The 57146-nt window shown below is 74.7% G+C and carries 47 protein-coding genes (1 of these 47 running past the window's edge); 23 read left to right on the top strand and 24 right to left on the bottom strand.

Going from position 1 to position 57146, the window contains the following annotated elements; genetic code table 11:
* A protein-coding gene (locus WA788_RS24630; protein WP_335980854.1) for a fumarate reductase/succinate dehydrogenase flavoprotein subunit crosses the window boundary here: on the top strand, nt 1-1373 show its 3' portion. It extends 577 nt beyond the left edge of the window; the window shows 1373 of its 1950 coding nt (coding positions 578-1950); its start codon lies beyond the left edge, outside the window; the stop codon is at nt 1371-1373.
* Nucleotides 1370-2122 (top strand): succinate dehydrogenase/fumarate reductase iron-sulfur subunit, encoded by a 753-nt coding sequence (locus WA788_RS24625; protein ID WP_335980853.1) that lies wholly within the window; start codon nt 1370-1372, stop codon nt 2120-2122. The genes WA788_RS24630 and WA788_RS24625 overlap by 4 nt, the downstream gene beginning before the upstream one ends.
* A 21-nt stretch (nt 2123-2143) precedes the next feature.
* Here WA788_RS24625 and WA788_RS24620 read toward each other — a convergent pair whose 3' ends face one another.
* From WA788_RS24620 to WA788_RS24590, 7 genes are all read right to left on the bottom strand, one after another.
* Nucleotides 2144-4210, bottom strand: coding sequence for a phosphocholine-specific phospholipase C (locus WA788_RS24620; RefSeq protein WP_335980852.1), 2067 nt, complete (start codon nt 4208-4210; stop codon nt 2144-2146).
* Between the two features lie 57 nt (nt 4211-4267).
* Complete coding sequence (locus tag WA788_RS24615) at nt 4268-5041, bottom strand: 3-oxoacyl-ACP reductase (RefSeq protein WP_335980851.1); 774 nt, start codon at nt 5039-5041, stop codon at nt 4268-4270.
* A gap of 3 nt (nt 5042-5044) precedes the next feature.
* Complete coding sequence (locus tag WA788_RS24610; RefSeq protein WP_335980850.1) at nt 5045-6445, bottom strand: aldehyde dehydrogenase family protein; 1401 nt, start codon at nt 6443-6445, stop codon at nt 5045-5047.
* Nucleotides 6446-6560: 115 nt separating this feature from the next.
* Nucleotides 6561-7280 carry a gamma-glutamyl-gamma-aminobutyrate hydrolase family protein gene (locus WA788_RS24605; protein WP_335980849.1) on the bottom strand — a complete coding sequence of 240 codons (720 nt, stop codon included), beginning with the start codon at nt 7278-7280 and terminating at the stop codon, nt 6561-6563.
* Nucleotides 7277-8620 (bottom strand): glutamine synthetase family protein, encoded by a 1344-nt coding sequence (locus WA788_RS24600; protein WP_335980932.1) that lies wholly within the window; start codon nt 8618-8620, stop codon nt 7277-7279. Before WA788_RS24600 ends, WA788_RS24605 begins: the two co-directional genes overlap by 4 nt.
* Before the next feature lie 68 nt (nt 8621-8688).
* Nucleotides 8689-10131, bottom strand: coding sequence for an amino acid permease (locus WA788_RS24595; RefSeq protein WP_335980930.1), 1443 nt, complete (start codon nt 10129-10131; stop codon nt 8689-8691).
* Between the two features lie 276 nt (nt 10132-10407).
* Nucleotides 10408-11154, bottom strand: a complete 747-nt coding sequence (locus tag WA788_RS24590) for a FadR/GntR family transcriptional regulator (protein ID WP_335980847.1) — start codon at nt 11152-11154, stop codon at nt 10408-10410.
* A 182-nt stretch (nt 11155-11336) separates the two neighbouring features.
* Between WA788_RS24590 and WA788_RS24585 the strand changes: the two genes are divergently transcribed.
* Together WA788_RS24585 and WA788_RS24580 are read left to right on the top strand one after the other, a co-directional pair.
* Nucleotides 11337-13412: a translation factor GTPase family protein gene (locus WA788_RS24585; RefSeq protein WP_335980846.1), complete on the top strand. Its 2076-nt coding sequence runs from the start codon at nt 11337-11339 to the stop codon at nt 13410-13412.
* A gap of 133 nt (nt 13413-13545) precedes the next feature.
* Nucleotides 13546-13923 carry a DUF427 domain-containing protein gene (locus tag WA788_RS24580; RefSeq protein WP_335980845.1) on the top strand — a complete coding sequence of 126 codons (378 nt, stop codon included), beginning with the start codon at nt 13546-13548 and terminating at the stop codon, nt 13921-13923.
* Nucleotides 13924-13976: 53 nt separating this feature from the next.
* Here the strand turns inward: WA788_RS24580 and WA788_RS24575 are convergent, their stop codons facing one another.
* The gene (locus WA788_RS24575; protein ID WP_335980844.1) at nt 13977-14591 is read right to left on the bottom strand and encodes a glyoxalase; all 615 of its coding nucleotides are present in this window, start codon (nt 14589-14591) and stop codon (nt 13977-13979) included.
* Nucleotides 14592-14660: 69 nt separating this feature from the next.
* Here WA788_RS24575 and WA788_RS24570 point away from each other — a divergent pair, with 69 nt between their 5' ends.
* Together WA788_RS24570 and WA788_RS24565 are read left to right on the top strand one after the other, a co-directional pair.
* Nucleotides 14661-15227 (top strand): sugar O-acetyltransferase, encoded by a 567-nt coding sequence (locus WA788_RS24570; RefSeq protein WP_335980843.1) that lies wholly within the window; start codon nt 14661-14663, stop codon nt 15225-15227.
* Nucleotides 15224-16099, top strand: a complete 876-nt coding sequence (locus WA788_RS24565) for an acyl-CoA thioester hydrolase/BAAT C-terminal domain-containing protein (protein ID WP_335980841.1) — start codon at nt 15224-15226, stop codon at nt 16097-16099. The genes WA788_RS24570 and WA788_RS24565 overlap by 4 nt, the downstream gene beginning before the upstream one ends.
* Nucleotides 16100-16106: 7 nt before the next feature.
* On the opposite strand, the gene WA788_RS24560 is transcribed toward WA788_RS24565, so the two are convergent.
* From WA788_RS24560 to WA788_RS24550, 3 genes are all read right to left on the bottom strand, one after another.
* On the bottom strand, nt 16107-16601 hold the full coding sequence (locus WA788_RS24560; protein WP_335980839.1) for a GNAT family N-acetyltransferase: 495 nt from the start codon (nt 16599-16601) through the stop codon (nt 16107-16109).
* A complete protein-coding gene (locus WA788_RS24555; protein WP_335980838.1) occupies nt 16598-17671 on the bottom strand; it encodes a LacI family DNA-binding transcriptional regulator in 1074 nt (357 codons plus the stop codon). The genes WA788_RS24560 and WA788_RS24555 overlap by 4 nt, the downstream gene beginning before the upstream one ends.
* A gap of 123 nt (nt 17672-17794) precedes the next feature.
* A complete protein-coding gene (locus WA788_RS24550; RefSeq protein ID WP_335980837.1) occupies nt 17795-18541 on the bottom strand; it encodes a FadR/GntR family transcriptional regulator in 747 nt (248 codons plus the stop codon).
* Nucleotides 18542-18656: 115 nt separating this feature from the next.
* Between WA788_RS24550 and WA788_RS24545 the strand changes: the two genes are divergently transcribed.
* From WA788_RS24545 to WA788_RS24535, 3 genes are all read left to right on the top strand, one after another.
* Entirely contained in the window at nt 18657-20225 is a 1569-nt protein-coding gene (locus WA788_RS24545; protein WP_335980836.1) for a sialate:H+ symport family MFS transporter, read from the top strand.
* Nucleotides 20225-21142, top strand: coding sequence for a dihydrodipicolinate synthase family protein (locus WA788_RS24540; protein WP_335980835.1), 918 nt, complete (start codon nt 20225-20227; stop codon nt 21140-21142). The genes WA788_RS24545 and WA788_RS24540 overlap by 1 nt, the downstream gene beginning before the upstream one ends.
* 124 nt (nt 21143-21266) lie before the next feature.
* Nucleotides 21267-22469 carry a sialidase family protein gene (locus tag WA788_RS24535; RefSeq protein ID WP_335980834.1) on the top strand — a complete coding sequence of 401 codons (1203 nt, stop codon included), beginning with the start codon at nt 21267-21269 and terminating at the stop codon, nt 22467-22469.
* A gap of 15 nt (nt 22470-22484) precedes the next feature.
* Here WA788_RS24535 and WA788_RS24530 read toward each other — a convergent pair whose 3' ends face one another.
* Nucleotides 22485-23612 carry a lipid II:glycine glycyltransferase FemX gene (locus WA788_RS24530; RefSeq protein ID WP_335980832.1) on the bottom strand — a complete coding sequence of 376 codons (1128 nt, stop codon included), beginning with the start codon at nt 23610-23612 and terminating at the stop codon, nt 22485-22487.
* 214 nt (nt 23613-23826) lie between these two features.
* Here WA788_RS24530 and WA788_RS24525 point away from each other — a divergent pair, with 214 nt between their 5' ends.
* On the top strand, nt 23827-24999 hold the full coding sequence (locus tag WA788_RS24525; protein ID WP_335980831.1) for a winged helix DNA-binding domain-containing protein: 1173 nt from the start codon (nt 23827-23829) through the stop codon (nt 24997-24999).
* Nucleotides 25000-25023: 24 nt separating this feature from the next.
* Here WA788_RS24525 and WA788_RS24520 read toward each other — a convergent pair whose 3' ends face one another.
* Nucleotides 25024-27270, bottom strand: a complete 2247-nt coding sequence (locus WA788_RS24520) for a glycoside hydrolase family 3 N-terminal domain-containing protein (RefSeq protein WP_335980830.1) — start codon at nt 27268-27270, stop codon at nt 25024-25026.
* Nucleotides 27271-27471: 201 nt separating this feature from the next.
* Here WA788_RS24520 and WA788_RS24515 point away from each other — a divergent pair, with 201 nt between their 5' ends.
* The 5 genes from WA788_RS24515 (at nt 27472) to WA788_RS24495 (ending at nt 32549) form a co-directional block, all read left to right on the top strand.
* Nucleotides 27472-28086 carry a helix-turn-helix domain-containing protein gene (locus tag WA788_RS24515; protein WP_335980829.1) on the top strand — a complete coding sequence of 205 codons (615 nt, stop codon included), beginning with the start codon at nt 27472-27474 and terminating at the stop codon, nt 28084-28086.
* A gap of 422 nt (nt 28087-28508) precedes the next feature.
* A complete protein-coding gene (locus tag WA788_RS24510) occupies nt 28509-29267 on the top strand; it encodes a GNAT family N-acetyltransferase (RefSeq protein WP_335980828.1) in 759 nt (252 codons plus the stop codon).
* Nucleotides 29268-29757: 490 nt separating this feature from the next.
* Nucleotides 29758-30744 carry a MetQ/NlpA family ABC transporter substrate-binding protein gene (locus WA788_RS24505; protein WP_335980827.1) on the top strand — a complete coding sequence of 329 codons (987 nt, stop codon included), beginning with the start codon at nt 29758-29760 and terminating at the stop codon, nt 30742-30744.
* A gap of 34 nt (nt 30745-30778) precedes the next feature.
* Nucleotides 30779-31888, top strand: coding sequence for a methionine ABC transporter ATP-binding protein (locus tag WA788_RS24500; RefSeq protein WP_335980826.1), 1110 nt, complete (start codon nt 30779-30781; stop codon nt 31886-31888).
* A 1-nt stretch (nt 31889) separates the two neighbouring features.
* The gene (locus WA788_RS24495; RefSeq protein ID WP_335980825.1) at nt 31890-32549 is read left to right on the top strand and encodes an ABC transporter permease subunit; all 660 of its coding nucleotides are present in this window, start codon (nt 31890-31892) and stop codon (nt 32547-32549) included.
* A gap of 38 nt (nt 32550-32587) precedes the next feature.
* Here the strand turns inward: WA788_RS24495 and WA788_RS24490 are convergent, their stop codons facing one another.
* The 4 genes from WA788_RS24490 to WA788_RS24475 are packed head-to-tail and all read right to left on the bottom strand — an operon-like array spanning nt 32588 to nt 38158.
* Nucleotides 32588-35077 (bottom strand): beta-glucosidase family protein, encoded by a 2490-nt coding sequence (locus tag WA788_RS24490; protein ID WP_443034093.1) that lies wholly within the window; start codon nt 35075-35077, stop codon nt 32588-32590.
* 8 nt (nt 35078-35085) lie between these two features.
* Entirely contained in the window at nt 35086-35904 is an 819-nt protein-coding gene (locus WA788_RS24485; protein ID WP_335980824.1) for a carbohydrate ABC transporter permease, read from the bottom strand.
* Complete coding sequence (locus tag WA788_RS24480; RefSeq protein WP_335980822.1) at nt 35904-36845, bottom strand: carbohydrate ABC transporter permease; 942 nt, start codon at nt 36843-36845, stop codon at nt 35904-35906. The genes WA788_RS24485 and WA788_RS24480 overlap by 1 nt, the downstream gene beginning before the upstream one ends.
* Nucleotides 36846-36859: 14 nt before the next feature.
* On the bottom strand, nt 36860-38158 hold the full coding sequence (locus WA788_RS24475; protein ID WP_335980820.1) for an ABC transporter substrate-binding protein: 1299 nt from the start codon (nt 38156-38158) through the stop codon (nt 36860-36862).
* Between the two features lie 239 nt (nt 38159-38397).
* On the opposite strand from WA788_RS24475, the gene WA788_RS24470 reads away from it, so the two are divergent.
* Nucleotides 38398-38595, top strand: coding sequence for a hypothetical protein (locus WA788_RS24470; protein ID WP_335980819.1), 198 nt, complete (start codon nt 38398-38400; stop codon nt 38593-38595).
* 28 nt (nt 38596-38623) lie between these two features.
* Here WA788_RS24470 and WA788_RS24465 read toward each other — a convergent pair whose 3' ends face one another.
* Entirely contained in the window at nt 38624-40600 is a 1977-nt protein-coding gene (locus WA788_RS24465; protein ID WP_335980818.1) for an ATP-binding SpoIIE family protein phosphatase, read from the bottom strand.
* 280 nt (nt 40601-40880) lie between these two features.
* On the opposite strand from WA788_RS24465, the gene WA788_RS24460 reads away from it, so the two are divergent.
* The 4 genes from WA788_RS24460 to WA788_RS24445 all read left to right on the top strand — a co-directional run bounded on the left by WA788_RS24460 (nt 40881) and on the right by WA788_RS24445 (nt 44147).
* Nucleotides 40881-41594 carry a beta-glucanase gene (locus WA788_RS24460; RefSeq protein ID WP_335980817.1) on the top strand — a complete coding sequence of 238 codons (714 nt, stop codon included), beginning with the start codon at nt 40881-40883 and terminating at the stop codon, nt 41592-41594.
* 90 nt (nt 41595-41684) lie between these two features.
* Nucleotides 41685-42149 (top strand): MmcQ/YjbR family DNA-binding protein, encoded by a 465-nt coding sequence (locus WA788_RS24455; RefSeq protein ID WP_443034091.1) that lies wholly within the window; start codon nt 41685-41687, stop codon nt 42147-42149.
* 262 nt (nt 42150-42411) lie between these two features.
* Nucleotides 42412-43629, top strand: a complete 1218-nt coding sequence (locus WA788_RS24450) for a type III PLP-dependent enzyme (RefSeq protein ID WP_335980927.1) — start codon at nt 42412-42414, stop codon at nt 43627-43629.
* Entirely contained in the window at nt 43626-44147 is a 522-nt protein-coding gene (locus tag WA788_RS24445; protein ID WP_335980816.1) for a GNAT family N-acetyltransferase, read from the top strand. Before WA788_RS24450 ends, WA788_RS24445 begins: the two co-directional genes overlap by 4 nt.
* Here the strand turns inward: WA788_RS24445 and WA788_RS24440 are convergent.
* The 6 genes from WA788_RS24440 to WA788_RS24415 form a co-directional block, all read right to left on the bottom strand.
* Nucleotides 44141-45481 carry a glutamine synthetase family protein gene (locus WA788_RS24440; protein ID WP_335980814.1) on the bottom strand — a complete coding sequence of 447 codons (1341 nt, stop codon included), beginning with the start codon at nt 45479-45481 and terminating at the stop codon, nt 44141-44143. The genes WA788_RS24445 and WA788_RS24440 overlap by 7 nt on opposite strands.
* A 95-nt stretch (nt 45482-45576) precedes the next feature.
* Nucleotides 45577-46611 (bottom strand): 3-oxoacyl-ACP synthase III family protein, encoded by a 1035-nt coding sequence (locus WA788_RS24435; RefSeq protein WP_335980813.1) that lies wholly within the window; start codon nt 46609-46611, stop codon nt 45577-45579.
* Between the two features lie 145 nt (nt 46612-46756).
* Nucleotides 46757-47587, bottom strand: a complete 831-nt coding sequence (locus WA788_RS24430; RefSeq protein ID WP_335980812.1) for an ABC transporter ATP-binding protein — start codon at nt 47585-47587, stop codon at nt 46757-46759.
* Nucleotides 47584-49449 (bottom strand): dipeptide/oligopeptide/nickel ABC transporter permease/ATP-binding protein, encoded by a 1866-nt coding sequence (locus WA788_RS24425; RefSeq protein WP_335980811.1) that lies wholly within the window; start codon nt 49447-49449, stop codon nt 47584-47586. Before WA788_RS24425 ends, WA788_RS24430 begins: the two co-directional genes overlap by 4 nt.
* 2 nt (nt 49450-49451) lie before the next feature.
* The gene (locus WA788_RS24420) at nt 49452-50420 is read right to left on the bottom strand and encodes an ABC transporter permease (RefSeq protein ID WP_335980810.1); all 969 of its coding nucleotides are present in this window, start codon (nt 50418-50420) and stop codon (nt 49452-49454) included.
* Between the two features lie 39 nt (nt 50421-50459).
* On the bottom strand, nt 50460-52043 hold the full coding sequence (locus tag WA788_RS24415; RefSeq protein ID WP_335980809.1) for an ABC transporter substrate-binding protein: 1584 nt from the start codon (nt 52041-52043) through the stop codon (nt 50460-50462).
* Between the two features lie 522 nt (nt 52044-52565).
* Between WA788_RS24415 and WA788_RS24410 the strand changes: the two genes are divergently transcribed.
* The 3 genes from WA788_RS24410 to WA788_RS24400 form a co-directional block, all read left to right on the top strand.
* Nucleotides 52566-52904 carry a DUF5132 domain-containing protein gene (locus tag WA788_RS24410; RefSeq protein ID WP_335980808.1) on the top strand — a complete coding sequence of 113 codons (339 nt, stop codon included), beginning with the start codon at nt 52566-52568 and terminating at the stop codon, nt 52902-52904.
* A gap of 193 nt (nt 52905-53097) precedes the next feature.
* Nucleotides 53098-55443, top strand: a complete 2346-nt coding sequence (locus WA788_RS24405; protein ID WP_335980807.1) for an ABC transporter ATP-binding protein/permease — start codon at nt 53098-53100, stop codon at nt 55441-55443.
* Between the two features lie 104 nt (nt 55444-55547).
* Nucleotides 55548-57146, top strand: a 1599-nt coding sequence (locus tag WA788_RS24400; protein WP_335980805.1) for a condensation domain-containing protein, incomplete at its 3' end; no start/stop codon positions are given.

Genomic DNA, 57146 nt, shown 5'->3' with positions numbered 1-57146 from the left:
ACGTGGAGATCCACCCGCGCACCGAGATGCTCGACCTGCTGGTGGTCGACGGGCGGGCCCGCGGCATCGTCGCCCGCGACCTGGTCACCGGCGAGGTCAGCACCCACCTCGCCGACGCGGTGGTGCTCGCCACCGGCGGCTACGGCAACGTCTTCTACCTGTCCACCAACGCGATGAACTCCAACGCCACCGCGATCTGGCGGGCGCACCGCCGCGGCGCGTACTTCGCCAACCCCTGCTTCACCCAGATCCACCCCACCTGCATCCCGCGCACCGGCGACCACCAGTCGAAGCTGACCCTGATGAGCGAGTCGCTGCGCAACGACGGCCGGATCTGGGTGCCCAAGGCCAAGGGCGACGCCCGCCCGCCGGCCGACATCCCCGAGGCCGAGCGCGACTACTACCTGGAGCGGATCTACCCCTCCTTCGGCAACCTGGTGCCGCGCGACATCGCCTCCCGCGCCGCGAAGAACGTCTGCGACGAGGGCCGCGGCGTCGGCCCCGGCGGCCAGGGCGTCTACCTCGACTTCGCCGACGCCATCGCCCGGCTGGGCCGGCGCGCGGTCGCGGAGAAGTACGGCAACCTCTTCGAGATGTACGAGCGGATCACCGCGGAGAACCCGTACGAGGTGCCGATGCGGATCTACCCGGCCGTGCACTACACCATGGGCGGGCTGTGGGTGGACTACGACCTCCAGACCACCGTGCCGGGGCTGTTCGCGATCGGCGAGGCCAACTTCTCCGACCACGGCGCGAACCGGCTCGGCGCGTCCGCGCTCATGCAGGGCCTGGCCGACGGCTACTTCGTGCTGCCCGCCACCCTCAACGACTACCTCGCCCGGCACCCGGCCGCCGCCCCCGTCGACCCGGAGCACCCCGCCGTCACCGAGGCGCTGGCCGCCACCAAGGAGCGGCTGCACCGGCTGGTGAGCGTCGACGGCGACCGTACCGCCGACTCCTTCCACCGCGAACTGGGCGAGCTGATGTGGGAGTTCTGCGGCATGGCGCGCAACGAGCAGGGCCTGCGCAAGGCGCTGGACCGCATCCCGCAGATCCGCGCGGAGTTCTGGCAGCGGATCAAGGTCCCCGGCACCGAGGCCGAGTTCAACCAGTCCCTGGAGCGCGCCAACCGCGTCGTGGACTACCTCGAACTCGCCGAGCTGATGTGCCTGGACGCCCTGCACCGCGCCGAGTCCTGCGGCGGCCACTTCCGCGAGGAGTCCCAGACCCCCGACGGCGAGGCCGCCCGCCGCGACGAGGAGTTCGGGTACGCCGCCGGCTGGGAGTTCACCGGCAACGGCGAGCCGCCCGTGCTGCACCGCGAAGAACTCGTCTTCACCGAAGTCCACCCCACCCAGCGGAGCTACGCATGAGGCTCACCCTGCGCATCTGGCGGCAGAAGAACGCCGACGCCCCCGGTGCCATGACCGCCTACGACGTCGACGGCATCTCGCCGGACATGTCGTTCCTGGAGGTCCTCGACACCCTCAACGAACGCCTCACCCTCGAAGGCGCCGACCCGGTCGCCTTCGACCACGACTGCCGCGAGGGCATCTGCGGCGCCTGCGGCGTGGTCATCAACGGCGACGCGCACGGCCCGGAGCGCACCACCAGCTGCCAGCTGCACATGCGCTCCTTCCGCGACGGCGACACCATCGACGTCGAACCCTGGCGCGCGGCCGCCTTCCCGGTCGTCCGCGACCTGGTGGTGGACCGCTCCGCCTTCGACCGGATCATCGGCGCCGGCGGCTACGTCTCGGTGCCCACCGGCGCCGCGCCCGAGGCACACGCCACGCCCGTGCCCAAGCCCGACGCCGACCGCGCCTTCGAGCACGCCGAGTGCATCGGCTGCGGCGCCTGCGTCGCCGCCTGCCCCAACGGCTCCGCGATGCTCTTCACCTCCGCGAAGATCAACCACCTCGCCGCGCTCCCGCAGGGCGGCCCGGAGCGCGAGAGCCGGGTGCTGGACATGGTCGGGCAGATGGACGCCGAGGGCTTCGGCGGCTGCACCTTGACCGGCGAGTGCGCGACCGCTTGCCCCAAGGGCATCCCGCTGATGTCGATCACCTCGATGAACAAGGAGTGGCTGCGCGCCAACCGCAAGGCCGCGCGCAGCCGTTGAGGCCGCCGGGGCGCTGACCGGTCAGCCGCTGACGCTCGGCGCGCCGGTCTCCAGGTGCCCGGTGAAGCGCTGCGACCAGCTCGCGTCACCGCTGACCGTCACCGTGAAGTCGTACCAGCCGCCGTTGTACGCCACCGCGTTGAAGTAGTCGGCGACCTGCCCGCCGGCCGGCACCTGGTACGTCCACGGGCCGTCGGTGCGGTAGGCGTTCGCGGTGATGGTGAACGTGACCGCCGCGGCGCCGTGGTTGGCCATCGTGAACCACAGCGCGAGCTTGCCGGTGCTGTTGGTCACGGCGTACGAGGGGGTGACGGCGACGTCCTTGCCGGGTGCGGTGGTGTCGCCCTGGAAGCGGCGCAGGAAGCGGTTGGGGCCCACCACGCTCAGGTCGTACTTGCCGTCGCCGTAGCCGCTGCCGCAGTTGAAGAAGTCGCTGGTGGTGCCGCCCGCGGCCACCGTGTACTGCCAGGGCCCGCCGCCGCGGTGGGCGTTGGCGTAGGCGGCGAAGTGCACCGCGCGGGTCGAGCGGGCGTCGGTGTTGTCCATCGCCAGCCACACCTTGGTCACCCCGCCGGTGCCGAACTCGATGTGGTCGAGGAAGGCGTCCGGCTGGTACGGCAGGGCGCGCGCCGGGCGGGTGCCGGACTCCTGCGCGGGCAGCGCGTTGGTCACCGGCGCCGGGTTGGGCAGCGGCGCGCAGGTCGACTCGCCGATCACCGCCGAGGTGTCGGGCAGCGACGGCAGCCCGGCCACCGGGTTGGCGAAGTCGAACGCGGACGTCAGGTCGCCGCAGACGGCGCGGCGCCAGGCGCTGATGTTCGGGCACGTCGCGGGGGTGCCCAGCGCCGCGGTCCAGGTCTCCAGGAAGCGCAGCACCGACGTGTGGTCGAAGACCTCGGAGTCGACCCAACCGCCGCGGCTCCAGGGGGATATGGCGATCATCGGCACCCGCACGCCCAGCCCGATCGGGGTGCCGGTGTAGAACTCGCCCGCGGTGCCGGACACCGGGACCGGCGGCGGCACGTGGTCGAAGAAGCCGTCGTTCTCGTCGTAGTTGAGGAACAGGATCGTGGAGTTGTAGACCGCCGGATCGGCGTTGAGGGCGTCGATCACCATGTGCACGAAGTGCGCCCCGTCGGCGGGCGTGGCGTACGGGTGCTCCGAGGAGCCCTCGTCGGCGACCACCCAGGACACCTGGGGGAGCGTGCCGGCGAGCACGTCGGCCCTGATGGCGGCCGCGATGTCGTCCGGGGTCCGCCCGGTGGCCTTCGGCACCGAGCCCATGCCGCGGTCGTGCAGCGGGGTGCCGGCGGCCGCGGAGGTGAACTGGGTGAAGTACGCCAGCGCGTTGTCGGTGAAGTTGTCCGCCGCGTTCTGGTACACCTTCCAGCTCACGCCCGCGTTCTGGAGCGCCTCGGCGTAGGTCTGCCACCGCAGCCCGGACTCCGAGCCGCCGTCGTAGGCCGGACCGCCGCTGCGGCCGTCCGGGTCGATCTGGCCGCTCCAGTGGAAGGTGCGGTTGGGGCCGGTGGCGCTGAGCGTGGAGCTGAAGTAGGCGTCGCACACGGTGTAGTAGTCGGCGAGCGCGTAGTGGAAGGGGATGTCGGCGCGGGTGAGGTGGCCGAGGGTGCGGACGTTGCCCTTGGCGGCGACCCAGCCGTCCATCTTGCCGCCGTTCCACGCCGCGTGCTGGTCGGCCCAGCCGTGCGCGAGGTCGCCGTTGCACTGCGCGAGCCGCTCGGGGTCGGCGCCGCCGGCCGGCGCGGTGGCGCTGAACTGCCACGGGTACTGCCGGCCGCTGCCGTTCGGCTGGTTGAAGACGCTGTAGCCGCCCGCGACCTGGATCGCGCTGCGGTCGGCGAAGCCGCGGACGCCCTTCAGCGTGCCGAAGTAGTGGTCGAAGGAGCGGTTCTCCTGCATGAGGACGACGACGTGCTTGGCGTCGGTGAGCGTCCCGGTGGCCTTCGGCGCGGCGGCCGGCGCCTGGCCCGGCGCGGCGGCGGTCGCCTCCGCCGCACCGCCGACGGTCGCCGCGGCGGCCGCCCCGGCCGAGATCGCCATGAACGTCCTGCGGCTGACGTCGCTCATGTGGTGGACCTTTCCGTGGGGGTTGGGGAGGGGCAGGACCGGCCGGGGCCGGGCCCGCTACAGCGGGGTCACGTAGGCGCCCGAGATCCCGCCGTCGACGAGGAAGGTGGACGCCGTGATGAACGACGAGTCGTCGCTCGCCAGGAACGCGACCGAGGCGGCCAGTTCCTCCGGTTCGGCGAACCGGCCGAGAGGAATGTGCACCAGACGGCGGGCGGCGCGCTCGGGGTCCTTGGCGAACAGTTCCTGAAGAAGCGGGGTGTTGACCGGCCCCGGGCACAGCGCGTTGACCCGGATGCCCTCGCGCGCGAACTGCACGCCCAGCTCCCGGCTCATCGACAGCACCGCGCCCTTGGACGCCGAGTAGGAGATCTGCGAGGTCGCCGCGCCCATCACCGCCACGAACGACGCCGTGTTGATGATCGAGCCCTTGCCCTGCCGCTGCATGTGCGGGATGGCGTACTTGCAGCACAGGTAGACGCTGGTCAGGTTGACCTCCTGCACCCGGCGCCAGGCGTCCGGGCCGGTGGTGAGGATCGAGTCGTCCTCCGGCGGGGAGATGCCCGCGTTGTTGAAGGCGACGTCCAGCCGCCCGTACGTGGCGACGGCCGTCTCGTACATGCCGCGCACCGCGTCCTCGTCGGTGACGTCGGCCCGCACGAACAGGCCGCCGACCTCCGCCGCGGCCGCGGCGCCGCTGTCCTCGTCGATGTCCACACAGACCACCGACGCCCCCTCGGCGGCCAGCCGGCGGGCACTGGCCAGCCCGATGCCGCTGCCGGCACCGGTGATCACCGCGACGCGGCCCTCCAGGCGTGCTGCGAGCGTCATTGCTCAATCCTCCGTGGCGATGAAGACGTTCTTGGTCTCGGTGAAGGCGTGCAGCGCGTCCGGGCCCAGCTCGCGGCCCAGCCCGGACTGCTTGAACCCGCCGAACGGCGTCGCGTACCGCACCGACGCGTGCGAGTTGACCGACAGGTTGCCCGCCTCCACCGCCCGCGCCACCCGGATCGCCCGGCCCACGTCCCGGGTCCAGATCGAGCCGGACAGGCCGTAGGCGGTGTCGTTGGCGATCCGTACGGCGTCCTCCTCGTCGGTGAACGGCACCACGGCCACCACCGGCCCGAAGATCTCCTCGGTGAACGCCGGGTCGTCCGGCCGCACCGGCGACAGCACGGTCGGCGGGAACCAGAAGCCCGGCCCGTCCGGGGCGCTGCCGCGGAAGGCGACCGGCGCGCCCTCGGGCACGTAGGCGGCCACCGCGGCCCGCCGCCGCGCGGAGATCAGCGGGCCCATCTCGGTGGCCGGGTCGGCCGGGTCGCCGACGCGCACCGCCTTGACCGCCGGCTCCAGCAGCGCCATGAAGTCGTCGAACACCTCGCGCTGCACCAGGATGCGGGAGCGCGCGCAGCAGTCCTGCCCGGCGTTGTCGAAGACCGCCGACGGCGCGGTGGCGGCGGCCTTCGCCAGGTCGGCGTCGGCGAACACCACGTTGGCGCTCTTGCCGCCCAACTCCAGTGTCACCGGCTTCACCTGGGCCGCGCACCCGGCCATGATCTCCTTGCCGACCCGGGTGGAGCCGGTGAAGACGACCTTCGCGACGTCCGGGTGCGTCACGAAGCGCCGCCCGACCACGTCGCCGCGGCCGGGCACCACTTCCAGCACGCCCGCGGGCAGGCCCGCCGCCAAGGCGAGTTCGCCCAGCCGCAGCGCGGTCAGCGGGGTCAGCTCCGCGGGTTTGAGCACCACCGTGTTGCCCGCCGCCAGCGCCGGGGCCAGCGCCCACCCGGCGATCGGCAGCGGGAAGTTCCACGGCACGATCACCCCCACCACGCCGAGCGGTTCGTGGAAGGTGACGTCCAGGCCGCCGGCCACCGGGATCTGCCGGCCGGACTGCCGCTCCGGCGCGGCGGCGTAGTACTCCAGCACGTCGCGGACGTTGGCCGCCTCCCACCGGGCGTTGCCCAGCGTGTGGCCGGAGTTGGCGACCTCCAGCCGCGCCAGGTGCTCGCGGTCGGCGTCCACCGCGGCGGCGAACGCCCGCAGCAGCCGGGCCCGGTCGGCCGGGGCGACCCGCCGCCACGGCCCGAACGCCGCCCGGCTGCGCGCGATCGCCGCGTCCGCCGCGGCCAGGTCCGCCATCGGCACCCGGTCGATGATCTCCTCCGTGGCCGGGTTCACCACCGGCCACACCCCGCCCCCGACGTCCGTCGCGGAGCCCTGTCCTGGGGCCATCAGCTGTCCACCCTGTTCTCGAAGCGGTCGGTCGATCGGTCGGTGCAGGGGCCGGTCGCGCGATGGGGCGAGCGGCCGGAGCAGGGGCCGGTGCGGCACGGCCCGCGCGCCGGCGTCATCGTGCACCGGGCCGGGACGCGGCCGCCGCGGCGAACGCGGCGAACAGCCGGGGATCGGACGGGTCGGTCTCCGGGTGCCACTGCACACCGACGGTGAACACGCCCTCGTGTGAGGCGAGTTCGAGCGCCTCCACGGTGTCGTCGCCGCTCCAGGCGGTGGGGGTCAGCCCCCGGCCCAGGGTGTCCACGGCCTGGTGGTGGTAGCAGGACACCTCGGCGCTCGCGCCCAGGATGCCGTGCAGGACGCTGCCCGGCCGGGTGCGTACGCTGCGGCGCCCGAAGACCGCCGGGGCCGGCTGGTGGGCGCTGCCGCCGACCCGCTCCGGCAGGTGCTGGACCAGGGTGCCGCCCAGCGCCACGTTCAGCAGCTGCATGCCGCGGCACACCGCGAGCACCGGCAGCTCCCGGGCCAGCGCACCGGCGAGCAGCGCGAACTCCCAGGAGTCGCGCACCGGTTGGGGCACGCCGGTGCGCGGGTGCGGCGCGGCGCCGTACCGGGCCGGGTCCACGTCGGGGCCGCCAGCGAGCACCAGGCCGTCGAGGCGGTCCAACACCTCGGCCACCCCGCCGTCCTGCGGCGGCAGCACCACCGCGGCGGCGCCGGCCCGGGCGACGGACGCGACATAGGTGTCCGGCACCAGCGCGGCGGGCTGCCGCCACACGCCCCACGCCGCCTCGTCGAGGTAGCCGGTGACGCCGACCAGCGGGCGCGTCACAGCCGCTCGAATCCGCGGCGCCGCTCCCAATCGGTCACCGCCCCCTCGAACGCGGCCAGTTCGGTACGCCCGGCGTGCGCGTAGTGCCGGACGACGTCCGCCCCGAAGGCCGCTTCGGCGACCTCGCTGCGAGCGAAGGCGTCCACCGCCGCCCCCAGCGTGGCCGGGACGCGCGGCGCGGCCGACGCGTAGGCGTTGCCGGTGAACTCCGGCTCCAGCGGCAGCCGTTGCTCCACCCCGTGCAGCCCGGCGGCGACGAGCGCGGCCACCGCCAGGTACGGGTTGACGTCGCCGCCGGGCACCCGGTTCTCGAACCGCAGCGACGGCCCGTGCCCGACCACGCGCAGCGCGCAGGTGCGGTTGTCCCGGCCCCAGGCGATCGCGGTCGGCGCGAAACTGCCGGCCACGTACCGCTTGTAGGAGTTGACGTTCGGCGCGAGCAGCAGCGCGAAGTCCGCCAGGCAGGCGAGCTGCCCGGCCAGGAAGTGCTCCATCACCGGCGAGAAGCCGTACGGGCCGTCGCCGGCGAGCACCGGGCGGCCCTCGGCGTCGCGCAGACTCAGGTGCACATGGCAGGAGTTGCCCTCCTTCTCGTCGTACTTCGCCATGAAGGTCAGGCTCACCCCGTCCTGCGCGGCGATCTCCTTCGCGCCGGTCTTGTACACCGCGTGGTCGTCGCAGGTGGCCAGCGCCGGCCCGTACTTGAAGGCGATCTCGTGCTGCCCGGGGTTGCACTCGCCCTTCGCGGACTCGACGGTCAGGCCGGCGCCGGCCATCCCGTTGCGGATACGGCGCAGCAGCGGCTCGATCCGGGAGGTGCCGAGGATGGAGTAGTCCACGTTGTACTGGTTGACCGGCGTCAGGCCGTGGTAGGCGCGGTCCCACGCCTGCTCGTAGCTGTCGCGGAACGCGATGAACTCCAGTTCGGTGCCCGCGTAGGCGTGCCAGCCGTGCCCGGCGAGCCGGTCGAGCTGGCGGCGCAGCACCTGCCGGGGCGAGACACCGACCGGGGTGCCGTCGTGGTGGGTGACGTCGCACTGCACCATGGCGGTCGCCGGGTGCCAGGGCACCATCCGCAGCGTCGCGAGGTCCGGGGCGAGCACCAGGTCGCCGTAGCCGGCGTCCCAGGAGGAGACCTCGTAGCCGTCCACGGTGTTCATGTCGACGTCGACGGCCAGCAGGTAGCCGCAGCCCTCGGCCGCGCCGGGCACCACGTCGCTCAGGAAGAAGTCGGCCGCCACCCGCTTGCCCTGGAGCCGGCCCTGCATGTCGGTCATGGCCAGCACGACGGTGTCGACCGCGCCGGCCGCGACGCGCGAGCGCAACTCCTCCAGCGTCAGCCGGGGACGGCCGCTCCCGCCGCTCCCGCCGCTCGGGCTGCCCGTGCTGTGCGTACTGGTCCCGCTGCTCAACTCGCCTCCAGGTCACTGGGTTCGGTGTCGGACGGGGAACCGCCGTCCGACGCCCGGGGGCCGGTGAACCAGTGCCGGGCCGAGACCAGCCACCACACCCCGGCGAAGCCCAGCACGACGCAGACCGCGACCGGCGTGTAGTTGAAGCTCGCCGCCGTGATCGGGCTGACGGTCGGGAGCATGAACAGGATCGTGATCAGCCCGGTCCAGCCGACGGCCACGCTGCCCACCAGCCGGCTCCAGCGCCCCAGGTGCCAGGGCCCGGGCGTGAACGCGTCGCCCTGCCGGAGCCGCAGGTAGACCGGGATGACGTAGGCGATGTAGAGGCCGATCACCGACACCGACGTGACGGCCGCGTACGCGGTGGAGTTCCACAGCGCGGGCAGGCCGAGCAGGAAGGCGCCGGCCGCGGCCAGCCACACGGCGCTGGTCGGTGTCTGCGTCCGCGGGTTGATCCGGTGCCACAGGCGGGAGGCGGGCAGCGCGCCGTCCCGCGAGAAGGCATAGATCATCCGGGAGTTGGCGGTCACCGACGCCATGCCGCAGAAGAACTGGGCGCCGATCACGATCAGCAGCAGGAGCTTGGCGCCGGTGTGGCCGATCGCGTCGATGAAGATCTGCGCCGGCGGCACCCCGCTGCTGGTGGTCCGCTCGCCGTCGTAGTCCTGGATGGCGTAGGTCAGGCCGAGCAGCAGCACCCACCCGGCGACCAGCGACACCACGATGGCGTTCACGATGCCGCGCGGGCCGGAGCGGGCCGCGTCGTGGGTCTCCTCGGTCATGTGCGCGGACGCGTCGTAGCCGGTGAGGGTGTACTGCGCCAGCAGCAGGCCCAGCATCGAGACGTAGAAGGGGCTGTGGAAGCCGGTGTCGTCGACGAACCTGCTGAAGACGAACGACGTGGAGGAGTGGTGGTCGGGCACGAACACCAGCACCGCGACGATGACGAGCACGCCGACCAGGTGCCACCACACGCTGACGTCGTTGAAGAGCGCCACCAGCCGCACGCCCAGGGTGTTGAGCAGGCCGTGCGCCAGGAGGATCACCGCGAAGAGCTCCACGGTGTGGCCGGGGGTGGCCGACAGGCCGAACTGGAGGTCCAGCAGGGCGTTGAGGAAGGTGGCGGCGCCGTAGTCGATGCCCGCGGTGACCGCGACCTGGCCGAGGAAGTTGAACCAGCCGGTGAACCAGCTCCACGCCGGAGCCCGGGAGGGCGCGAGCTTCGCCGCCCAGTAGTACAGGCCGCCCGCGGTCGGGAAGCTGGAGCAGATCTCGGCCATGGCCAGGCCCACACACAGCGTCATCAGCCCGACGACCGGCCAGCCCCAGGTGATGAGCGCCGGGCCGCCGGTGTTCATGCCGAACCCGTACAGGGTCAGGCAGCCGGAGAGGATCGAGACGATGGAGAAGGAGACGGCGAAGTTGGAGAAGCCCGACATCGAGCGGGCCAGCTCCTGGACGTAGCCGAGTTCGCGCAGCCGCTGCTCGTCGGCGGAGGGGGAGGCGGGAGTGGGGGGTTTGGGGGGAGTGGGGGGACTGGCGGTCGGGTCCGGCGGGCGGGGAGCAGACATGGGCGTCTCCCGGGCTGGTTAATGGAATGAACCTGTTCCATTAGCGGGGAGACCGTCTCACTCCGCCGGACGCGCCGTCAAGAGCGCGGTGGGCAGCGTCGGTTGCTACGGTCTGCGGCCTGCCGGGTGCGGGCGGACCGGAGTTCAGCCCAGGAAGCCGCGCAGCAGCGACGCGGTCGCGGCGAGGTGCTCCTCGGCCGCCCGGCGGGCGGTGGCCGGGTCGCCGTCGAGTATCGCCGCCACGATCCGGGCGTGCTGCGCCTGCGAGTGCTCGATGTTGCGCGGCAGCAGCGGGATCGCGTTGAGCAGGTCGTTCAGCCGCATCCGGGTGTCGGCGATGCTCGCCGCCAGCGACCGGGACCCGCTCAGCTCGGCTATCGCCAGATGGAAGCGGGAGTCGGTGCGCCGGTAGTCCACCGCGTCGCACTGCTGGGTGTCCCGCAGCCGGTCGGCGAGGTGGCGGCGCTCCTGGGGGCCGAGCGCGCGGCCCGCGGCCAGTTCGGCGGCGCCGATCTCCAGCGCCCGGCGGTAGGCGAGGGTGTCCTCCAGCTCGTCCGGCGCCCGCTCGGCCGAACGCCCGGGCGGCCCGCCGTCCGCGCCCCCGGGCCGATGCGTGACGAAGGTCCCGCCGGTGCGGCCGCGCCGCGACTGCACGTACCCCGCCTGCTCCAGCGAGCCCAGCGCCTCCCGCAGCGTCACCCGGCTGACCCGGAACCGCTCCGCCAACTCCCGTTGCGGGGGCAGCCGTTCACCGTGTGCGACCACGCCGAGCTTGATCACCTGGAGCAGCCGCTCGACGGTCTCCTCGAAGGCGTTCCCGGCCCGCACCGGCCGGAAGAACGCGGCGCCGCTCAGCGTGCCGGCAGCGTCCGGCTCGGACAACTCGCTCATCCCGCCATTGTCCGCCCGCCGCCGGAAAACACGTTGCCCCCGGTATGCGGACGTGCTGTGATCGGCCGGTCACGCACGCCGGCCACCCGGGCCGGCCACCGACCGAGGAGCAGTGAAGATGCGCGGTTCCGCCATGCCCGCCCCGGAAGCCACCACCCCCGACCCCAAGGACATGACGGCCTGTGCACTCGCTCAACCTCGGCATCCTCGCGCACATCGACGCCGGTAAGACCAGCCTCACCGAGCGGCTGCTGTACGCCGCCGGTGTCATCGACGAGATCGGCAGCGTCGACCGCGGCAGCACCACCACGGACACGCTCGCGCTGGAGAAGCAGCGCGGCATCACCATCAAGTCCGCCGTGGTGGCCTTCACGCTGCCCGGGGGTGGCGCCCCCGACGGAGGTCCCGGCGGCCCGGACGTCAACCTGATCGACGCCCCCGGCCACCCCGACTTCATCGCCGAGGTCGAGCGGGTGCTCGGCGTGCTCGACGGCGCCGTCCTGGTCGTCTCCGCGGTCGAGGGCGTCCAGCCGCAGACCCGCGTCCTGATGCGCACCCTGCGCCGCCTGCGCATCCCCACGCTGATCTTCGTCAACAAGCTCGACCGGCGCGGCGCCGACCTCGACCGCACCCTTCGGGCCGTCGCCGGCCGGCTGACCCCCGACATCGTCGCGATGACCGGCGCCCGCGCCCAGGGCACCCCGCAGGCGGCCGCCCCGCCGTACACCGCGGCCGACCCCGGCTTCGACGCGCGGCTGCTGGACCTGCTGGCCCGCCGCGACGACCGGCTGCTGGCCGCGTACGTCCGCGACGAGCACGCCGTCGACCACGCCCGGCTGCGCGCGGCGCTCGCCGAGCAGACCGCGGCCGCCCTCGTCCACCCGGTCTACGCGGGCTCCGCCGTCACCGGTGCGGGAACGAGCGCCCTGATCGCGGGCATCGCCGCACTGCTGCCGGCGCGCCGCCCCGACCCGGACGCGCCCGTGCGCGGCACCATCTTCAAGATGGAGCGCGGCCCGGCAGGCGAGCGCATCGCCTACGTGCGGGTGGCCGCCGGGACCGTCCGCACCCGCGACCGGCTGCCGGTGCACCGCGGCGGCGGCCCGGTCGGGGAGGGCCGGGTCACCGCGCTCAGCGTCTTCGAGGCCGGCACCGACACCCGGCGCGACCACGCCCCGGCCGGGCGGATCGCCCGCGTCTGGGGTCTGGGCGACGTGCGGATCGGCGACACCGTCGGAGCGCCGCCGCCCGCGGCGGGGGAGGACCGGCACTTCGCGCCGCCGTCCCTGGAGACGGTCGTCACCGCCCGGCGCCCGGCCGACCGCGGCGCGCTGCACGCCGCGCTCGTCCAACTCGCCGAGCAGGACCCGCTGATCGACCTGCGCCGGGACGAACTGCGGCAGGAGATCGCCGTGTCGCTCTACGGCGAGGTGCAGAAGGAGGTCATCCAGGCGACGTTGGCCGGCGAATTCGGGCTCGACGCCGACTTCCGGCCCACCACCACCCTGCACATCGAGCGCCCGGCCGGGACCGGCGCCGCCGTCGAGTCCATCGCGAAGGACGGCAATCCGTTCCTGGCCACGGTGGGGCTGCGGGTCGCGCCGGGCCCGGCCGGCAGCGGGGTCGCCTTCGGGCTCGGCGTGGAACTGGGCGCGATGCCCTACGCGTTCTTCGCCGCGGTGGAGGAGACGGTGCGCCGCACGCTGGAGCAGGGGCTGCACGGCTGGCGGGTGACCGACTGCGCGGTCACGATGACGCACTGCGGGTACTGGCCGCGGCAGAGCCACGCGCACGGGACCTTCGACAAGAGCATGTCCAGTACGGGCGCGGACTTCCGCGGGCTCACCCCGCTGGTGCTCATGGCGGCGCTGCGGCAGGCGGGCACCACCGTGCACGAGCCGATGCACCGCTTCCGGCTCGACCTGCCCGCCGACGCGCTGGGCACGGTGCTGCCCGTGCTGGCCCGGCTCGGCGCGCTGCCCCGCACCCCGGCCGCGCACGACGGCGGGTACGAACTGGCCGGCGACATCCCCGCCGCCCGCGTCCACGACCTGGAGCGGCGACTGCCCACGCTCACCCGGGGCGAAGGGGCGCTGGAGAGCGCCTTCCACCACTACCGGCCGGTCACCGGGAAGGCGCCGGAGCGGCCGCGCACCGACCACAACCCGCTGGACCGGGAGGAGTACCTGCTGCGGGTGCTGCGGCGGGTGCCGGGAGCCGGCGGGAACGGAGGGCGGGCCGGCGGCGGCGACGGGTGAGTCGGCGGCAACGGGCGTGAGGCGGCGCAAATGGCGGATGGGTCGGCGGGAATGGCGGGTGGGCCGGCGGGGTTGACATGGGGGAGGCCCGGATGACCGTCCGGGCCGACCCGGCAGGAGTTCTGGAGTCCTCATGGCCCGCCCCGTCAAGACGCCCGGCCCCGACCACCCCATCACCGTCGAGCCGACGGCCGCCCGCGTCGTGGTGCGCGCCGGCGGCAAGGTCGTCGCCGACACCACCGCCGCGCTCACCCTCCAGGAGGCCGACTACCCGGCCGTCCAGTACATACCGCTGGCCGACGTGGCGGCGGACGCGCTTGCCCCCACCGACACCAGCACCTACTGCCCGTACAAGGGCGACGCCTCGTACTACTCGCTGGTCACCGGCGACGGCACCGTCACCGACGCCGTGTGGACCTACCGCGAGCCGTACGAGGCGGTGGGCGCGATCGCCGGGCATGTCGCGTTCTACCCGCAGCACGTGGAGGTCGAGCAGCTCCAGAGCGCCTGACCAGGGGTTCGCGTCTGACCGTGGGCGCCGGGCCGCCGCGCCCGGCGCCCGATTCAGGCGGGCTGCTCCCAGGCGAAGCCGTCCGGGTCGGTGAAGGCCCCCCGGTCGCCGCCGACCACGGCCATCCGGTGCGAGCCGCTGCCGTCGGGCGGCACCCCGGCGTCCTTGGCGAGGGCCGCCCGGCCGTACAGCGCCAGCTGCACCGGGCTGCCGGGCGCGGCGAACTCCACGTACTTGCGGCCGAAGCTCTTGCCCACGGTCAGGCCCTGCCCGACGTAGAACTCCTTGGTGGCCTTCACGTCCGCCACGCCCAGCAGCAGCACGAAGCGGTCCACCTCCCGCGTCGCCGGGCCCTTGTCCTTCTTCTCCGACGTCGCCACCTTCCACAGCGCCCCGTCCGGCGCCCGCACCACGCCCCCGTAGCCCCAGAACGACTTCGCGGCCGGCTTCACCGCGGTGGCGCCCGCGTCCAGGGCCGCCTGGAGGAAGCCGTCCACGGTGGCCGGCCGGGCCACCGTCAGCGACAGCGTGAAGCCCCGGAAGCCGCTGGTCTCCCCCTCGGCCGGCCGCACCCGCAGCCGCCCGCCCAGGCCGAAGGCGGCGGCGTAGAACTCCTCGGCGGCGGCGGGGTCCGCCGCCTCCAGGACCACGGATTCGATGGAAGTCATGTCCCGACGGTAAGCACGGCTCCCCGCCCCCGCCCGCTCCCCCTGCTCCATCCGGGCACACTGGGGGCCATGGGTGTGAACAAGGAACGCATGCTGGCCGGCGAGTGGTACATCGCGGACGACGAGGAACTGGGCGCGGACACCAGGCGGCGCGAGGAGCTGTGCCGCGCGTTCAACTCCGCGACCGGGCCCGAGCAGCGCGGGATCGTGCTGCGCGACCTGCTCGGCTCGGTCGGCGATGAGGTGCGCGTCCGCCCGCCCTTCCAGTGCGACTACGGCACCTACATCACCATCGGCCCGCGCACCTTCGTCAACTTCAACGCGGTCTTCCTCGACGCCGCCCCGATCACCATCGGCGCCGACGTCCAGATCGGCCCCAACGTCCAACTCCTCACCCCCACCCACGAACTGGACCCCGACCGCCGCCGCGCCGGCTGGGAACGCGCCCTGCCCATCACCATCGGCGACAACGTCTGGCTCGGCGGCGGCGCCATCGTCTGCCCCGGCGTCACCATCGGCGCGAACACCGTGGTCGGCGCGGGCTCCGTCGTCACCAAGGACCTCCCGCCGTCCGTCCTGGCCGTGGGCAACCCGGCCCGCATCCTCCGCCCCCTGCCCCCGCCGTCCGAAGCGTGACCTCCACCGACCCGCAGGAACGCCCCCTGCCCGCCCCGTACGACGGCGTCCTCGTGGAACCGCCCGGCGGCAGTGACGTCGGGGTCGTGGTACTGGGCGGCTCCAGCGGGCGGTTCGAGCGGGAACGCGCGCGGGTGCTCGCCCGGCAGGGCATGCGGGCCCTGGCGTTCCGCTGGTTCGGCGGGCCCGGGCAGCCGCCGGGCATCTGCGAGGTCCCGCTGGAGACGTTCACCGCGGCCGTGGATCTGCTCCGCGACGGCGGGGCGCGGCGGATCGGCGTGCTGGGGGTGTCCAAGGGCGCCGAGGCCGCGCTGCTCACCGCCGTGCACGACCCGCGGATCGACGCCGTGGTGGCGCTGTCGCCCACGGCGTGGGTCTGGTGCAACGTCGGGCCCGGGCACGACGGGCGGGACCGGCCGCAGCGCTCCTCGTGGACCTGGCGCGGGCAGCCGCTGCCGTTCGTGCCGATGGACGACAACTGGACCCGGCCCGCGGCCGGTTCGGGCCCGGTCGCGATCAGGGGCTGGTACGAGCTGAGCGAGCGGACCGACGCGCACCTGCTGCCGGCCGCCGGGATACCGGTGGAGCGGGCTCGCGCCGACCTGCTGCTCGTCGCGGGCGGCGACGACGCGATGTGGCCCTCGCACCGCTACGCGGAGATCCTGACCGTACGCCGCAGACGGGCCGGACTGCCGGTGCGGCTGGTCGCCCGGCTGGACGCGGGGCACCGGCCGGTGCTGCCCGGGGAGGCGCCGCCCGCGGCCTCCCCGCACTTCGCCTACGGCGGGAGCGCGAGCGCCGACGCGGCGCTGGGGCGGGCCGCGTGGCCGCACATCCTCGCCGCGCTCACCGGTACCGGCGCCGCGGGCTGAGGCGGTGTCAGGGGAGGGGGCGGTGGAAGGCGGTGGCGGGTTTGTGGTTGAGGGTGAGGGGGGTGGTGGGGCGGAAGGCGTTGCGTTCGAGGACGGCGCGGGAGGCGGGGTTGTCGTCGGTGACGCGTGCGGTGAGGGCGGTGAGGGCGTAGGCGGTGGCGGCGAGGTGGCAGATCTCGCGGACGGCGGCGGTGGCGAGGCCGCGGCCGGCGGCGTGCTGGGCGATGCGGTAGCCGAGCTCGGCGGAGCGCTCGGGGGTGACGCGGTAGAGGTTGACGCGGCCGGCGACGTCGCCGTGCGGGGTGAGCAGGACGTGCGGGTAATCCTCGCCGGCGGCCTGGAAGGCGAGGAGCTGGGCGAAGTGGGCGTCGAAGTCGGCGAAGAACGCGTCGCCGCGGTCGGGTACCCAGGCGGCGAAGTACGCCCGGTTCTCGCGCTCGAAGGCGAGCACGGCGGTGGCGTGTTCGGGCCGCAGCGGCTGGAGGCTGAACGGTTCGCTCACCCGGCGCCCCCCGGCGCCGGACCGGTGGAGCCGCGCAGCACCAGCTCGGTGGCCAGCTCCACATGCAGGGTCTCCACGGTGTGCTGCTCCAGCAGCCGCATCAGCAGCGAGACCGCCATCCGCCCCATCTCCTCCAGGGGTTGGCGCACCGTCGTCAGCCGCGGCACCGTACTGCGGCTCAGGTCGATGTCGTCGAAGCCGGTGATCGACAGGTCCGCCGGCACCGCCAACTCCCGTTCGTACGCCGCCCGCAGCGCGCCGACCGCGGCCTTGTCGTTGAACGCGACCAGCGCGGTGGGGCGTTCGGGCAGGTCGAGGAGTTCGCAGGCCGCGGCGTAACCCCATCCGGCGGTGGGCTCGATCGAGCGGACCAGCTCGGGGGAGGGCAGCACGCCCGCGTCCGCGAGCGCCGACGTGTGGCCCGCCAGGCGGGACTTGGAGACCAGCCAGTCGCTCGGCCCGCCGATCACCCCGATCCTGCGGTGCCCCAGCTCCACCAGGTGCGCGGTGACGCTGCGGGCCGCGGTGAGGTTGGCCGCCGACACCGACGCGATGTCCCGCGGCAGCGGCGTGCGCGGATCGATCACCACGAACGGGAAGTCCTTCGCCCGCAGCGCCTCCAACTCCCGCTCCGGCTCCGGCGGGACGATCAGCAGCGCCCCCGCGATGCCCGGGTCGTCCGGCAGCGAGGGCAGCACCTGGGTGGCCCGCGCCGCGTCGCCCGCGCTGAGCACCAGCCGCCGCCCGTGCAGGTCCACCGCCTCGGCGACCGACGAGACGATCACCCCGAAGTAGTCGGTGAGCACGTACGGGCAGCGGACGTAGATCGCCCCGGTCGCACTGCCGCGCCGGGCCGGCGCCTGCGCGCCCAGCCGGGCCACCGCCCGCCGCACCCGGCTCTCGGTGTCGGGCGCGACCCGCACCTGCCCGTTCATCACCCGCGAGACCGTCGCGATCGACACCCCCGCCTCGGCCGCGATCGCCCGGACCGTCGCCCGGCCGGTGCCGGTGCCGGTGCCCGTGCCCCCGCCTCCGGCCCCGCCGCCTGCGTTACCGCTCCCGCTCGCCACGCGTTACACCCTCCCGTTTCGCCCGGGCAGCGTAACCCCCTTGTCCGCGAGCCCACCAGGGTGCGCCGGCCGTTTCACCGCGTTACACGCGTCGGCGCGCACCCGGCCGCACCGCGCCGGGCCTCACGCCGGGCGGGCCCGGTCCACCGCCCACTGCTCGGTGCGGGCGATGACGTCCGCGAAGTGCTCGGCGATGGCGGCCGCCGCCGCGTCCGCGTCGCGCGAGCGCAGCGCGGCCAGCACCGTGCGGTGCTGGCGCACCACCTGCTCGTGGTCGGTGCGCGCCTTGCCCACCTCGCCTTCGAGCTGCCGGTACACCCCCCAGAACAGCGCGATGAGCTGGAGCGCCAGCGCGTTGCCGAGCGGCTCGTAGAGCAGTTCGTGGAAGCGCCGGTCGTGGTCGGCGCGGGCCGCGGCGCCGTCGGCGGCCAGCGCGTCCAACTCCGCCTGGAGCCGGTCGAGATCGGCGCCGGACAGCTCGACGGCCGAACGCCGGATCAGCCCGCTCTCCAGCAGCGCCCGCACCTCCACGATGTCGCGCAGCGCGCCGGGGTGCTCGCGCCGCACCGCCAGCCGCGCGTGGAAGAGCAGCCCGGGCGCCATGGACAGCAGCTGCGCGGTGCCGACGTAGGTGCCGTAGCCGTGCCGGACGTCCACGATGCCCAGCGCCTGAAGGCCCTTGAGCGCCTCGCGCACCGAGTTCCGGCTGACCCCCAGGGCCCGCATCAGCTCCGGCTCGGGCGGCAGCGCGTCCCCCGGGTCGAGGTCCAGCTCGACGATCAGGTCGGTGATCCGGTCCTGGACCGAGGGCTGCCGGCCGCGGGCGCGCGGTGCGTCCTTCGGTGCGAGGGGCTTGCGCTCAGCGGGCATGGCGCCTACGTTACCGGGACCGTAGGACGTCGGACGTCCTACGTCCAACCTCATCGGAGGACCCGGCCCCGCTCCGAGTCCGCCGTCCCAGCCCGCTCCCGAGGAGGAGAGCCGCATGAGCCGCTCGACGGCCCCACCCCTGCGCTGGCGCGCGGAGCTGTCCGGCCAGGACTGGAAGGCGTTCACCGCGGCCTGGCTGGGCTACGCGATGGACGGCTTCGACTTCGTCCTGATCACGCTGGTCCTCACCGAGATCGCCCACGACTTCCACCTCTCCACGGTCACCGCCGCGACCCTGGTCTCCGCGGCCTTCGTCTCCCGCTGGTTCGGCGGCCTGGCCATCGGCGCGCTCGGCGACCGCTTCGGCCGCCGCCCCGCGATGGTGCTGAGCATCGCGCTGTACGCGACCGGCTCGGTGCTGTGCGGCTTCTCCTGGGGCTACTGGTCGCTCTTCGCCTTCCGCATGGTCGTCGGCCTCGGCATGGCCGGCGAGTACGGCACCAGCGTCACCTACCTCATCGAGAGCTGGCCGCGGAAACTCCGCAACACCGCCAGCGGCATGATCCTTTCGGGCTACCCGCTCGGCGGGGTGCTCGCCGCGAAGACCTACGCGTGGGTGGTGCCGCACAGCAGCTGGCGGGTGCTGTTCTGGATCGGGGTGCTGCCGGTGGTCCTGGCGATCTACCTGCGGCGCAAGCTCCCGGAGGCCGCCGAGTGGCAGCAGGCCGCCGACGCCGGGCGCCGCCCGGTCAGCGCCACCGCGATCCTCTTCGCCGCCGGCCGGCGCCGGGCGGCCAACATCGTGCTCTGCCTGGTGGCCGCGGTCGCGCTCGTCGCGGTGCTGCGCGGGCAGGACACGGCCGTCACGCTCGCGCTCGTCGCGGTGGTCACCGCCTGCTTCGTCACGCTGACCGTCCAGTTCGCCGGGCGGCTGTGGCCGGTGGTGGTCGCGCTGATGGTCACCGTGTTCTGCGCGTTCCTGTACTCCTGGCCGCTCCAGGCGCTGCTGCCGACCTACCTGAAGACCTCGCTGCACTACAGCCCGGACCAGGTCTCCGACGCGCTGCTGTACGCGGGCTGCGGCTACGCGGTCGGCTCCGTGCTCAGCGGCTACCTCGGGGACCGGTTCGGCACGCGGATCGCGTACACCGGGATGCTGACGGCCTCGCTCGCCTTCGTGGTGCCGGTCTTCGCCCTCGGTTCGGGCCACACCGTGTGGATGTGGGTGCTGCTGTTCCTGCTGGTCGGCACCGGCTCGGGCGGCTCCGGGGTGCTGCCGAAGTACGTCAGCGACCACTACCCGCTTCAGATGCGGGCGGCGGCGCTCGGCTTCAGCTACAACGTCGGCGCGCTCGGCGGCGCCGCGGCCCCGATCCTCGGTGCGAAGCTCGCCAAGCCCCTCAGTCTGGGTACCTCGATCGCCGTGCTCGGCGTGGCGCTCACCGCGCTCGTCGTCCTGCTGGTCGGATGCGACGTACCGGCCCGGGTGCAGGCGGCCGCGGACCGGCGGGCGGAACGCGCCGGGCTGCCCCCGCGCGAGGGCCCGGCCCCGCGCCACGGCCCGGCCGCGGACACCGGCCCGGCGGCCGTCGCCGCACCGCCAGGACCTCCCGCACCGCCCGCACCACCACCCGCCGCCGGCAACGGCGCCGGCCCCGACCCCGACACCTCGAAGAGGACCTGATGTTCCACGGAGTCGTCCCTCCCCTGTGCACCCCGCTGACCGACGACGGGGACGTGGACACCGCGTCGCTGGAGCGGCTCGCCGCCTTCCAGCTCGACGCGGGCGTGCACGGCCTGTTCGTCGGCGGCTCCACCGGGGAGATCGCCCAACTGACCGACACCGCACGGGACACCGCGCTGCGCACGGTCGTCGGCACCGCCGCCGGGCAGGTCCCGGTGCTCGCCGGGGTGATCGACACCGGGACGCTGCGCGTGCTGGACCACGCCCGGCGCGCGGCGGCGATCGGCGCCGACGCGGTCGTGGCCACCGCGCCCTTCTACGTCGGCGTCACCGAGCCGGAGGTGCGCGCCCACTTCGCACTCCTGCACGCCGCGCTCGACGTGCCGCTGGTCGCCTACGACATCCCGGCCAACACCCACGTCAAGCTGTCGCCCGCCCTGCTGGTGGGCCTCGCCCAGGACAAGGTGATCGCCGCGGTCAAGGACTCCTCCGGCGACCTGGAAGGCTTCCAACGGGTGCTCGACGGCACCGCGGGCAGCGGCGCCGGGTGCCTGACCGGCTCCGAGACGCTCGCCGACCTCGCGATGGAGCGCGGCGCGGACGGGATCGTGCCCGGCCTCGGCAACGTCGACCCGCACGGCTACGTACGGCTCTACGAGGCGGCGCGGCGCGGGGACCTGGCCGCCGCGCGGGCCGAACAGCGGCGGCTCACCGAGCTGTTCGGGATCATCGAGGTGCCCGACCGGGGGCGGATCGGGCGGATGTCCGCCGCCCTGGGCGCGTTCAAGGCGGCGCTCGTGGCCCGCCGCGTCATCCGCTCCGGCCGCACCCTGCCCCCGCTGCTGCCCCTCACCCCGGAGGAGGCGGCCGCCGTCGCCGCCCGGGTCGGCGCCGCGGAACTGGGCCCGGTCGGATAGCCGGGCGGCGGCCGGAGCACCCCACGAAACAGCGGCACGGAAAGCAGCACCGGCGGACCGTTCGGAGCAGCCGTTCACACAGGTTGTTCGGAGAACACGTTGTTCGGAGAAGAGGAGACCGCGCATGTCGTTCAGCCGCCGCAGGCTCGTCGTACTGCCGCTCGCCGCCGGAGCACTCGGCTTCGCCGGGCTGTCGACGCGGGCCGCCGCCGCGGAGGGCGGCCCGACCGCTCCGGCGCCCGGGACCACCGTGTTCACCTCCGGCGCGGACGGCTACGCCGTCTACCGCATCCCCGCCGTGGTCCGCACGGTGCGCGGCACCCTCGTGGCGTTCGCCGAGGCGCGCAGCGGAAGCGCGGACAGCGCGCGGACCGTGGTCGTCGCCAAGCGGTCGGCCGACGGCGGCCGCACCTGGGCCGCGCAGGCGGTGGTCGCGGGCGACGGCAGCGACACCCACGGCAACCCGGCCCCCGTGGTGGACCCGCGCACCGGCCGTATCACTCTGCTGACCTGCACCAACGGCGCCGGGGTGACCGAGGCGCAGATCATGTCCGGCCAGGCGTCCGCGGCGGACGGCCGCAGGGTGTGGGTGCAGCACAGCACGGACGACGGGCGGACGTTCACCGCGCCGCGCGAGATCACCGCCACCGCCAAGCACCCGGACTGGCGCTGGTACGCCACCGGCCCCGGCCACGCGATCGCGCTGACGGCCGGCCGCCACCGCGGCCGCCTCGTGGCACCCGCGAACCACTCGGTGCCGCCGCCCGCCGGCTCCGCGGACACCGGCACCGAGGCGAAGTACTACGGCGGGCACTGCCTGCTCAGCGACGACGGCGGCACCACCTGGCGGATCGGGTTCCTCGACGACACCCCCGACGGCGTGGTCAACGCCAACGAGACCGCCGCCGCCCAACTGCCCGACGGCACCGTCTACTTCAACGCACGCAACCAGAACGGCAGCGCGCCCGGTGTCCGGGTCGACGCCCGCAGCGCGGACGGCGGCGCACACCTGGAGCAGCCGTACGCGCCCCAACCGGGCCTGGCCGGACCGGTGGTGCAGGGCAGCCTGCTGCAACCCGCCGCCGGGCCACTGCTGTTCGCCGGGCCGGCCGACCCCGACGCCCGCGCCGCCATGGCGGTCCGCGCGAGCACCGACGGCGGCCGGACCTGGACGGAGGTGTTGACCCTGTCCCCGCTCCCCGCCGCCTACAGCGACCTGGTGCAGACCGGCCCCGGCGAGGTCGGCCTGCTCTACGAGACCGGTGCGGCAAGCGCGTACGAGCGGATCGCCTTCGCCCGGCTGCGCCTGGCCGAACTGCGGCCGTAGCGCGGGGACTTGCCGTCAGCGGCGGGAGAGGTACGCGTCCAGGGCGCGGTGCAGCACCCGGTTGACCGGGAAGTCCCACTCGCCGAGGTTCTCGCACGCCTCGCCGCCCGCACCCGACTTGAAGCGCAGCAGCCCCACGTGCGGGTCGTCCGGGTCGACGGTGTCCGTGATGCCGCGGAAGTCGTAGACGGACGCGCCCAGTTCGCAGGCGTCCCGGATCATCTGCCACTGGATCGCGTTGTTCGGCTGCACCTCGCGCCGCAGCACCGCGGAGGCGCCGTAGGAGTACCAGACGTGCCCGCCGACCGTCAGCATGGTCGCCGCCGCCAGCACGTCGCCGTCGTGCGCGGCGAGGTAGAGCCGCATCCGGTCCGGGTGCTCGGCGGTCAGGGCGTCCCACATCCGCCGGAAGTACGGCAGCGGGCGCGGCAGGAAGCCGTCGCGCGCCGCGGTCCCGACGTACAGCCGGTGGAACTCCGGGAGGTCCCCGGCGTCGCCGCGGACCACTTTCACTCCGGCGTTCTCCGCCTTCCTCACGTTGCGCCGCCACTGCTGGCTGAAGCCGCGCAGCAGGTCCTGTGGGGCCCGGTCCGCGACCGGCAGCCGCCACACGAACCGCGGCTGGCCCGCGCCGAAGCCGTCCGCGCCGGTCCTGGCCGGCCGCCAGCGCGCCGCCCGCAGCCGCGCCGCCACCTCGCCGGCCCGCGGGTCCTGCCACGTCGGCGCCGCCTGGCCCAACCGGGTGATGCCCGGGTCGGCGATCGCGGCCTTGACCGCCGCCGCGTCCCAGGTGCGCGCCTCCACCCGCGGCCCGACGCGCACCGCGAAGGCGCCCTGCGCCCGGCAGTGCGCCACCAGCGGCGCCAGCCACCGGTCCAGGTCGGCTGCGTGCCAGTCGATCACCGGGCCCTCGGGCAGGTACGCCAGCGACCGCCGCACCCCCGGCAGCGGCCGGTACAGCACCAGACCCACCCCGACCAGCTGCCCCGCGGCGTCCGACCATCCCAGGCTCTCCGCCCGCCAGTCCGGTTTCACCCCGCCCCACGCCGGCATCTGCGTATGGCTGGCGCCGCCCCGCGCCGCCACGAACTCCAGATGCCGCCGGGTGCTGATCGGTGCCACGGTGTACGTCGTCGATGCCATCAGGGAACTCAGCCGCCCTTCGTCTGCGCGGGCGGCCTCGCGGGAGGCGCCGCGCGTCAACGTGTCGCGCCGGTCCCCGCAGCGTACGACGGCCCCGGCGGCCCGGCTCGGCGGCGCGGACCGGCGATAGGTCGCGGCGGCCGGGTGCCGCGGCCGGCCGCACCGGCCCGGTGCGGGCCGTACCGCCCTCGCGCCGGCGCGGCATAATCCCTGGATGGGCATCACCGCGCGGCAGCTCACCCTGGCCACCCTGGACCGCCAACTCCTGCTCCGGCGCGAGCCGTTGGACGTGGCCGAGGCGGTGCGCCGGATATGCGCCGCGCAGGCGCAGGCTGCCGCGTCGCCGTATCTCGCGCTGTGGAACCGGGTGAGCGGCTTCGCGCCGGACGACCTCGATGCGGCGTTCGCGCAGGGCCGGGTCGTCAAGGCGAGCTTGATGCGGATCACGCTGCACGCCGTGCACGGCGCGGACTACGCGGACTGCCATGCCGCGATGCGCGCCAGTCTGCGGGGGGCGCGGGTGTACGACCGCCGCTTCACCTCGGCCGGGCTGACCGCGGCCGACGCCGACGGGCTGCTCGTGGAGCTGCCCGGGCTGCTGGCGGGACCGCGGACCGGCGCGCAGATGGAGGAGGAGCTCGGGCGGCGGTTCGGGGCGGGCGCGCAGCGCCTGTGGTGGGCGCTGCGCACGTACGCGCCGCTGCACCATGTGCCGACCGGCGGCCCGTGGGCGTTCCGGCTGCCGAACACCTACCGCGCGGCCCCGGCGGCCCCTTCGACGGACCCCGGCCCTGACCTCGGCCCGGAGGCCGGCGCGGACACCGCCGAGGACGCGGCGGTGCAGCGGCTGCTGCTGGCCTACCTGCGGGCCTTCGGCCCGGCGACGGCGCGCGACTTCGCCCGGTTCACGCTGCTGACCAGCCCCGTGGTGCGCCGGGCGCTGGACCGGCTCGGGGAGCGGGTGGTGCCCGTGGCGGGCCCGGACTCCGGCGCCCTGCTGGACCTGGCGGACGCCACCGTGCCCGAGCCGGACACGCCCGCCCCGCCGCGGCTGCTGCCGATGTGGGACAGCGTGCTGATGGCCTACGCCGGACACGGCCGGATCGTCCCCGAGGAGTACCGCCCGCTGATCGTCCGCCGCAACGGCGACACCCTGCCGACCCTGCTGGTGGACGGGCAGGTCGCCGGGGTCTGGCGGGCCGTGGACGGCGGGGTGGAGCTGACCGCCTTCCGCCCCCTCCGCGCAGCCCGGTGGCGCGCGCTGACCGAGGAGGCCGAGCGGCTGTCGGCGCTGCTCGCCGACCGCGAACCGGCCGTCTACAGCCGCTACCGGCACTGGTGGGACAAGGGCTTCCCCGCCGACCGCACCACCGTCGTCACGCCCTGACCCCACTGCCCGCCCGGCGAGCGGTCACACGAGGGTCAGGGCGAGGCGCCGGGTGCGCTGCGAGTCGCCGCCCACGTGGACATCGATCCGGCCGGGCTCCAGGACCAGCGCGCCGGTGTCGTCGGCGAGGAAGCCGAACTCGGCCGCGCCCAGCGAGAAGACCACCTCGGTGCGCTCGCCCGCGCCGAGCGCGACCCGCCGGAAGCCGCGCAGCTCGCGCACCGGCCGCACCACGGAGGCGACCGGGTCGTGCAGATAGAGCTGCACCACCTCGTCACCGTCGCGCGCACCGGTGTTGGCGACCGGCACGGCGACCTCGACCCGCGCCCCGGCCAGCAGGTCGGCCACCGCGACGCTGCCGGCCGCGGTGGTCGGCGCGCCGACCTCGAAGGAGGTGTAGGACAGGCCGTGCCCGAAGGGGAAGCGCGGCCCGTACGGCTGGTCGAGGTAGCCGGTGACGTAGGGCTTCGCCGGGTCGGCGGGGTCCGCCGGGCGGCCGGTGTTCTCGTGGTTGTAGTACAGCGGGAGCTGCCCGACCGAGCGGGGCAGCGTCACCGGTAGCTTGCCGCCGGGGTTGACGTCGCCGAACAGGACGTCGGCCAGCGCCGGCCCGGCCTCGAGGCCGCCGTGCCAGGCGAGCAGCACCGCGGGGGCCCGCTCGATCCAGCGCTCGGTGACCAGCGGGCGCCCGGCGACCACGACCACCGCGAACGGCCGCCCGGTGGCCGCGACCTGCGCGATCAGCTCCTCCTGCCCGCCCGGCAGCGTGATGTCGGCGCGCGAGGACGCCTCCCCGCTGAGCGCGGCCTGTTCGCCGACGACCACCAGCGCCATGTCCGCCGCGCGCACCGCCTCGACGGCCGCCGCGCCGCCGGCGGCGTGCTCGATCCGCAGCTCCGGCGCCGCCGCCCGCAGCGCCGCGAGCACGCTCACCGCGGGGAAGCGCCGCTCGCCGGGACCGGACCAGGTGCCGTGCAGGTCGGCGGAGTCCGCGTACGGGCCGACCACCGCGAGCGAGCCGCCGCCGCTGCGGTCCAGCGGCAGCACCCCGCCGTCGTTCTTCAGCAGCACCGCGCAGCGCGCCGCGGCCCGCCGCGCCGCCGCCCGGCTCTCCGCGGTCGGCCCGGCGATCTCCGCCGCCTCGTCGGTGTACGGGTCGTCGAAGAGGCCGAGCCGGGCCTTCAGGCGCAGCACCCGGCGGACCGCGTCGTCCAGCCGGCCCTGGCCGACCAGCCCCGCGGCCAGCAGCGCGGGGCCGTGGTCGCCCACGTGGGTGCCGGCCATCTCCATGTCCAGGCCCGCGCCCAGCGCCAGGCGGGCCGCGTCGGCGCCGTCGGCCGCGAAGCCGTGCACGATCAGCTCGTCCACGCCGCCCCAGTCGCTCACCACGACCCCGTCGAAGCCCCACTCGTCCTTCAACACGCCCTGGAGCAGCGGGCGGTTGGCGTGCGAGGGCACCCCGTTGACGGTGTTGAACGCCGCCATCGCCGTGGCCGCCCCGGCCCGTACCGCCGCCGCGAACGGCGGCAGGTAGACGTTGCGCAGCCGGCGCGCGGACAGGTCCACGGTGTTGTAGTCGCGGCCGCCCTCCACCGCGCCGTACCCGGCGAAGTGCTTCGCGCAGGCCGCGAGCCGGTCGCCCCCGTACAGGTCCGCGCCCAAAGCGGCGTCCGGGGCGCCGCCCGCGTCGGCGCGCAGGAGGTCGCCGAGGTCGCCGCTCGCGCCGTCGTACCCCTGCTCGGCGGCGGTGCCCTGGTAGCCGTGCGTCTTCGCCGCCGCGAACCGCGCGGTCAGGTAGGTGTCCTCGCCGCAGCTCTCCGCGATCCGGCCCCAGCGCGGCTCGCGCGTCACATCCATCATCGGCGCGAACGTCCAGTGCAGGCCGTTGCTCCGGGCCTCCCGCGCCGAGGTCCGCGCGTCCGCGACCGCCACCTGCGGGTCGAAGCTCGCGGCCTGCGCCAGCGGCACGGGGAACGTCGTCCAGTAGCCGTGGATCACGTCGAACCCGAAGAGCAGCGGGATACCGAGCCGGGACTCCTCCACGGCCAGCTTCTGGAGCGCGTTGGTGTGCGCGGCGCCCACCAGGTTGAGCACCGAGCCGAGCCGACCCTCGCGCGCGGCGGCCTCCGCCAGGTGGTTCTGGCCGCCGCCCGGACCGGTGTCGCCGTTCCACGCGAGCTGCTGGAGCTGGCCGAACTTCTCCGCCGGGGTCATCTGCGCCAGCAGGTCCTCGATGAGGGCGGTGTGCCGGTCGGTCGGATGCTGTGCCATGGGTGTGCGGGCTCCCCGGGTCGATGGTGCGGCGGTGCGGTCGTGCGGTCGTGCGGGCGTGCGCTCGTGCGGTGGTGCGGTGCCGCCGCGTACCAGGTCAGGGACGAGGACGCCGCCGGTCCGACGATAGTGCGCGGGACTGTCCGCCGTACGGCAGGGCACCGCGCCGCGCGGCGGAACTTGACAAACGGCGTTGCCGGGATGGCACATACGGATATGGCCGAACTGCACGAAGTCCTCGCCGAAGTGGGCCCCCGGCTGCGCAGCCTGCGCCACGCCCGCACCTTCACCCTCGCCCGGGTCGCCGAGGAGACCGGCATCTCGCTGAGCACCCTGTCCCGGCTGGAGTCCGGCCGCCGCAAACCCACCCTCGAACTGCTGCTGCCGCTGGCCAAGGCGTACGGCGTGCCCCTCGACGAACTGGTCGGCGCGCCCGCGACCGGCGACCCGCGCATCCACCCGCGGCCCTTCACCCGCCACGGCCAGACCTACGTGCCGCTGACCCACTACCTCGGCGGGCTGCACGCCTACAAGCAGATCATGCCGGTCCGGCCGGGCGGCCCCGACCCGGACAGCCCGCTGGAGCAGCGCACCCACGAGGGCTACGAGTGGCTCTACGTGCTCTCCGGCCGGCTCCGGCTCGCCCTCGGCGACCGCGACGTGATCCTCACCGCGGGCGAGGCGGCCGAGTTCGACACCCGCACCCCGCACGGCTTCGCCAACGCCGGTGACCGGCCGGTGGAGTTCCTCGCCCTCTTCGGGCCGCAGGGCGAGCGCGTCCACCTGCGCGCCCGCTCCGTGCCGGGCTCCTCCTGACACCGGGGGCGCCGGAGGGTCCCGTGGGGTCCGACGCGCCCTCAAGGTTCCCGCCCCCGCCCCGCACCACCGCACCACGGCCCGGCGGAAAACCTGTTGCGCCCGGCGGGGGCGCCCTGGCAGAGTCGGCCCCGCCCGCGGCCGTGACGGCCCGGGTGCTCGCACGCAACGCTCTCACGGTGGGGAACGAAGTCCATGGTTCCGGCGTCCCGCAGCGGCCGCCGTACGCACGCAACGGTCCGCGGCGCCGCCGCCCGTTCGTGCCGCGCGCTCTGACGTACGCGGCCTGCCACCGCGGTGCCCCGGGCACCGCCGGTCGCCCTCGCGCGGGGGCGGCCCGCCCCGCGCCCCCCGCCGGCGCCGTACCCGCGGCAGCCCGGGACCGGCGCACCACCCACGTTCCGTGAGGCCACACCACCACCATGCGCACCCCTGTGCAGAGCTTCGCCGTCGCCAACCTCCGCCGCCGCCCCGAGGCCGTGGCGACCGGCGGGTTCGTCGCGGGCTTCGACCCCGCCACCACCAGCCCCTTCGTCAACTACGCCACCCCGCTGCCCGGCGCCGAGCCGACCGCTGCGGACGTCGCGGCGCTGGTCGCCGCCTTCCGCGGCCGCGGGCTCACCCCGCGGCTGGAGTTCGCGCCCGACAGCGCGCCCGCGGTCGAACCCGCGCTGCGCGCCGCCGGGTTCGGCACCGAGGCGGTGCACACGTACCTGGTCTGCGAGCCGGGCACGCTGACCGTGCCGCCGCCGTCCGACGCCGGGTTCGCCGTCGCGGTGCCCACCGCCGAGCCGGAGTACACGGCGATCGACGCGGCACTGGCCGAGGCGTTCACCGGGGAGTCCACCGCCTCGCCGGAGGGCGCCGCGCGGCTGCGGCGCCTCCAGGACGGCGGGGGAGCGGTGCGGTACGCGCGCACCGCCGACGGCGGCTGCGCCGGCGCCGCGTCCTGCTCCCCGCCCGCGGTCGGCACCGCGGAGGTGGCGGGCATCGGCACCCGCCCCGCCTTCCGCTGCCGCGGTGTCGGCGCGGCCGTCACCGCCGCCGTCGCCGCGGCGATGTTCGAACAGGGCGCCGCCTCGGTGTGGTTGGAGTACTCCGGCGACGACTCCCGCCGCGTCTACGAACGCCTCGGCTTCACCCCGCAGGGCACCCGCCTCTACCTGACCCTGGAGGAGTAGCCGCACCGGTAGGGGGCGGGGCCGCCCGCGGGCGGCCCCGCCCGTTTCCCGTGACCGCACCGTGTTGCTGGACATGTCCATTGCCACCCCGCGGTGCTGTTAGGGTGATCGGCATGGACACCGCACTGCTGACGACTCGACGCGTCATCGACTATGCGCGTGTCGCCAGCTGCCTGTGTCCCTGACCGGCAGCCGAAGCGGACCGCGCGGGCAGGCATCAGCCTCCTGATCCGGGTCCGCCCGTGCCCTGTGCACCACGCCCCGCCGAAGGACCCGTACGGTCCGCGGCCCGCGCGGGTGCGCCCGGCGCCGTAGTCCGGTCTGCCGAACCCCCGTTCCGCGCGTTCCGCGCCGGCGGCCATCTGCCGCCACTGGCCACCCGCCGCATGCCGCCTGCCGCCGCCGCGCGGCCGTGCCGTGCTGCCCGCGTGCCCTGAAACCGTTCCCGCCCCCGTCCGTCCGTCTCCACCGTCCCCTGGAGGGCCCCGCCATGTCCGAAACGCCTGGAACGCCGATATCCGGCGAGCCGTCGCAGCCGTCGCCGAACGAGCCGTCGAACGCCCCGCAACTGCCGCCCGCCCGCTGGAACCGGCGGCGGATCACCTGGGTGGCGTCGGCCGCCGTGGTCGTGGTCGCCGGGCTGATCGTCGGACTGGTGCTGTCCTCCGGCGGCGGCTCGGACAAGAAGACGGTGAGCATCGGCGTCACCGACGCGTCCGAGCCGTACTGGAAGACCTTCTCCGCGCTGGCGGAGAAGAAGCTCGACGTGAAGGTGAAACTGGTCAACTTCAACGACTACAGCCAGCCCAACCCGGCGCTGAAGGAGAAGCAGCTCGACCTCAACGAGTTCCAGCACATCCAGTACCTGGCGAACTACAACGTCACCGCGCACGACGACCTCCAGCCGATCGGCGCCACCGCCGTCTACCCGCTGCCGCTGTACGCGCTGAAGTACTCCTCCCCGGCGCAGCTGCCGGCCGGCGCCAAGGTCGCCATCCCCAACGACGCCATCAACGAAGCGCGCGGCCTGCTGGTGCTCCAGGCGGCCAAGCTGCTCACCCTCAAGGACGGCGGATCGGCCTTCTCCAGCACCGCCGACATCCTCACCCACAAGGTCGACGTCACCGCGCTCGACGCCTCGCAGACCGCCGGCGCGTTGCAGAGCGGCTCGGTCGCGGCCGCGATCGTCAACAACAACTACGCGACCAGCGCGAAGCTCACCCAGTCCCACGTGGTCTTCCAGGACGACCCGGCCAGCGCCAGCGCCGCGCCCTACGTGAACATCTTCACCGCCCGCGCCGCCGACCAGGACAACCCCACCTACCTCAAGCTCGCCGCGCTCTACCACGACCCGTCGGTCGAGAAGGGCGTGCAGGAGGCGAACGGCGGCACCGCGGTCTTCCGCACCGTGCCCGCCGCGCAGCTGCGCACCGAGCTGGCCACGGTCCAGAAGCAGGCCGAAGCGGCGAAGAAGTAGCCGTGCGGACACGGGAGTCGGGGAGGGCGGCGGCATGACCGGCAGCGAGCCGGCCGGACGGCCGGAGCAGGCGCGGGAACGGCCGGAGCAGAGGCGGGAACGGCCGGAGGAGGTGCATGTGCGGCTGGAGCACGTACACCGGACCTTCGCGGGCAAGGGGCGGCGCGGCACCCCGTTCACCGCGCTGGACGACGTCAGCCTGGAGATCCGCCGCGGCGAGGTGTTCGGCATCATCGGCCACTCCGGTGCCGGCAAGAGCACCCTGGTGCGGCTGATCAACGGCCTGGAGGCGCCGACCTCGGGCAGCGTGCACGTCGGCGGGCACGACCTCACCGGGCTCGCCGAGCGCGAACTGCGCGGGGTGCGGCGCGACATCGGCATGGTCTTCCAGCAGTTCAACCTCTTCCGCTCCCGCACGGTGGTCGGCAACGTGGCCTACCCGCTGAAGGTCGCCGGGGTCGGGCAGCCGGACCGGGACCGCCGGGTCGCCGCCCTGCTGGACTTCGTCGGACTGCTCGACCGGGCCCGCGACCACCCCGAGCAGCTGTCCGGCGGCCAGAAGCAGCGGGTGGGCATCGCCCGCGCGCTGGCCACCGAGCCCTCGCTGCTGCTGGTGGACGAGGCGACCAGCGCGCTCGACCCCGGCACCACCGCCGAGGTGCTGGACCTGCTGCGCCGGGCCAACCGCACCCTGGGCGTCACCGTGGTGATCATCACCCACGAGCTGGACGTGATCCGCGCGGTCGCCGACCGGGTCGCGGTGCTGGACGCCGGGCGGGTGGTGGAGGAGGGCAGCGTCTACGACGTCTTCGCCCACCCGCGCAGCGACGCGGCCGTGCGGCTGCTGGGCACCGCGCTGCGCGAGCGGCCCTCGAAGGAGACCCTCGCGCGGCTGCGGCAGCGGCACCCCGGCCGGATCGTCTCGGTCCGGGTGCAGGACCGCACCGGGTTCCAGACCCGGGTGGCCCGGGCGTTCCTGGACCACGAGGTGGCCGCCGGGATCGTCTTCGGCGGCGTCGGGGAACTCCAGGAGCGGCCGGTCGGCAGCCTCACCTTCGAGCTGGTCGGCGCGCCCGCCGCGATCGACGCGGCCCTGGGCGAACTGCGGGCCGACGGCGTCGAGTTGACCGAGGAGGACGACTGAGATGCACGAGTTCGTGACCAACCTGCCGGTCTACCGCGAGGCGATCCGGCAGACCTTCTTCATCGTGCTGATCTCCACCGCGGTCGGCGGGCTGCTCGGCCTGGCGCTCGGGCTGCTGCTCTACGCGACCAGGCCCGGCAGCCTGCTGGGTAACCGCGCGGTGTTCCTCGCGGTGAACATCCTGGTCAACGTGGTGCGCCCGGTGCCGTTCGTGATCTTCCTGACGGCCATCCAGCCGCTGATGCTGCACACCATCGGCACCACGATCGGCACGAACGCGGTGACGTTCGCGCTGTCGCTGGCGGCGGCGTTCGCGGTCAGCCGGATCGTCGAGCAGAGCCTGCTGACCGTCGACCCCGGCGTCATCGAGGCCGCCCGGGCCGCCGGCGCCCGCCGGATCGGCATCCTGGTCACGGTGCTGATCCCGGAGGCGCTCGGCCCGATCGTCCTGGGCTACACGTTCATCTTCGTCGCCGTGGTGGACATGTCCGCGCAGGCGGGCCTGTTCGGCGGCGGCGGGCTGGGCGACTTCGCGATCACCTACGGCTCCCAGCGGTACAACTGGCCGATCGTGTACATCACGGTGGCGACCATCGTGGTGATCGTGCAGGCCGGGCAGTTCCTCGGCAACTGGCTGGCCCGGCGGGCGCTGCGCCGCTGACCTGAGCGCCCTGCGGCAGCGGCGCGGCGCCCGCGGGATCACACCTGCGCCACCGTGAAATGCGGGTGCAGGGCGCGGGTGTGGTCCACCGTGCGGGGCGGGCCGGTCAGCTCGCACGCGGCGGTCAGCCGGATGTCCGCGCTGGACGCGCCCAACCGCAGTTCGAGCGCGCCCGGTTCGACCACGCGGCGCCCGTCGCGCCCGGTGAACGCGGCGAGGTCGGCGGGCACGGTCAGCTCCACCCGGGCCGCCGCGCCGGGCGCGAGGTGCACCCGCCGGTAGCCGACGAGCCGCTGCTCGGGCCGGACCACGGACGCGACCGGGTCGTGCAGGTAGACCTGCACCACCTCGGTGCCCTCGCGCCGCCCGGTGTTGCGGACGGTGAAGGCGCAGCGCAGCGCGCCGTCGGTGCCCGCCCGCGGGGCGGCAGTGTCCAACTCCGTCCAGGCGAAGGAGGTGTACGCCAGCCCGTGCCCGAAGGGGTAGGCCGGGGTCGGGTCGACGTTGGACACGTCGCTGGCCTGCCCCAGCCGCGCGGTCAGATAGGTGGACGGCTGGCTGCCGGGGTGGGCCGGCACGCTCACCGGCAGCCGCCCGGACGGCTCGACCTGCCCGGCGAGCACCGCCGCGAGCGCCGCGGTGCCCATCTGCCCGGGGAAGAACGTCTGGACGACGGCGGCGGCCTCCCGCGCGGCGCGGCCGAGCGCGTACGGGCGCCCGGCGAGCAGCGTGACGACGACCGGCCGGCCGGTGTCCAGGACCGCGTCGAGCAGTTGCCGCTGCACCCCCGGCAGCGCCAGCGACTGCGCGTCGCAGCCCTCGCCGCTGGTGCCGCGGCCGAAGAGCCCGGCCCGGTCGCCGAGCGCGAGCACCACCACGTCGGCCTCGGCCGCGGCACGCACCGCGGCGGCGATGCCGCCGGTGTCGGGGGTGTCCACCGCGCAGCCGGGCGCCGAGACGATCCGGCTGCCGGCGAACTGCTCGGCCAGCGCCTCCCGCAGCGTGGGCAGTTCGATCCCCGCGGGCACCTGCGGGTGCTGCGACCCGACGTGCACCGGGAAGGAGTAGCAGCCCAGGACCGCGGTGGGCGTGTCGGCGTTGGGGCCGAGCACCGCGATGGTGCCCGGCTGCGCCAGCGGCAGGGTGCCGTCGTTGCGCAGCAGCACCACGCTGCGCTCGGCGAGCCGGCGGGCGAGGTCCTGGTTGGCGGGGGAGTCCAGGTCCACGCTGCCGCGCAGCGCCTCGACCGAGGACGCGTCCGCGTCCGTGTCCGAGCTGATGTCCGGACCGGCGTCCGGGCCGGTGTCCGGACCGGCGTCCGGGGCGCGGCCGGCCAGTACCGGCGGCACCGGGTCCCAGTCGGCGTCCAGCATGCCGAGTTGGGCCTTCTGCACCAGCACCCGGCGCACCGCGCGGTCCAGCAGCGCTTCGGGCACCCGCCCCTCGGCGACGGCCGCGAGCAGCGGCTCGCCGTACGCCTTGACGGTGGGCAGCTCGATGTCGACGCCCGCGCCGAGCGCGGCACCGGCCGCCTCCGCGAGGGTGCCGGCCACGCCGTGCAGGGTGTGGAGGAAGGCGACGCCGAAGTAGTCGGCGACGACGGTGCCGGTGAAGCCCCAGGTGTCGCGTAGAAGCCCGGTCAGCAACTGCTCGTCGGCCGCGGACGGGATGCCGTCGGTGTCGGTGTAGGCGTGCATCACCGACCGGGCGCCGCCCTCGCGCACCGCCATCTCGAACGGCGGCAGGATCACGTCGGCGCGCTCCCGGCCGCCCATGCCCACCGGCGCGAGGTTGCGGCCGGCGCGGGAGGCGGAGTAGCCCGCGAAGTGCTTGAGGGTGGCGACGACCCCGGCCGACTCCAGCCCGCGCACGTAGGCGGTGCCGATCGTGCCGACCAGGTACGGGTCCTCGCCGATGGTCTCCTCGACGCGGCCCCAGCGCGGGTCGCGCACCACGTCCAGCACCGGCGCGAGCCCCTGGTGGACGCCGACCGCCCGCATGTCGCGGCCGATCCGCCCGGCCATGGCGCCCACGAGCTCCGGGTCGAAGGTCGCCCCCCACGCCAGCGGCACCGGGTAGGCGGTGGCGCCCCAGGCGGCGAACCCGGCGAGGCACTCCTCGTGGGCGAGCGCGGGGATGCCGAAGCGGCCGGCGGCCATGATGCGGCGCTGGGTGCGCAGCAGCGACAGTGCGCCGAGCGCCGGGTCGACCGGGGCGGTGCCGAACGGCCGGGTGAGCTGGCCCAGTCCGTGCGGCAGCAGGGCGTCGAGGTCGGCGGGCGCCTCCATCTCGTGCTGGTGCGGGGCGACTTCGCCGCCTTCGGCGGAGGCGCCCACCCAGACGCCGTACAGCTGCGCGGCCTTCTCCGGCAGGGTCAGCTCGGCGAGCAGGGCGTCGGCCCTGGCCTCGGGCGGCAGCGCGGTGTCCTGCCAGCGGGGGGTGGCCCCCTGGGTGTCGGGGCGGGGCGTGTCGGTGCCGGTCGGATCGGGTCCGGGCCGGTCGGGGCGGGGCGTGGTCTGTTCGGGCACGGTGTCGGTCACTTTCCTCCGACGCCCATGAGCCCCTGTACCAGGGCACGGCGGGCGAACAGGTAGACGATGAGGATCGGCAGCATCGACAGCACCACCGCGGCCAGCAGGCCGGGGATGTCCACGCCGTGCTCGGTCTGGAAGTCGTACAGGCCCAGCGTGACCACCTTGGAGGAGTCGGACTGGGTCAGCACCAGCGGGAAGAGGAAGCCGTTCCACGCCTGGAGCGCGGAGAAGACCACGATCGTGGACAGCCCGCCCTTGGACAGCGGCAGCACCAGTTGGAGGAAGACCCGCCACTGCGGAGCCCCGTCCATGGCCATCGCCTCGTACAGGTCAGGGGTGATGTCCCGCATCGCCCCGGTCAGCACCAGCGCGCACACCGGCAGGCAGAACGCGGCGGTCGGCAGGATCACCCCGGCGAGGTTGTCGTAGAGCCCGGCGCGGTTGATCACGTAGAACATCGGCACGATCACCGCCTGCGCGGGGACCGCCAGGCCCAGCAGGAACAGCCGGAAGACGCCGGTGGTGACCCGGCCGCGGCCGCGCACGATCGCGTACGACAGCGGCGGCACCAGCAGCAGCACGATCGCCACCACCGCGGCCGTCACCAGCAGGGTGTTGAGGAAGTAGCGGCCGAAGCCGTTCGAGAAGTCCTGCGTGTAGTTGTGCAGCGTGAAGTGCGCGGGGAAGGCCAGCGGGCCGTGCGCCGCGTAGTCGCTGCGGCTGCGCAGCGTGGCCAGCAGCATGACGTACAGCGGCAGGCCGACCAGGAACAGCCAGACCAGCGAGCCGAGTCCGGCCAGGACGTTGGGGCGTCGCCTCATCACAGGCCCTCCGAACTGCTGCGCATCCGGTCGTAGCCGGAGACCCGGACCACCACCAGCGAGATGACCGTGGCGACCAGCACCAGGACCAGCGCGATCGCCGCGCCGCCGCCGAAGTCGAAGCTCTTGAACGCCTGCTGGTACATGTAGTAGGCGCTGATCGTGGTGTCGGTGCCGGGGCCGCCCTGGGTGAGGATCAGCACCGTGTCGAAGGTGGTCAGGCCGCCGACGACCATCAGGATCATCGAGGTGATCATGGTGGTGCGCAGCTGCGGCAGCGTGATGTGGAAGAACTGCCGTACGGTGCCCGCCCCGTCGACCTCCGCGGCCTGGTAGAGGACCTGCGGGATCGCGCGGGCCGCGCCCTGGTAGATCAGCGTGTGGAAGGGCGTGTACTGCCAGGCGCCGACGAAGACGAGGACGCCGATCGCGCCGGACTGCATGCCCAGCAGGTTGCCGTTGCCGAACAGCCAGCGGGCCTGCGCCGGCACCCCGAAGTTCGGGTCGAGCATCGCCCGCCACAGCACGGACACCGCGGTCGCCGACAGCAGCAGCGGCACGAAGAACACCGCCGACAGCACCGCCCGGTTGCGCTGCCGCCCGGCGGCCCACACGCCGAGCAGGATGCTCAGCGGGGTCTGCACGGCGACCCCGAGCACGGTGATCAGCACGCTCAGCCACAGGCTCTTGAGCATGGTGTGGTCGTGCAGCAGCGCCCGCCAGTTGTCCAGGCCGGCGAACTGCGGCGCGCCCAGGCCGTCCCAGTCGGTGAAGGAGAGCACCGCCACCAGCACCAGGGGCAGTACCGCGAACAGCGCGAAGAACAAGGTGGCGGGGGCCGCCCAGGCCAGGCCCGGGCGGGGCACCGCCGTGCCGGCGCGGCGGGCGCCGCGCGCGGCCTTCGGCGGCGCCACCGCGGTGGAGGTCGTGGTCGTGGTCATCTCGCGTATCCCGGTCAGGACTTCGGCAGGGACTGCATGGCCTTGATGAAGCCGTCCGTGTCGGTCTTGCCGTCGAAGAACTCCTGGACGGCGGTGTGGATGGCCGTGGTCGCCGAGGGCGGGTACGCCTGGTCCCAGGACAGTTGGAACGACGGCGCCTGCTGGACCAGCTTGAACTGGTACTTCAGATAGGCCGGGTTGGCCGCGGTGTCCAGGAACTTCGGGGTGTTGGTGGTGGTCGGCAGGTTGCCGATCGCCAGGTGCGCCTTGACGAACTCGTCGGAGTACTGGAGCTTGAGGAACTGCGCGACCGCGTCGGGGTACTTGGTCTTCTTCAGCACCGAGTAGAAGTTGTTGGTGTTGCCGACCACGTCGGCCGGGTCGCCCTTGCCGCCCTGCACGGTCGGGAAGGGGCCGTAGCCCAGGTCGCTCTTGGTGAAGTCGGGGTTGGCGTCCTGCTCGGTGGAGTACTCCCACGAGCCCATCAGCTCGAACGCGGCCTTCCCGGTGGCCAGCAGCGCCGGCGAGCCGCCGTCGGTGAACTTCACCGAGTCGTACGAACTGCCGAACGCCCCCGCGTCCACGAGCTGCTTGAGCATGCCCAGCGCCTTGCGGCTGTCCGGGCTCGCCCACACGCTCGTGTCGCCGCCGAGCGCCTTCTCGAACAGGCCCGGGCCGGCGATGCGGTCGTAGACGTACTCGAACCACATCTGGGTCGGCCACTGGTCGCCGCCGCCGAGCGCGATGGGCGTCTTGCCCTTGGCCTTGAGCGCCTTGACGTCGGCCAGCAGGTCGTCCCAGGTCTTCGGCTCGCTCAGCCCCGCGTCGGCCAGCACCTTCTTGTTGTTGAAGAGCAGCACCGGCTGGGTGCCGCGCATCGGTATCCCGTACGCCTTGCCGTCGACGACGGCGGTGTTGAACACCGACGGCAGGAAGTTGGACTTCAGCCCCGGGTCCTTGGCGATGAAGCTGTCCAGCGGCATCAGCAGCCCGGCCTTGACGAACGGCTCGATGCTGCCGGCGCCCCAGTTGTAGAAGATGTCCGGCGCCTGCTTGGTGGTGATGATCGTCTGGAGCTTCTGCTGGTAGTCCGCGCCGGGGATGGTGTCCAGCACCGCCTTGACCTTCGAGGTCTTGTTGAAGGTGGCGACGATCTGCTTCTCCACCTTGTTCGTGGCGTCGCCGTAGACCAGGACGTGGATGCGGCCCGCGCCGCCCGCCGAACTGCTGCCGCCGCAGGCCGCCAGGGACAGCCCGAGTGCGAGCACCACGCCACCGGCGGCGGCGCGAGAGAACCGAGCGCGCTTCATCATGGAGTGCCTTTCGAATGTTTCGACGGCGATGTCGAAAGTTATGCGCCGCCCAGAACGTATTGACCGCCGGGAAAGCTGGTCAACCCTCCGGTCTGCGGTTATCAAAGCGTTACGTAGCAGGGATCGGGCGTGGCGAAAGGTGCAGAGTGAGGTTTCGATCGTTTCGGAGCTGGGGGTCGATCGGGGCCCGAAAGTACGCGTCGGCTGATTACGGACATACCGCTGGGTACCCGAAGGACATGAGTGAAGGAAGCGAAGGAGACGACCGCAACGGACCCCACCGGGGGCGGCGAGGCGTGCACCTCACGCCCGACCTTCCCCCCGTCATCGAGGCACCGGAGCTGCGCGGCGCGGCGCACACCCGCCCGGAGGACAGCCCGGCAGGCCGCAAGGCCCCTCTCCCACCGCCCTACGGCGAACGCCGCCGCAGCGCGTAGACCGCCCCGCCGCCGGCGGCGGCAGCGCTCAACCGCCGTCCGCGGCGGTGTCCTCCCGCAGCGAGAACCACACCGTCTTCCCCTCGGCCTCCGGCCGTACGCCCCACGCGTCGGCCAGCAGGTCCAGCAGCACCAACCCGCGCCCTGAGGAGGCGAGTTCGCCCGGGGCGCGCTGGTGCGGCAGCTCGTCGCCGCGGTCGGTCACCTCGACGGTCAGGACGCGCCGGCCGTAGTCCCCGGCGACCACCGCGACGAGCGCGGCGGACTGGTCGGTGTGCATCAGCACATTGCCCGCCAGCTCCGAGGCGAGCAGCACCGCGGTGTCCACCTGGTCCGAGCGCGCCCAGTCGTGCAGCAGCGACTCCAGCTCCGCCCGCGCCTCGGACAGGTCCTCGCCGCGGCCCTGCTCGATGGCCAGCACCAGCCGCCGCTCGCTCAGGTCCGGCAGCCGCTCGCCGGCGTCCCGGCGCACCAGCAGCAGCGCGATGTCGTCCTCGTTGCGCGCGCGCACGTCCGCCCGGCGCAGGTCAGGCTCCGGGCGCGCGCGGTCGGCGGACTGCGCAGGGCCGTTCACCGCCTCCACCAGCCGGTCGGCCATACGCTCCAGGTCGTCGCCGGGGCCCGGCGCCATCGCGTCGCGCACCCGCACCCACCCGCTGTACATGTCGTACCCGCCGGTCTCGATCAGGCCGTCGGTGCACAGCATCAGCACTTCCTGCTCGTGCAGCTGCATCAGCGTCACCGGGTAGTCCTCGCCGCCCGGCATCAGCCCCAGCGGCAGCCCGCCGGGGACGTGCTTGATCATGCAGGTGCCGTCCGGCAGCCGCATCACCGGGTGCGGGTGCCCGGCGCGGGCGAGCTGGAGCAGTCCGGTCTCCGGGTCGGCCTCGATGTAGACGCAGGTCGCGAAGCGGTCCTCGTCCAGCTCGGTGAGGAAGCGCGAGGCCCGCGCGAGCACCGCGTCCGGGCCGTGCCCCTCGGAGGCGTAGGCGTGCACGGCGGTGCGCAGCTGCGTCATCAGGCTCGCCGCGTGCACGTCGTGGCCCTGTACGTCGCCGATGACCAGGGCGAGCCGGCCGCTGGGCAGGTCGATGCTGTCGAACCAGTCGCCGCCCACCATCAGGCCGCCGCCGGTCGGCACATAGCGCGTCGCCACGCTCAGCCCCTTGATCGCCGCCCCGGCCCGGCCCATGCTGCTGCGCAGCCCGCGGGACAGCGCGATCTCCGCCTCCCCGACCCGGGTGCGCTCCAGCGCCTGCGCCACCAGCCGGGCGGTCACCGTCAGCAGGGTCCGCTCGTCCTCGGTGAAGGCCACCGGCGTGCGGAACGCCGCCAGCCACACCCCGTTCAGCCGCCCGCCGGCCGTCAGCGGCAGGAACGCCCACGACCGGCGCCCCTTGTGCGCGGTGAGCGGATAGGTCACCGGGAAGCGGCTGCGGTACTCCTCGGCGGTGGCCAGGAAGACCGGGCGGCCGGTGCGGACCACCTCGGTGGCCGGGTAGCCGGTCGACAGCGGCATCCGGAAGATCCGCTCGGGGCCGGCGGCGCGGAAGCCGTTCGTGGCGAGCTTGCTGAGGAAGCCGCCGTTGATGCCGAAGACGGCCTGGCCGTCGAGCGGGAAGTCCGGGGTGCGCAGCGCGTTGAGGGCCCTGAGCGCCTCGTCCAGGGACTGCGCGTCGGCGACGGTGTGGCCGGTGTCCACCAGGAGGGCGTCGCGGTGCCGGGGGCTGGCGGCGGCGCCGTCCGCGGGGGCGGCGGGGGCCTCGTCCGCTGCGTCCGCTGCCTCCGGCGGCTCCGCGGTCTCCTCCGGGTCGGCGCCGGACGGGTCCGGCGCCTCCCCGGGGTCCGCCGCGGGCCTGCCGTCCTCCGCCGCGTCCGGCGGATCGGGCGCCAGTTCCTCGCGGGCCGAGGGGTCGGTGTGCAGCCGGTTGAGCGCGTCGATCTGCCGCAGCTCGGCGTCGTCCTCCCCGCGCCGAGCCGGATTGCCGCGTGCGCCGCCGCCCATCCGCGCCCTTTCCGTCGTCCCTGCCTGCTCGTGCCGGGCGCGCGCCGCCCGCCGACCGTGATCATACGGTTAGTGAACTTTTGTCACGATCGTACGCTCACCCCGGCGGCTTCGGCCGGACCGCGCGGGGCGCGCTGCCCGACAGGCGCGCTCCCGAGGCGCTTCAGCGCGCCGCTTTCCGGACCGGACGTGACCGGCGTTGACTGGGAGTAGTTGACCGGGAGTAGTTGTTCGGGAGTAGCCGGCCGGGAGCACCGGCCGCCGTCCGGGGAGAGCACCCATGACCGTCCCGCCGTCCGCGGCGCGCCCCGCGCCCGTCGTCTTCGCCGCCCCCTTCACCGACCGCACGGCCTGGGCCGTGGGCCGCTCCTCCGCCTATCCGCCCGACGGCCGCAACCCCGGCGACAACAAACTCGACCAGATCGGCCCCTCCTACGGCCCCACCGCCGCGGGCGTCTTCACCGCCCGCGCGGCCGGCGGCGGACGGTGGCACACCGACCTGGTCTCCACCGAGTACGCGCCCGGCGGCTTCGAACTGCGGCCCGGCGACGAAGTGTCGGCGACCTGCGTGGTCGACGACACCCAGGGCGCCTGGCCCGCGCTGTGGACCTGGGGCCGCGACACCCCCGGCGGCCACCCGCAGCCCGGCCACGGCGAGGTCGACCTCTTCGAGTACCACGCCACCCACCCGCACCTGCTCGAACTGAGCAACCACGTCGGCGGCGCGGGCGACACCGTCGACGGCCTCGTCACCCCCGGCCGCCCCTTCCGGCTGGACGTCCTGCTCGGCGCCGACAGCGTCCGCTGGCAGGTCGACGGCCGGACCGTCTACGACGACGGGCGCGGCGTCGGCACCGGCTGGCGCGCCTGGCTGGTGGTGTGCATCAGCGTCTCCGCCGGGGCTTACGGCCACCCGGCCCCCGGACCGCACGTCCGCGAGATGAGCTGGCAGTGCACCGACCTGGAGGTCCGGCGCGCCACCGCCCAGGCGTGACCCGGGTGGGTGTCGGTGCCCGGCGGTAGCGTGGGCACGCCCGCGGACCGGCGGGATTCGTGAGTGCGGCACCTCCGGGAGGACGGACCGATGGCGAGCAGGGCACGCGGTGGCGGCGACGGCGGCGCCGACGAGGGCGAGCGGTCGGCGGACTCCGCGCCGTATCCGAAGGTGACACCGGAACAGGTGGCCGAACTCGCCCTCGACCTGCCGGAGACCGCCGAGGAGAACCCGTTCGGCCCGGGCGTCGACGTCTACAAGGTCGCCGGGCGGATCTTCGCCATCCTCAGCCCCGACACCGACCCGCCCTCGGTCTCCCTCAAGTGCGACCCCGCCCTCTCCCTGCACCTGCGGGACCGCTACCCGGCCGTCACCCCCGGCTACCACCTCAACAAGAAGCACTGGAACACCGTCGCGCTCGACGGCACCATCCCCCCGGACGAACTCGACGACCTCGTCGCGCACTCCTACTCCTGCGTCGTGGCCGGACTCCCCAAGGCCACCCGCGACCGCCTGCTCCTGCTGACCCCGCCCGTCGCCCCGCCCGCGCCCTGACGCGCCGCCGGCCGGTGGCGGACGCGGTGCGGCGGGGGTGCATCCGGGGGTGAACACGGGGGTGAATCAGGGGCATATGTCATAACCGGCGGCCGGGTTGTTCGTTCTGCGGGTGGATGCCGGTGAGGTCCGGCATCGACCGTCCAGCCGCGTTGGGAGCACACCCGTGACACCTCAGGCCGCCGACACGCGTCGGATCGACGAACCGCGGCGGACGGCCGGCCGCGGCAGCAGCGGCCACCGCGCCGCGGGCGGGGTGGTGCTGCCGCGGCCGTACGATCCCCGCGGCCGCCCGGGCCGCCCCGCACTGCGCGCCGCGCTCGCCGCGGCCACGGAGGACGCCCTTATCTACGACCTGGACGGCATCGGCCGCCAGTACGCGTCCTTACGGGCCGAACTGCCCGGCGCCGCCGTCCGGTTCGCGATGAAGGCGTGCCCGGTGGACGAGGTGCTCGGCCACCTCGCCCGGCTCGGCTGCGGCTTCGACGCGGCCGGCCCGCGGGAGATCGCGCAGGCCCTGCGCACCGGGGTGGCGCCCGGGCTGGTCCACTACGGCAATACGATCAAGTCGGACCGCGACATCGCCGAGGCCCACCGGCTCGGCGTGCGCGACTTCGCCACCGACAGCCTGGAGGACGTCGCCGCGATCGCCGCACACGCCCCGGGTGCCCGGGTGTTCTGCCGGATCGCGACCACCGGCGCGGGCGCGCTGTGGGGCCTGAGCCACAAGTTCGGCTGCTCGCCCGAGGACGCCGTGCGGGTGCTCGGCGCCGCCCGGGCCGCCGGGCTGGTGCCCTCGGGCCTGTCGGTGCACGTCGGCTCGCAGCAGATGACGGCCGAGGCGTGGGCCGGGGCGTTCGAGACGCTGGCCGCCGTGCTGGCGGCGCTCACCCGGCGCGGCATCGTCCCGGACCGGATCAACCTCGGCGGCGGGCTGCCCGCGCTCGGTGTCCTCGACCGGCGCGGCCGGCCGCTGGAACCGCCGCTGGACGCGATGTTCACGGTGATCCGCGAGGGCATGGAGCACTTGCGCACCCTGAGCCCGGCACCGCTGGACTTCCTGCTGGAGCCCGGCCGCCACCTGGTCGCCGACCACGGGGCGATCCGCGCCCACGTCGCCCGGCTCACCTCCCGCCACCGGCTCGACGGCACCCGTCAGGACTGGCTCTACCTCAGCTGCGGGAAGTTCAACGGCCTGTACGAGATGGACCAGTTGCGGTACCGGCTGGAGTTCCCGACCCACCCCGGCGGGCCGTTCGCCGACGCCGTGGTGGCCGGGCCGACCTGCGACAGCGACGACGCGTACGCCCAGGACGGCGGCCTGGTGCGGGTCCCGCGCGCGGTCGCCTCCGGCGAGCCGGTGTGGGTCCACTCCTGCGGCGCGTACGCCGCGGCGTACACCACGCGGGGGTTCAACGGTTTCGCGCCGCTGCCCTACACCTGCGTCGGCGGTCCGGGCCCAGGCGGTGGGCGAGGGTGACCGGCACCCGGGTCCGGCTGCTCCGGGAGGCGGACTGGGCCGAGGTGGTCGCGCTGGAGGAGCGCGCCTACGCGGCGAGCGGGATGTCCGAGGGCGAGGAGATCCTGCGCTCCCGGCAGCGCGCCTCGCCGGCGACCTGCTTCGTACTGGAGCACGCGGGCGGCTTCGGCGGCTACCTGCTGGCTCTGCCCTACCCGCTCCTGCGCTGCCCGGACCTGAGCCGCGCCGAGGAGGGCCGGGCCGCACCCGGCAACCTGCACCTGCACGACCTGGTGATCGCCGAGCGGTCACGCGGCCGGGGCCTGGCCCGCCGGATGCAGCGGCAGCTGGCGCGGGCCGGGCGGGTCGGCGGCCACCGCACCCTCTCCCTGGTCGCCGTGCACGGCTCGCAGGGCATGTGGCGGCGGCTGGGCTACCGCGCCCGCCCCGAGGCCGAACTGCCCGCGGGCTACGGCGCCGACGCGGTCTACATGGCGCAGCCGCTGGACGCGGCCGGGGGACCGGCCGCCGGTCAGTAGCGCCAGCGGGTGGCCTCGATGACGTCCTCGTCCGTGCGGGTGGCGAACAGCTCCGCCTCCGCCCGGCGTACGGCGAGCACCGCCTCGTACAGGTCGCCGCCGAGGGCGGTGCGCAGCAGCGCGGACTTCTCGTAGGCGTCGGCCGCCTCGGACAGGGACGTCGGGAGGCGGTCGGCGGTGCCGAGGGCGGCCGGGTCGCCGCGGACCTCGGGCGGCAGCGGCAGCCCGGCGTCGAGCCCGGCCAGGCCCGCGGACAGCACACCGCCGAGCACCAGGTAGGGGTTGGCGGCGGCGTCGAAGCACTTGAACTCGGCGTTGGCCTGCCCGGCGGTGGAGCCGGTGATCAGGCGCAGCGCCGCCTCGCGGTTCTCCAGGCCCCAGCAGCGGTAGGCCCCGGCGAAGCGGGAGGGCACCAGGCGCAGGTAGGACGCGGCGCTGGGCGCGCCGAGGGCGAGCAGGGCCGGCAGTTCGGCCAGCACGCCGGCGAGGAAGTGCTCGCCCTCCGGGTGCAGCCCGTGGCGGCCGGGCCCGCCGTGTGCGAGGTTGCGGTCCCGCCGCCAGAGGCTGAGGTGCACATGCCCGCCGTTGCCGAGCACGCCGTCGGAGAAGACCGGCGCGTAGGACACCCGCAGGCCGTGCCGGGCGGAGACGGCCCGGATGGTGTGGCGCACCAGCATCGCGGTGTCGGCCGCCTCGACCGGCCCCTCGGCGGCCAGCGAGACCTCGAACTGCCCGGCGGCGTACTCCGGGTGGAGCTGGAGCACGTCCAGGCCCTGGCGGGTGAGGGCGGTCAGCACCTCCCGCAGGTAGTCGGAGTGCTCGACGAAGCGGGTCATGCCGTATCCGGGCCCGGGCGCCGCGGGGGTCCCGGCGGCGTCGGCCACCACCCACTCGACCTCGATCCCGGCCTTGACCGACATCCTGCGCCCCTCGACGGCCTCGGCGGCCCGGCGGGCGAAGCCGCGCTGGCAGCCGGGGTGCGGGGCGCCGGCCTGGGTGTAGCGGTCGGCCGGGGCCCACGCCCAGCCGGGCTGGGCGGCGAGCGGGGTGAGCCGGTCGAGGTCGGGGACGAGCCGCAGGTCGCCGGTCGCGCCGCTGCTCGACGGCGTGGTGGTGAAGGAGTCGTCGACCAGACAGTAGTCGAAGCAGGGCGCGGCGCCGACACCGTACTCGGCGGCGTGTTCGAGCTGGGCGAGCGGGACGGACTTGACCCGGGTGAGCCCGGCGTTGTCGACCCAGCCGAACACCACCCCGTCGATTCCCTCGGCGGCGAGTCGTGGTGCGGCGGTCCGGGCCTGGGCGGCCCGTTCGGCCCGGGAGCGCGTGGTCGTCATGCCGCCCATGCTGCTGCGGGCGGCGGCCGGCCCGCCCGGGTTCGGAGGGGAGTTCACCCGTCCGGGCAGGAACGCGGCGGCGGGCTGACGCGATGTCATGCGTGCCGCATGCAGAGGCTTCCCCACTGGAAGCCCGCGCCGATCCCGGCCAGCACATAGGTGTCGCCCGGGCGCAGCGCGCCGGCGGCGGCGGTGGTGTGCAGCGCGGTGAACAGCCCGGCCGATCCGGTGTTGCCCAGCCGGTCCACGGTGACGGGGGCGCGCTCCGGGGGAACCTCCAGCGCCGCCATGGTCTCGGTGATGATGTTCAGATTGGCTTGGTGCAGGAAGAAGTGGCGGACGGCGCCGAGCGGCAGGCCGGCGCGCTCGACGGCCCGGGTGATGCTCTCGGGCAGGCGGGTGGTCGCGGTGTTCCAGACGGCGCGGCCGTCCATGGACAGGTGGTGGCCTCCCGCGGCGACGGTGGCGCTCCCGGCGGGCCGGCGGGAGCCGCCCGCGGGGATCTCGACGGCGTAGGACAGCTGCGAGCCGAGGCTGTAGGAGAGCAGGCCCGCGCCGGGGGTGCCGGCGCGGGTGAGGACGACGGCCGCGGCGGCGTCGCCGAAGAAGACGCCGGTGGTGCGGTCGGCGGGGTCGGTGATCCGGGAGGCGCAGTCGGCCGCGATCAGGAGCACCGTGGTGATGGACGGGTTCTGGAGCAGGTGGGCGGCGATCAGCATGGCCTGGATGCCGGAGGCGCAGGCGGCGTGGGTGACGTCCAGGGCCAGGGCGCGCTCCGCGCCGAGGGCGTCCTTGACGATCAGCGCGGTGGACACCAGCGGCTGGTCCCAGGTGTAGGTGGCGACGACGACCGCGTCCAGCCGGGCGGGCGAGGTGCCGGCGGCCTCCAGGGCCGGGCGGGCGGCGGCGACACACATGTCGGAGGTCGCCAGCCGCGGGTCCAGGCGGCGGCGTTCGCGGATGCCGGTGCGGCTGGTGATCCACGCGTCGCTGGTGTCCAGGGTGCGGGCGAGGTCGTGGTTGGTGACGACCGCCGGCGGCAGGTGCATCCCGGTCCCCGCGACGGCGAAGGGCACGGACAGGCCGGCGCCGGTCTGGTGGCAGGGGGTCAGGTCCGGGGCGACGGTCATACCGGCCTCCGTCCGGGTGCGGGCGGCACCTCTCGAAGGGCTCCCATGGTCCGTTCCTTTCGACAGCGGTTCGTGGCGGGTGCGGGCGGGCGGGGCGCGGCTGCGGCCCGGGGGTGGGGCGCGTCCGCGGGCAGGGGACGGCGGATCAGCCGCTCCCGGTCCCGGAGCGGGGGACGGCCCCCGGCGCCGGCGACGGCTGCCCGGGCGGGGGCGTCCGCAGGGACGGCACGGCGGCGAGCAGCTCCCGGGTGTAGGGGTGCCGCGGTGCGCGCAGGATCGTTCCGGTGGGGGCGGTCTCCACGATCCGGCCGTCGCGCATCACCGCCACGGCGTCGCAGACATGGCAGACCGCCGGCAGGTTGTGGCCGATGAACAGCACCGACAGGCCGAGCCGCCGCTGGAGTTCGCGGACGGTGTTCAGGACGGCCGCCTGCACCGACACGTCGAGCGCCGAGGTGATCTCGTCGGCGATCAGCAGCCCGGGCCCGGCGGCCAGCGCCCGGGCGAGGGCGACGCGCTGGCGCTGCCCGCCCGACAGCTGCCGCGGCAGGCGGTCGGCGAGGTGGTGGTCCAGGCCGACCAGGCCCAGCAGTCCGGCGACGCGCTCGGCGCGGGCGTCCCGGTCGAGCCGGCCGTGGACGGTGGCGGCCTCGGCCAGTGTGTGACGCACCGTCATCCGCGGGTCGAGCGCGGTGTCCGGGTCCTGGAGGACGATCTGGACCAGCCGGCCGAGCCGGCGCCGGTCGCGCACGGTACGGGTGCGTACCTCCCGGCCGTCGACCAGCACCCGGCCGCCGTGCACGGGCAGCAGGCCGACGATCGCGCGGGCCAGGCTGGACTTGCCGCAGCCGGACTCGCCCACCAGGCCGAGGGTGGTGCCGGACGGGATCTCCAGCGAGACACCGTCGACGGCGGCGGGGCGCACGCCCGGGCCGGGGTGGCGCACGGTGAGGCCGATCACCTGAAGGGCCGTCATGAGGCATCCACCTGGCCGGGGATCGCCGCCACCGGCACCGGATGCCAGCAGGCCACCCGGTGGCCGGCATCGACGTCCGCCAGCGGGGGCTCCTGCTCGGCGCAGCGGGCCCGGCGGCGCGGGCAGCGCGGCTCGAACGGGCAGCCGGGCGCCGGCGCCAGCGGGTCGGGTGGCGCGCCCTCGATCACCGGCAGCGGCCGGCCGCGGTCGGCGGCGAGGTCCGGCACCGAGCCGACCAGGGCCCGGGTGTACGGGTGGCGGGTGCCGTCGGCGAGGCGGCCGGCCGGCAACTCCTCGACGACGGCGCCCGCGTACATCACCAGCACCCGGTCGCAAGCCCCGCCCACCAGCGCGATGTCGTGGCTGACGAACAGCACCGCGGTGGACGTCTCCCGCCGGATGCCGGTGAGCAGCCCGATGATCTGCCGCTGCACGGTGACGTCCAGCGCGGTGGTCGGCTCGTCGGCGATGATCAGCCCCGGCCGCGTCATCAGTGCGGCGGCGATCATCACCCGCTGCCGCTGGCCGCCGGAGAGCTGGTGCGGGCGGGAACGCATGAGCGCCGGGGGCAGCGCGACCCGGCGCAGCGCCTCCGCGGCCTGCGCGGCGGCCTGCGCCCGGCTCGCGCCGCGGTGCGCCCGGACGGCCTCGGTGAGCTGGGTGCCGATCCGCAGGGCCGGGTTGAGCGCCGAGGCCGGGTTCTGGAAGACCATCGCCAGGCCCGTCGCGAGGTGCCGGTCCCGCTCCTTGGGGGCCATGGCGGCCAGGTCCGCGCCGCGCAGGCGCAGGGTGCGCCGCGACACCCGGGCGCCGTACGGGAGCAGGTCGGCGACGGCGAGGGCGGTGAGCGACTTGCCCGCGCCCGACTCGCCGACGAGCCCGACGGCCTCGCCCGGCCGCACCGTGAGGCTCACCCCGCGCACCGGCCGGATCGGGCCGTGCGGGGTGGGCAGTTCGACGCTGAGGTCCTCGACCTGGAGGACCAGCCCGTCCTGCGCGGGGCCGCTCGGGGCGGGCGGCGGCGCGGGGACGCGCGGGGCCGGGCCGCGCCGGGCGGCGCTGCCGGCCAGGACCTCGCCGAGCAGTTGGAAGGCCAGGGCCGCGTAGAGCACGGCCAGGCCCGGGGCCAGCGCGGGCAGCGGGTCGGCGTAGATCCGGTCGAGGCCCTGGCTGAGCAGGAGTCCCCAGTCGTAGCCGGGCGGTTGGACGCCCAGGCCCAGGAAGCTCAGCCCGGACAGCGCCACCAGGCTGGTGCCCGCGGCCGTGGTGGCGCTCAGCAGCAGCGGCTCGGCGATGTGCGGCAGGACGTGCCGGCACAGCAGCCGCCCGCGGCGCAGCCCGAGCACCCGGGCCGCGGCCAGGTGGTCGGTGCCCGCGACGGCGGCGGCGAGGGTCTGGGCGAGCCGGGCGAACCCGGGGGCGCCCGCGGCCGCGAGGGCCAGCACCGCCCCGGTGCTGCCCGCGCCGAGGACCACCGCGAGGAACATCGCGACGAGCAGCGCCGGGAAGGCGAGCAGCAGGGTGACCAGCCCGGCGGTCAGCCGGCGGCCGCGCCGCCCGAGCACGGCGCTGCCCGCCCCGAGGAGGACCCCCGCGCCCGCGCCGAGCAGGACCGCCGCCAGCGCGAGCAGCAGGGAGGGCCGGGCGGCGGTCAGGACGCGGGCGAGCAGGTCCCGGCCGAGGCCGTCGGTGCCGAACGGGTGGTGCGCGGACGGCCCTTGGAGTACGGCCGAGGGGTCCACCCGGTCCGCTGCCGCGCCCCACACCGGCGGGCCGATCAGGGCGAGCACCGCGAGCGAGGCGGTCATGGCCGCGGCGGTCCAGGCCAGGGGCGAGCGCCGCAGGACGGCGGGAGGGCGCATGGTCACATCTCCCGGATCGCCGAGCGGGGGTCGACGGCGGCGAGCAGCACATCGACCAGCAGGCCGGTGAGCAGCAGGGTGGAGCCGAGCACCAGCACCATCGCCTGGATCACCGGGTAGTCCTGCGCCAGCACCGACTGGGCCAGTGCGGAGCCGATGCCGGGCCAGTCGAAGACCTTCTCGACCAGCACGGTGCCCGCGATCAGCGCGGGCAGCAGGCTCCCGGCGACGGTGAGGGCGGCGGTGGCCGTGTTCGGCGCCGCGTGCCGCAGGTAGCAGCGGGCGGGGGAGAGGCGTTTGCTGCGGGCGGTGCGCAGGTAGTCCTCGTCGAGGACCTTCAGTGCCTCCACCCGGACGATGCGCAGCAGCACGGCGGTGGGGGCGAGCGAGAGCGCGAGGACGGGCAGCACGAAGGACTCCGCGCCCGCCGCCCCGGCCACGGGCAGCAGCCGCAGCCCGACGGCCAGCAGCGCGGTCAGCCCGGCGGCCAGGACGAAGTCCGGCACGCCGGCCAGGGCGGCGGTGACCGCGGTGAACGCCAGCTCGGTCCGCGGCCGACGCCCGTCGCGGGTGCGGACGGCGGCCAGCAGCCCGCCGGGCAGCGCGACGGCGAGGGTGGCCGCGAAGGCGAGGCCGGCGATCTCCAGGGTGGCCGGCAGCCGGGTCTCCACCAGTTCCGCGACCGGGGTGCCGGTGACCAGCGAGGTGCCGAGGTCGCCGTGCAGCAGGCCCCGGACGTAAGTCCCGTACTGGGACCAGAAAGGCGCGTCGAGCCCGAGGGCGTGCCGGCGGGCGGCCACCAGGTCCGGGGCGGCGTCGACGCCGAGCGAGGCGCGGACCGGATCGCCGGGGACGAGGCGGACCATCGCGAACGACGCGGTGAGCACGACCCCCAGGGACAGCAGCAGCCGCAGCGTGCGGCGGCCGAGGAACACCGCCCACGGGTGCCGCGTCAGCTGGGGTACGGACATGGCGGGTCCCCGGTCATGGGTGGCGGTCACGGGCGGCGGTCACCGGTGGAGGCGGATGCTGGTGGGGACGAGCTGGCCGCCGAACGAGGTGGCGAAGGTGGTGCGGTAGCCGTACACGCCGCTGCGGCCGTCGGCGATCGGCAGCGCGTCGGCGGCGCGGAAGAGCGCCGCCGCGGCCCGGTGCCAGGTCGCGCAGCCGCTCGTGTCGGCCTCCTTCAGGGCCTGCGCGACCAGGGCGTCGTACGCCGGATCGGCCACCCCCGCGAAGTCGAGGCCCCGCGCGGGGGCGGGGCCGGAGAAGAAGGGGACGTAGCCGACCGGCAGGGCGAGGCCCGGGGTGCTGCCGACGACCACGTCGAAGTCGGCGGTGCCGTACATCGCGTTGACCAGCGCGGGCAGGCTCTCGGTGACCTGCTCGACCCGCGCGCCCAGGGCCGTCCACTCCCGCGCCATCAGCTCGGCGACCGACGGCAGGGTGGGGCCGAGGTCGGGGCTGGTGATCAGGCGCAGCCGCAGCGGGCGGCCGTCCTTGGCCAGCGGGCCGCCGCCGGTGCGGGTCCAGCCGGCTGCCCGCAGCGCCGCGGCGGCGTTCCCCGAGGGGAGGTTGGCGTCGGCGAGGTCGGCGTGGCAGACGGCGCCCTCGGCACCGAAGTCGGTCGCGGGCCGGCCGGTGCCGCCGACGGCCACGTTGGCGAGCCCCTGGCGGTCGAGGGCGGCGACCAGGGCGCGGCGCACGGCGGGGTCGGCGAGGGCCCGGCCGGGCCGCTGGTTGAAGAAGGTCAGCCCGACCACGGTCGCCACGTCGGTGGTCGCCAGGCCGCGGCCGGTGAGCCGGGCGCGGTCCGGCCCGCTCACGGCCGCGATCTCGATGCCGCCGGTCAGCAGCAGGTTCGCCGCGGTGGACGCCTGGGGCACCACCGACAGGACGAGGTGCGCGGGCAGGCCGGGGGCGTCGGTGCGCGCCCCGGCCGGCCCCCAGGTGTAGCCGTCGCGGACGGTGAACTCGTAGGGCCCGCCGGGGGTGTAGCGGGTCAGTACGTAGGGGCCGGTGCCCTCGGTGGTGCGGGCGAGCGCCCCGGGCCGGTCGAGTCCGGCGGGGCAGACGATCGGCAGCAGGCCGATGGTCCGGACGAGGAACGGGTAGGGGGCCGCGCTGGTGGCCGACACGGTGCCGGTGCGGTCGTCGGCGCGCGCGGTGAACGGCACGTTCGGCAGTACGGTCCGGGCGCCGGCGAGTTGGTGCGCCGGGTCGTCGGCGTAGGTCAGCGCCCGGGCCACCGCGGAGGCGGTCAGCGCGGTGCCGTCGGAGCAGGTGATGCCCGGGCGCAGGGTGAAGGCGGCCGTCGTGGACGTGGCGTGCCAGGAGGCGGCCAGCCCGGTCACCAGGCTGCCGTCGGGGGCGGTGTCGACGAGCGAGTCGTAGGCGTAGCGGGCCTGGGAGGCGCCGAAGGCGGAGTACGGGTCGAAGCTCGGTGTCTCGCTGGACTCCGCGATCCGGACGGTGCCGTGCTCCACCAGGGGGGTGGTCGTCGAGGAGGCGGGGCCGCGGCCGCAGCCGCCCAGCGATATGGACGCGGCGGTGAGGGCGGCCGCCAGGACGACCGCGGGGGTGCGTCGGGGCATGGCGTCATCGTGCCATCGGGGCTCGGTTGCGGCGGGGCAACCGGCGGGCGCGGCAACGGCGTTCGAATGTCCGGCAGGCCATGTGGCAGCAGGCCGGGGGGCGTTCAGGGCGGCCCGGGCGGGTGGCGGCGATTCACCTTTACGAGGGGCGGCGGGCGGTACTGTGCCATTCCTGAGCGGGGCGCGATCGATTTCACCCTCGCCAACAGTTCATATGGAGATCATATGAACCGTTCATCGCTTTCTTTGGCGTTTCGGTGCGCCGAGGTTCAGGTCACGCGGGAAGGGAATGAACACTCGCATGAGTGAACTCGGAGGTAGCCGTTTGGCCCAAGCGCGCACAGCTCCACTACGGTGATCACGGAATCGGACAGCGCGTTCCGGTGCCCGGGAGTCCGACGTTTTCGGTGAATCCCGGATACCGAGCTGGAATGCTTCCTTCCGCCCGGCCGTGCGCCGCTTATCGGTGTTCGCCGTGCCCGGGTTCCCTGTCATACGTATACGTGGAGAGGATGGAGCATCATGCCGCCCGTCGTACCGCCCTTCCTGGTAGGTCTCATCGTCGCACCGCTCGCCAAGCGCCTGCTCAGGCCCGTGGTCAGCGGAGTCGTCCGGACGTCCGTCGGCATCGCGATGGAGGTGAAGAAGGCGGCCTACGAGGTCGGGGAGAACCTCAACGACCTCGCGGCCGAGGTGACCGCCGACGTGGTGGCCGCCCAGATCACCGGCGCCGACGCCGGAGCGCGCTCCGGCGACGCCCGGACCGTCGCCGCGCGCGCCCCCATGGACGAGGCCGTCGGCCACGCCGAAAGCGCCGCGAAGACCCCGAAGCCCCGCGCCACCGCCGGAAAGGCGCACTGACGAACCGTCAGGGCCCGCGGCCGCCGCCGGGCGCGCACCTGCCGATCGCATTCGGCGGAACGCCCCCGGGCGGCGGCCGTTCGCAAGGCCCTCGGCTGCTGAGACCCGCCGTCCAGCACTTTCCACTTCGTCGCCGTATTCCGTCGCGTGCGCGACGGTCCGCCGCGACCCCCGCAAACAGGTGATCGTAGAAATGCCATCGTTACTGGGCGCCGCAGCCGGAACCCGATCCGCGGACCGGGCCGCGCGCCCGCGCTCGGTCACCCCGGGCCGCCAGCGCTGGGACGTCGGGCCGGTGCTCGGCCGGCCCCGCACGGCCCGGATTCTCGCCGCCGCGCTGCGCCGCGTGCCCGGGATCACCGAGGCGCAGGCCAACCCGGTCACCGGCGGGGTGCTCATCCGGCACGACCCGCGGATGCGCGCCGCGGACATCGGGCGGACCGTGCGCGAAGCCGTCGCCCTGATCGCGGAGCAGCCGATCGACGCCGGCGGACCGGCCGGCGGACCGGCTGGAACACCGGCCGGCGACCCGGCGGGCGGCCCGGCACCGGCCGGCCCCGCCGCCGACGCGGCCCCGCCCGCGCACCGCGGCCCGGCCGCGGGCCCCGCGCTCGCCGTCGGCGCCACCGTCGCCGCCGGGATCGCGCTGGTCAGGGGATCGGCCCTGAGCCGGCACCTGGTCGCGGCGGGCGGCGTGGTCGCCGCGACCGCCGTGGTGCTGCGCAACGACTGGCGCCGGACGCTCGACGCCGCCCGGCAGGCGGCCGGGCCGGACGGCGAGCGCCACCCGCTGCTGGAGATCGTCGGACCGCACCGGCGCCGCCTCTACCGCGCCGCCGCCCTGTCGGTCGCCTGCCAGGCCGCCGAGACCGCGCTCGGCACCTTCCTCGGCTGGACCGGCCTGGTCCTCATCAAGGGCGAGGCGGCCCCGCTGGCCCGCCTCGGCCTGACCACGGCCTCCGCCCAACTCTGGGGCCTGGCCGGGCTGGTGGCAGCCGCCTGCGCCGCGGTCGCGACCCTCTCCTACGCCTCGAACCTCCAGTGGCGCCGGCTCGGCCAGGACATCGAGCACGACTGGCGCAGCCGCACCTACCGGCACGTCCAGCACCTCGAACTCAGCCACCTGGAGGGCGAGCGGACCAGCCGGGTCGCCGGCACCCTCACCAATGACGTCGGCCAGCTCGGGGCGTTCTTCGCCGGCCCCGCGAACGACGTCCTGCAACTCGGCACCAGCCTCGCCCTTTTGGTGCCCGCGTTCCTCCTGCTGGCCCCGCAGATCGCCTGGATCGCCTTCCTGCCGATCCCGGTCGTCGCCTGGCTGTCGCTGCGCCACCAGGAGAAGGCCGCCGCCGGATACGCCGTCACCGGCGAGCGCCGGGCCCGGCTCGGCAGCCAGGTGATCAACTCGCTGGAGGCCGGCGCGACCGTCAAGAGCTTCTGCACCGAGGACCACGAGGCCGCACACGTCGACGAGTTGAGCGAGGCGGCCCTGGACAGCAGCCGGCTCAGCGACCGCGGCACGATCCGCCACGCCGAGACCGTCCGCGCCTGCACCACCGCGTCGATGGCCGGCACCCTGCTGGTCGGTGGCCGCTCGGTGCTCAACGGCACGCTGCGCTTCGAGGTGTTCAGCCCGCTCATCGGACTGCCCCAGATGCTGCTGATGCGGATGAGCCGGCTCGGCGGCATCGCCGACCAGTACCAGCGCACCCTCGCCTCCTACGACCGGGTCCAGCGGCTGCGCGCCCTGCCCGTCGAGACCGACAGCGGCGAGGCGGCGGCCGGCCCCGCCGAGGTGCGCGGCGAGATCGCCCTCGAGGCGGTCACCTTCGCCTACCCCGGCCGGCCGGCGGCCCTGGACCAGCTCTCGCTGACCGTCCCGGCCGGCCGGGTGACCGCCCTGGTCGGCGCCACCGGCTCCGGCAAGACCACGATCGCCAAACTGCTGATGCGCTTCCAGGACGCGCACTCCGGCCGGGTCCTGCTGGACGGCCAGGACATCCGCGACCTCGGACGCCACAGCCTGCGCCACGCCATCGGCTTCGTCTCCCAGGACCCCTTCCTCTTCGACGGCACCATCGCCGACAACATCCGCTACGGCAGCTTCGACGCCCCCGACGAGGCCGTGCGCAAGGCCGCCGCCATGGCCGAGGCAGACCCCTTCATCGCGGCCCTGCCGGACGGATACGACACGCTGATCGGCGAACGCGGCGCCGCGCTCTCCGGCGGCCAGCGGCAGCGCATCGCGCTGGCCCGCACCATCCTGAAGGACTCCCCGGTCGTCATCCTCGACGAGGCCACCTCCGCCGTCGACAACGAGACCGAGGCCGCCATCCAGCGCGCGCTGCGCAGCTTCGCGGCCGGCCGCACGATGATCGTCATCGCCCACCGCCTGTCCACGGTCCGGCACGCCGACCGGATCTACGTCATGGACAAGGGCGGCGTCGTCGCCGAACAGGGCACCCACGACGAACTCCTCGCCCGGCACGGGCACTACGCATCCCTCTGGCAGATCCAGGCCGGCGAACTCGCCGCCTGACCGCGGACGCCCCGCCCCGCCGCCCGTCGCGTGACGCCACCGCGACCGGCGCGGCCCGGCACGTCCCGCGCGCCCGCCCCGCCCACTTTTTCGGAGGTACCCCCATGTCCCGTCGCGAACGAGAAACCCTTCCCCTGACCGCGGCGCAGCGGGAGATCTGGCTCGCCGAGCAGAGCTCCCGCACCCCGATCCCGGGCTACCGCGTCGGGGAGTGCCTGGAGATCCACGGTCCGGTCGACCCGGAGCTGTTCGACACCGCGCTGCGCCGGGTGGTCGACGAGGTCGACGCCCTGCACGTGACCTTCACCGACGACGGCGACGGCCCGCGCCAGGTCCTCCGCGACAGCTGGGACTGGGCACCGGTGCACCTCGACCTCGCCGCTGAACCGGTTCCCCGGGCCGCGGCCACGGCGTGGATGGAACAGGACCTGGCCCGCCCGCTGGACCCCGCCCGCGACCCGCTCTTCGGCCACGCGCTGATCCGGCTGTCGCCCACGGAGTTCCTCTGGTACCTCAACTACCACCACCTGGTGCTGGACGCGATCAGCAGCTCCATGGTCCGGGCGCGGGTCGGCGAGGTGTACTCGGCGCTCGCCGAGGGCGGCGCCGTGCCGCCCTGCCCGTTCGGCCCGCTGCGGGACCTCGTCGACAGCGACACCGCCTACCGCTCGTCCGCGGACTTCACCGCCGACCGCGCCTACTGGACCGGCCGCTTCGCCGACCTGCCCGCCCCCACCCGCCTCACCGACCGCCGCGCCACCGACCCGCACCTGGCCCTGCGGGTGGCCGGCGAGCGGGAACTGCGCCGCCCCGAGGCGCTGCGGGCGGCCGCGGAACGGGCCGGCGTCCGCTGGTCCCGGCTGGTGGTCGCCGCGACCGCGCTCTACGCCCACCGGCTCAGCGGCGCCCAGGACGTGGTGCTCGCCCTGCCCGTCACCGCCCGCCGGGGCACCGGCCGCGACCTGATGTCCGTACCCGGCACGATGTCCAACGTGGTGCCCCTGCGGCTGACGGTCCGCCCGGACATGCCCTGGGGCGAACTCGTCGCCCAGGCGGCACGCGAGGTCGAGTCGGCCGTCGCGCACGAGCGCTACCGCAGCGAGGACCTGCTGCGCGACCTCGGCGCGCCCGGCGGCATCGGCACGGCGTTCCCGCTGATCGTCAACATCATGGCGTTCAACGCCCGGCCGAGCTTCGCCGGGCACCCCGCCTCCGTGCACCACTTCGTGTCGGGCTCGACCACCGACCTGGCCGTGTGGCTCTTCGACTACCGCGACGGCAACCCCCCGCTGCTCCGGCTGCACGGCGCGCCGCAGGCGTACGGGGACGACGACCTCGCCGCCCATCAGCAGCGGCTGCTCGCCCTGCTGGAGGCCGTCGCGGACTGCGCCCCGGACGAGCCGGTCGGCCGGGTGGAGCTGCTGTCGGCGGGGGAGCGCGGGGTGGTGGCGGGTTGGGGTGCGGGGCCTGTGGTGGAGGCTCCGGTGGGGGGTCTGGCGGGTCTGTTCGCCGAGCGGGTGCGGGTGGCTCCGGGTGCGGTGGCGGTGGTGTGTGGTGGTGTGGCGCTGACGTATGCGGAGTTGGATGCGCGGGTGGGCCGGTTGGCCGGGGTGTTGGCGGGGCGGGGTGTGGGGCCGGAGCGGTTGGTGGTGGTGGTGTTGCCGCGGTCGGTGGAGTTGGTGGTGGCGTTGCTTGCGGTGGTT

The organism is Streptomyces sp. CA2R106 (assembly GCF_037034245.1).
GTDB lineage: Bacteria > Actinomycetota > Actinomycetes > Streptomycetales > Streptomycetaceae > Actinacidiphila.
This window is presented reverse-complemented; position numbering and strand designations above follow the sequence as displayed.

What these genes read in the sequence shown, in the direction of transcription:
- WA788_RS24625 (WP_335980853.1), top strand. Translation starts at nt 1,370, where the DNA reads ATGAGGCTCACCCTGCGCATCTGGCGGCAGAAGAACGCCGACGCCCCC.
- WA788_RS24620 (WP_335980852.1), bottom strand. Translation starts at nt 4,210, where the DNA reads ATGAGCGACGTCAGCCGCAGGACGTTCATGGCGATCTCGGCCGGGGCG.
- WA788_RS24615 (WP_335980851.1), bottom strand. Translation starts at nt 5,041, where the DNA reads ATGACGCTCGCAGCACGCCTGGAGGGCCGCGTCGCGGTGATCACCGGT.
- WA788_RS24610 (WP_335980850.1), bottom strand. Translation starts at nt 6,445, where the DNA reads ATGGCCCCAGGACAGGGCTCCGCGACGGACGTCGGGGGCGGGGTGTGG.
- WA788_RS24595 (WP_335980930.1), bottom strand. Translation starts at nt 10,131, where the DNA reads ATGTCGGGCTTCTCCAACTTCGCCGTCTCCTTCTCCATCGTCTCGATC.
- WA788_RS24590 (WP_335980847.1), bottom strand. Translation starts at nt 11,154, where the DNA reads ATGAGCGAGTTGTCCGAGCCGGACGCTGCCGGCACGCTGAGCGGCGCC.
- WA788_RS24580 (WP_335980845.1), top strand. Translation starts at nt 13,546, where the DNA reads ATGGCCCGCCCCGTCAAGACGCCCGGCCCCGACCACCCCATCACCGTC.
- WA788_RS24575 (WP_335980844.1), bottom strand. Translation starts at nt 14,591, where the DNA reads ATGACTTCCATCGAATCCGTGGTCCTGGAGGCGGCGGACCCCGCCGCC.
- WA788_RS24570 (WP_335980843.1), top strand. Translation starts at nt 14,661, where the DNA reads ATGGGTGTGAACAAGGAACGCATGCTGGCCGGCGAGTGGTACATCGCG.
- WA788_RS24550 (WP_335980837.1), bottom strand. Translation starts at nt 18,541, where the DNA reads ATGCCCGCTGAGCGCAAGCCCCTCGCACCGAAGGACGCACCGCGCGCC.
- WA788_RS24545 (WP_335980836.1), top strand. Translation starts at nt 18,657, where the DNA reads ATGAGCCGCTCGACGGCCCCACCCCTGCGCTGGCGCGCGGAGCTGTCC.
- WA788_RS24540 (WP_335980835.1), top strand. Translation starts at nt 20,225, where the DNA reads ATGTTCCACGGAGTCGTCCCTCCCCTGTGCACCCCGCTGACCGACGAC.
- WA788_RS24535 (WP_335980834.1), top strand. Translation starts at nt 21,267, where the DNA reads ATGTCGTTCAGCCGCCGCAGGCTCGTCGTACTGCCGCTCGCCGCCGGA.
- WA788_RS24530 (WP_335980832.1), bottom strand. Translation starts at nt 23,612, where the DNA reads ATGGCATCGACGACGTACACCGTGGCACCGATCAGCACCCGGCGGCAT.
- WA788_RS24525 (WP_335980831.1), top strand. Translation starts at nt 23,827, where the DNA reads ATGGGCATCACCGCGCGGCAGCTCACCCTGGCCACCCTGGACCGCCAA.
- WA788_RS24520 (WP_335980830.1), bottom strand. Translation starts at nt 27,270, where the DNA reads ATGGCACAGCATCCGACCGACCGGCACACCGCCCTCATCGAGGACCTG.
- WA788_RS24515 (WP_335980829.1), top strand. Translation starts at nt 27,472, where the DNA reads ATGGCACATACGGATATGGCCGAACTGCACGAAGTCCTCGCCGAAGTG.
- WA788_RS24510 (WP_335980828.1), top strand. Translation starts at nt 28,509, where the DNA reads ATGCGCACCCCTGTGCAGAGCTTCGCCGTCGCCAACCTCCGCCGCCGC.
- WA788_RS24505 (WP_335980827.1), top strand. Translation starts at nt 29,758, where the DNA reads ATGTCCGAAACGCCTGGAACGCCGATATCCGGCGAGCCGTCGCAGCCG.
- WA788_RS24500 (WP_335980826.1), top strand. Translation starts at nt 30,779, where the DNA reads ATGACCGGCAGCGAGCCGGCCGGACGGCCGGAGCAGGCGCGGGAACGG.
- WA788_RS24495 (WP_335980825.1), top strand. Translation starts at nt 31,890, where the DNA reads ATGCACGAGTTCGTGACCAACCTGCCGGTCTACCGCGAGGCGATCCGG.
- WA788_RS24485 (WP_335980824.1), bottom strand. Translation starts at nt 35,904, where the DNA reads ATGAGGCGACGCCCCAACGTCCTGGCCGGACTCGGCTCGCTGGTCTGG.
- WA788_RS24480 (WP_335980822.1), bottom strand. Translation starts at nt 36,845, where the DNA reads ATGACCACGACCACGACCTCCACCGCGGTGGCGCCGCCGAAGGCCGCG.
- WA788_RS24475 (WP_335980820.1), bottom strand. Translation starts at nt 38,158, where the DNA reads ATGATGAAGCGCGCTCGGTTCTCTCGCGCCGCCGCCGGTGGCGTGGTG.
- WA788_RS24470 (WP_335980819.1), top strand. Translation starts at nt 38,398, where the DNA reads ATGAGTGAAGGAAGCGAAGGAGACGACCGCAACGGACCCCACCGGGGG.
- WA788_RS24465 (WP_335980818.1), bottom strand. Translation starts at nt 40,600, where the DNA reads ATGGGCGGCGGCGCACGCGGCAATCCGGCTCGGCGCGGGGAGGACGAC.
- WA788_RS24460 (WP_335980817.1), top strand. Translation starts at nt 40,881, where the DNA reads ATGACCGTCCCGCCGTCCGCGGCGCGCCCCGCGCCCGTCGTCTTCGCC.
- WA788_RS24455 (WP_443034091.1), top strand. Translation starts at nt 41,685, where the DNA reads ATGGCGAGCAGGGCACGCGGTGGCGGCGACGGCGGCGCCGACGAGGGC.
- WA788_RS24440 (WP_335980814.1), bottom strand. Translation starts at nt 45,481, where the DNA reads ATGACGACCACGCGCTCCCGGGCCGAACGGGCCGCCCAGGCCCGGACC.
- WA788_RS24435 (WP_335980813.1), bottom strand. Translation starts at nt 46,611, where the DNA reads ATGACCGTCGCCCCGGACCTGACCCCCTGCCACCAGACCGGCGCCGGC.
- WA788_RS24430 (WP_335980812.1), bottom strand. Translation starts at nt 47,587, where the DNA reads ATGACGGCCCTTCAGGTGATCGGCCTCACCGTGCGCCACCCCGGCCCG.
- WA788_RS24425 (WP_335980811.1), bottom strand. Translation starts at nt 49,449, where the DNA reads ATGCGCCCTCCCGCCGTCCTGCGGCGCTCGCCCCTGGCCTGGACCGCC.
- WA788_RS24420 (WP_335980810.1), bottom strand. Translation starts at nt 50,420, where the DNA reads ATGTCCGTACCCCAGCTGACGCGGCACCCGTGGGCGGTGTTCCTCGGC.
- WA788_RS24415 (WP_335980809.1), bottom strand. Translation starts at nt 52,043, where the DNA reads ATGCCCCGACGCACCCCCGCGGTCGTCCTGGCGGCCGCCCTCACCGCC.
- WA788_RS24410 (WP_335980808.1), top strand. Translation starts at nt 52,566, where the DNA reads ATGCCGCCCGTCGTACCGCCCTTCCTGGTAGGTCTCATCGTCGCACCG.
- WA788_RS24405 (WP_335980807.1), top strand. Translation starts at nt 53,098, where the DNA reads ATGCCATCGTTACTGGGCGCCGCAGCCGGAACCCGATCCGCGGACCGG.